General features: G+C 67.3%; 56 protein-coding genes and 1 tRNA gene (2 of these 57 only partly in view). 26 read left to right on the plus strand and 31 right to left on the minus strand.

The window, feature by feature from the left end; all coding sequences use genetic code 11:
* Positions 1–739: the 3' portion of a DUF7827 domain-containing protein gene (locus tag ACSC1W_RS09905; protein ID WP_435347113.1), read on the plus strand. It extends 1,586 nt beyond the left edge of the window; the window shows 739 of its 2,325 coding nt (coding positions 1,587–2,325); the start codon falls outside the window, past its left edge; its stop codon occupies positions 737–739.
* 114 nt (positions 740–853) lie between these two features.
* Here the strand turns inward: ACSC1W_RS09905 and dph5 are convergent, their stop codons facing one another.
* Positions 854–1,651 carry a diphthine synthase gene (gene dph5 / locus ACSC1W_RS09910; RefSeq protein ID WP_435347115.1) on the minus strand — a complete coding sequence of 266 codons (798 nt, stop codon included), beginning with the start codon at positions 1,649–1,651 and terminating at the stop codon, positions 854–856.
* Between the two features lie 124 nt (positions 1,652–1,775).
* Here dph5 and ACSC1W_RS09915 point away from each other — a divergent pair, with 124 nt between their 5' ends.
* Both ACSC1W_RS09915 and ACSC1W_RS09920 read left to right on the plus strand, forming a co-directional pair.
* Positions 1,776–2,759, plus strand: a complete 984-nt coding sequence (locus ACSC1W_RS09915; protein WP_435347117.1) for a class I SAM-dependent methyltransferase — start codon at positions 1,776–1,778, stop codon at positions 2,757–2,759.
* 61 nt (positions 2,760–2,820) lie between these two features.
* Positions 2,821–2,895, plus strand: a tRNA-Thr gene (locus ACSC1W_RS09920).
* A gap of 417 nt (positions 2,896–3,312) precedes the next feature.
* Here ACSC1W_RS09920 and ACSC1W_RS09925 read toward each other — a convergent pair.
* From ACSC1W_RS09925 to ACSC1W_RS09935, 3 genes are all read right to left on the minus strand, one after another.
* Positions 3,313–4,542 (minus strand): pyridoxamine 5'-phosphate oxidase family protein, encoded by a 1,230-nt coding sequence (locus tag ACSC1W_RS09925; protein WP_435347118.1) that lies wholly within the window; start codon positions 4,540–4,542, stop codon positions 3,313–3,315.
* The gene (locus ACSC1W_RS09930) at positions 4,532–5,146 is read right to left on the minus strand and encodes a heme NO-binding domain-containing protein (RefSeq protein ID WP_435347120.1); all 615 of its coding nucleotides are present in this window, start codon (positions 5,144–5,146) and stop codon (positions 4,532–4,534) included. The genes ACSC1W_RS09925 and ACSC1W_RS09930 overlap by 11 nt, the downstream gene beginning before the upstream one ends.
* A gap of 370 nt (positions 5,147–5,516) precedes the next feature.
* A complete protein-coding gene (locus ACSC1W_RS09935; protein ID WP_435347122.1) occupies positions 5,517–8,255 on the minus strand; it encodes a PAS domain S-box protein in 2,739 nt (912 codons plus the stop codon).
* Positions 8,256–9,036: 781 nt separating this feature from the next.
* On the opposite strand from ACSC1W_RS09935, the gene ACSC1W_RS09940 reads away from it, so the two are divergent.
* A complete protein-coding gene (locus ACSC1W_RS09940) occupies positions 9,037–10,224 on the plus strand; it encodes a PGF-CTERM sorting domain-containing protein (RefSeq protein ID WP_435347123.1) in 1,188 nt (395 codons plus the stop codon).
* 315 nt (positions 10,225–10,539) lie between these two features.
* On the opposite strand, the gene ACSC1W_RS09945 is transcribed toward ACSC1W_RS09940, so the two are convergent.
* Positions 10,540–11,154, minus strand: coding sequence for a hypothetical protein (locus tag ACSC1W_RS09945; RefSeq protein ID WP_435347125.1), 615 nt, complete (start codon positions 11,152–11,154; stop codon positions 10,540–10,542).
* Between the two features lie 635 nt (positions 11,155–11,789).
* Between ACSC1W_RS09945 and ACSC1W_RS09950 the strand changes: the two genes are divergently transcribed.
* Positions 11,790–12,074 carry a DUF1330 domain-containing protein gene (locus tag ACSC1W_RS09950; protein ID WP_435347127.1) on the plus strand — a complete coding sequence of 95 codons (285 nt, stop codon included), beginning with the start codon at positions 11,790–11,792 and terminating at the stop codon, positions 12,072–12,074.
* 251 nt (positions 12,075–12,325) lie between these two features.
* On the opposite strand, the gene ACSC1W_RS09955 is transcribed toward ACSC1W_RS09950, so the two are convergent.
* Positions 12,326–12,772: a hypothetical protein gene (locus ACSC1W_RS09955; protein WP_435347129.1), complete on the minus strand. Its 447-nt coding sequence runs from the start codon at positions 12,770–12,772 to the stop codon at positions 12,326–12,328.
* Between the two features lie 249 nt (positions 12,773–13,021).
* Complete coding sequence (locus ACSC1W_RS09960) at positions 13,022–13,195, minus strand: hypothetical protein (RefSeq protein WP_435347130.1); 174 nt, start codon at positions 13,193–13,195, stop codon at positions 13,022–13,024.
* Between the two features lie 1,028 nt (positions 13,196–14,223).
* Here ACSC1W_RS09960 and ACSC1W_RS09965 point away from each other — a divergent pair.
* The gene (locus tag ACSC1W_RS09965; protein WP_435347132.1) at positions 14,224–14,574 is read left to right on the plus strand and encodes a hypothetical protein; all 351 of its coding nucleotides are present in this window, start codon (positions 14,224–14,226) and stop codon (positions 14,572–14,574) included.
* 148 nt (positions 14,575–14,722) lie between these two features.
* Here ACSC1W_RS09965 and ACSC1W_RS09970 read toward each other — a convergent pair whose 3' ends face one another.
* Both ACSC1W_RS09970 and udk read right to left on the minus strand, forming a co-directional pair.
* Positions 14,723–14,998, minus strand: coding sequence for a hypothetical protein (locus ACSC1W_RS09970; protein WP_435347133.1), 276 nt, complete (start codon positions 14,996–14,998; stop codon positions 14,723–14,725).
* Positions 14,999–15,049: 51 nt separating this feature from the next.
* The gene (udk, locus tag ACSC1W_RS09975) at positions 15,050–15,775 is read right to left on the minus strand and encodes a uridine kinase (protein WP_435347135.1); all 726 of its coding nucleotides are present in this window, start codon (positions 15,773–15,775) and stop codon (positions 15,050–15,052) included.
* 85 nt (positions 15,776–15,860) lie between these two features.
* On the opposite strand from udk, the gene ACSC1W_RS09980 reads away from it, so the two are divergent.
* On the plus strand, positions 15,861–16,460 hold the full coding sequence (locus ACSC1W_RS09980; protein WP_435347136.1) for a DUF6663 family protein: 600 nt from the start codon (positions 15,861–15,863) through the stop codon (positions 16,458–16,460).
* Between the two features lie 9 nt (positions 16,461–16,469).
* Here ACSC1W_RS09980 and ACSC1W_RS09985 read toward each other — a convergent pair whose 3' ends face one another.
* Positions 16,470–17,702 (minus strand): outer membrane protein assembly factor BamB family protein, encoded by a 1,233-nt coding sequence (locus ACSC1W_RS09985; protein WP_435347138.1) that lies wholly within the window; start codon positions 17,700–17,702, stop codon positions 16,470–16,472.
* A gap of 141 nt (positions 17,703–17,843) precedes the next feature.
* Here ACSC1W_RS09985 and ACSC1W_RS09990 point away from each other — a divergent pair, with 141 nt between their 5' ends.
* The 5 genes from ACSC1W_RS09990 (at position 17,844) to ACSC1W_RS10010 (ending at position 23,425) form a co-directional block, all read left to right on the plus strand.
* Positions 17,844–19,211 (plus strand): hypothetical protein, encoded by a 1,368-nt coding sequence (locus ACSC1W_RS09990; protein ID WP_435347139.1) that lies wholly within the window; start codon positions 17,844–17,846, stop codon positions 19,209–19,211.
* A 52-nt stretch (positions 19,212–19,263) separates the two neighbouring features.
* On the plus strand, positions 19,264–20,334 hold the full coding sequence (locus tag ACSC1W_RS09995; RefSeq protein ID WP_435347141.1) for a DUF7350 domain-containing protein: 1,071 nt from the start codon (positions 19,264–19,266) through the stop codon (positions 20,332–20,334).
* 37 nt (positions 20,335–20,371) lie between these two features.
* Positions 20,372–21,355, plus strand: a complete 984-nt coding sequence (locus ACSC1W_RS10000; RefSeq protein WP_435347143.1) for a DUF7282 domain-containing protein — start codon at positions 20,372–20,374, stop codon at positions 21,353–21,355.
* A gap of 42 nt (positions 21,356–21,397) precedes the next feature.
* On the plus strand, positions 21,398–21,607 hold the full coding sequence (locus ACSC1W_RS10005; protein ID WP_435347145.1) for a hypothetical protein: 210 nt from the start codon (positions 21,398–21,400) through the stop codon (positions 21,605–21,607).
* Positions 21,608–21,718: 111 nt separating this feature from the next.
* Positions 21,719–23,425, plus strand: coding sequence for a glycoside hydrolase family 13 protein (locus tag ACSC1W_RS10010; RefSeq protein ID WP_435347147.1), 1,707 nt, complete (start codon positions 21,719–21,721; stop codon positions 23,423–23,425).
* A gap of 32 nt (positions 23,426–23,457) precedes the next feature.
* Here the strand turns inward: ACSC1W_RS10010 and ACSC1W_RS10015 are convergent, their stop codons facing one another.
* Positions 23,458–24,063 carry a flavodoxin domain-containing protein gene (locus ACSC1W_RS10015; protein WP_435347149.1) on the minus strand — a complete coding sequence of 202 codons (606 nt, stop codon included), beginning with the start codon at positions 24,061–24,063 and terminating at the stop codon, positions 23,458–23,460.
* Between the two features lie 119 nt (positions 24,064–24,182).
* Between ACSC1W_RS10015 and ACSC1W_RS10020 the strand changes: the two genes are divergently transcribed.
* The 3 genes from ACSC1W_RS10020 to ACSC1W_RS10030 all read left to right on the plus strand — a co-directional run bounded on the left by ACSC1W_RS10020 (position 24,183) and on the right by ACSC1W_RS10030 (position 25,582).
* Complete coding sequence (locus tag ACSC1W_RS10020) at positions 24,183–24,872, plus strand: carbonic anhydrase (protein ID WP_435347150.1); 690 nt, start codon at positions 24,183–24,185, stop codon at positions 24,870–24,872.
* A gap of 80 nt (positions 24,873–24,952) precedes the next feature.
* A complete protein-coding gene (locus ACSC1W_RS10025; RefSeq protein ID WP_435347152.1) occupies positions 24,953–25,237 on the plus strand; it encodes a YgaP family membrane protein in 285 nt (94 codons plus the stop codon).
* Positions 25,238–25,375: 138 nt separating this feature from the next.
* Positions 25,376–25,582 (plus strand): hypothetical protein, encoded by a 207-nt coding sequence (locus tag ACSC1W_RS10030; protein WP_435347154.1) that lies wholly within the window; start codon positions 25,376–25,378, stop codon positions 25,580–25,582.
* A 51-nt stretch (positions 25,583–25,633) separates the two neighbouring features.
* Here the strand turns inward: ACSC1W_RS10030 and ACSC1W_RS10035 are convergent, their stop codons facing one another.
* Entirely contained in the window at positions 25,634–26,434 is an 801-nt protein-coding gene (locus tag ACSC1W_RS10035; RefSeq protein WP_435347156.1) for an alpha/beta fold hydrolase, read from the minus strand.
* A 117-nt stretch (positions 26,435–26,551) separates the two neighbouring features.
* On the opposite strand from ACSC1W_RS10035, the gene ACSC1W_RS10040 reads away from it, so the two are divergent.
* Positions 26,552–27,103: a VIT1/CCC1 transporter family protein gene (locus tag ACSC1W_RS10040; protein ID WP_435347158.1), complete on the plus strand. Its 552-nt coding sequence runs from the start codon at positions 26,552–26,554 to the stop codon at positions 27,101–27,103.
* A gap of 30 nt (positions 27,104–27,133) precedes the next feature.
* On the opposite strand, the gene ACSC1W_RS10045 is transcribed toward ACSC1W_RS10040, so the two are convergent.
* The 3 genes from ACSC1W_RS10045 to ACSC1W_RS10055 all read right to left on the minus strand — a co-directional run bounded on the left by ACSC1W_RS10045 (position 27,134) and on the right by ACSC1W_RS10055 (position 30,032).
* Positions 27,134–27,856, minus strand: a complete 723-nt coding sequence (locus tag ACSC1W_RS10045; RefSeq protein WP_435347159.1) for an MBL fold metallo-hydrolase — start codon at positions 27,854–27,856, stop codon at positions 27,134–27,136.
* 180 nt (positions 27,857–28,036) lie between these two features.
* Complete coding sequence (locus tag ACSC1W_RS10050; protein WP_435347160.1) at positions 28,037–29,089, minus strand: helix-turn-helix transcriptional regulator; 1,053 nt, start codon at positions 29,087–29,089, stop codon at positions 28,037–28,039.
* Between the two features lie 184 nt (positions 29,090–29,273).
* On the minus strand, positions 29,274–30,032 hold the full coding sequence (locus ACSC1W_RS10055; RefSeq protein ID WP_435347162.1) for a hypothetical protein: 759 nt from the start codon (positions 30,030–30,032) through the stop codon (positions 29,274–29,276).
* 437 nt (positions 30,033–30,469) lie between these two features.
* Here ACSC1W_RS10055 and ACSC1W_RS10060 point away from each other — a divergent pair, with 437 nt between their 5' ends.
* Together ACSC1W_RS10060 and ACSC1W_RS10065 are read left to right on the plus strand one after the other, a co-directional pair.
* Complete coding sequence (locus ACSC1W_RS10060; RefSeq protein WP_435347164.1) at positions 30,470–32,167, plus strand: DUF7096 domain-containing protein; 1,698 nt, start codon at positions 30,470–30,472, stop codon at positions 32,165–32,167.
* 85 nt (positions 32,168–32,252) lie between these two features.
* A complete protein-coding gene (locus ACSC1W_RS10065) occupies positions 32,253–33,383 on the plus strand; it encodes a VIT1/CCC1 transporter family protein (RefSeq protein ID WP_435347165.1) in 1,131 nt (376 codons plus the stop codon).
* 341 nt (positions 33,384–33,724) lie between these two features.
* Here the strand turns inward: ACSC1W_RS10065 and ACSC1W_RS10070 are convergent, their stop codons facing one another.
* Positions 33,725–34,597 (minus strand): CPBP family intramembrane glutamic endopeptidase, encoded by an 873-nt coding sequence (locus ACSC1W_RS10070; RefSeq protein WP_435347166.1) that lies wholly within the window; start codon positions 34,595–34,597, stop codon positions 33,725–33,727.
* A 246-nt stretch (positions 34,598–34,843) separates the two neighbouring features.
* Here ACSC1W_RS10070 and ACSC1W_RS10075 point away from each other — a divergent pair, with 246 nt between their 5' ends.
* Positions 34,844–35,083 (plus strand): hypothetical protein, encoded by a 240-nt coding sequence (locus ACSC1W_RS10075; RefSeq protein ID WP_435347168.1) that lies wholly within the window; start codon positions 34,844–34,846, stop codon positions 35,081–35,083.
* A complete protein-coding gene (locus ACSC1W_RS10080; RefSeq protein WP_435347169.1) occupies positions 35,080–35,433 on the plus strand; it encodes a type II toxin-antitoxin system PemK/MazF family toxin in 354 nt (117 codons plus the stop codon). The genes ACSC1W_RS10075 and ACSC1W_RS10080 overlap by 4 nt, the downstream gene beginning before the upstream one ends.
* A gap of 313 nt (positions 35,434–35,746) precedes the next feature.
* Here the strand turns inward: ACSC1W_RS10080 and ACSC1W_RS10085 are convergent, their stop codons facing one another.
* The 4 genes from ACSC1W_RS10085 to ACSC1W_RS10100 all read right to left on the minus strand — a co-directional run bounded on the left by ACSC1W_RS10085 (position 35,747) and on the right by ACSC1W_RS10100 (position 37,625).
* The gene (locus ACSC1W_RS10085; protein ID WP_435347171.1) at positions 35,747–36,163 is read right to left on the minus strand and encodes a PIN domain-containing protein; all 417 of its coding nucleotides are present in this window, start codon (positions 36,161–36,163) and stop codon (positions 35,747–35,749) included.
* 9 nt (positions 36,164–36,172) lie between these two features.
* On the minus strand, positions 36,173–36,403 hold the full coding sequence (locus ACSC1W_RS10090) for a hypothetical protein (RefSeq protein WP_435347172.1): 231 nt from the start codon (positions 36,401–36,403) through the stop codon (positions 36,173–36,175).
* 107 nt (positions 36,404–36,510) lie between these two features.
* Complete coding sequence (locus ACSC1W_RS10095; protein ID WP_435347173.1) at positions 36,511–36,816, minus strand: chorismate mutase; 306 nt, start codon at positions 36,814–36,816, stop codon at positions 36,511–36,513.
* Complete coding sequence (locus ACSC1W_RS10100) at positions 36,774–37,625, minus strand: shikimate kinase (RefSeq protein WP_435347175.1); 852 nt, start codon at positions 37,623–37,625, stop codon at positions 36,774–36,776. Before ACSC1W_RS10100 ends, ACSC1W_RS10095 begins: the two co-directional genes overlap by 43 nt.
* A gap of 123 nt (positions 37,626–37,748) precedes the next feature.
* Here ACSC1W_RS10100 and ACSC1W_RS10105 point away from each other — a divergent pair, with 123 nt between their 5' ends.
* On the plus strand, positions 37,749–38,168 hold the full coding sequence (locus tag ACSC1W_RS10105) for a DUF5796 family protein (RefSeq protein WP_435347177.1): 420 nt from the start codon (positions 37,749–37,751) through the stop codon (positions 38,166–38,168).
* 2 nt (positions 38,169–38,170) lie between these two features.
* Complete coding sequence (locus ACSC1W_RS10110) at positions 38,171–38,413, plus strand: DUF7508 domain-containing protein (protein WP_435347178.1); 243 nt, start codon at positions 38,171–38,173, stop codon at positions 38,411–38,413.
* Positions 38,414–38,419: 6 nt separating this feature from the next.
* Here ACSC1W_RS10110 and ACSC1W_RS10115 read toward each other — a convergent pair whose 3' ends face one another.
* Positions 38,420–38,554, minus strand: a complete 135-nt coding sequence (locus ACSC1W_RS10115; RefSeq protein WP_435347180.1) for a DUF7128 family protein — start codon at positions 38,552–38,554, stop codon at positions 38,420–38,422.
* Positions 38,555–38,660: 106 nt separating this feature from the next.
* Between ACSC1W_RS10115 and ACSC1W_RS10120 the strand changes: the two genes are divergently transcribed.
* A complete protein-coding gene (locus ACSC1W_RS10120) occupies positions 38,661–40,826 on the plus strand; it encodes an AAA family ATPase (protein ID WP_435347181.1) in 2,166 nt (721 codons plus the stop codon).
* A gap of 9 nt (positions 40,827–40,835) precedes the next feature.
* Here ACSC1W_RS10120 and ACSC1W_RS10125 read toward each other — a convergent pair whose 3' ends face one another.
* The 4 genes from ACSC1W_RS10125 to ACSC1W_RS10140 form a co-directional block, all read right to left on the minus strand.
* Positions 40,836–41,102 (minus strand): lipoyl domain-containing protein, encoded by a 267-nt coding sequence (locus ACSC1W_RS10125; RefSeq protein ID WP_435347183.1) that lies wholly within the window; start codon positions 41,100–41,102, stop codon positions 40,836–40,838.
* Positions 41,099–42,124, minus strand: a complete 1,026-nt coding sequence (locus tag ACSC1W_RS10130; protein WP_435347185.1) for an alpha-ketoacid dehydrogenase subunit beta — start codon at positions 42,122–42,124, stop codon at positions 41,099–41,101. The genes ACSC1W_RS10125 and ACSC1W_RS10130 overlap by 4 nt, the downstream gene beginning before the upstream one ends.
* On the minus strand, positions 42,124–43,125 hold the full coding sequence (locus tag ACSC1W_RS10135; RefSeq protein WP_435347677.1) for a thiamine pyrophosphate-dependent dehydrogenase E1 component subunit alpha: 1,002 nt from the start codon (positions 43,123–43,125) through the stop codon (positions 42,124–42,126). Before ACSC1W_RS10135 ends, ACSC1W_RS10130 begins: the two co-directional genes overlap by 1 nt.
* 90 nt (positions 43,126–43,215) lie before the next feature.
* Complete coding sequence (locus ACSC1W_RS10140) at positions 43,216–44,268, minus strand: hypothetical protein (protein WP_435347187.1); 1,053 nt, start codon at positions 44,266–44,268, stop codon at positions 43,216–43,218.
* 97 nt (positions 44,269–44,365) lie between these two features.
* Between ACSC1W_RS10140 and ACSC1W_RS10145 the strand changes: the two genes are divergently transcribed.
* The gene (locus tag ACSC1W_RS10145; protein WP_435347189.1) at positions 44,366–44,650 is read left to right on the plus strand and encodes a hypothetical protein; all 285 of its coding nucleotides are present in this window, start codon (positions 44,366–44,368) and stop codon (positions 44,648–44,650) included.
* A gap of 169 nt (positions 44,651–44,819) precedes the next feature.
* The gene (locus tag ACSC1W_RS10150) at positions 44,820–46,070 is read left to right on the plus strand and encodes an RNA-guided endonuclease InsQ/TnpB family protein (protein WP_435347191.1); all 1,251 of its coding nucleotides are present in this window, start codon (positions 44,820–44,822) and stop codon (positions 46,068–46,070) included.
* A 75-nt stretch (positions 46,071–46,145) separates the two neighbouring features.
* Here the strand turns inward: ACSC1W_RS10150 and ACSC1W_RS10155 are convergent, their stop codons facing one another.
* The 3 genes from ACSC1W_RS10155 to ACSC1W_RS10165 form a co-directional block, all read right to left on the minus strand.
* Positions 46,146–46,751: a protein sorting system archaetidylserine decarboxylase gene (locus ACSC1W_RS10155; protein WP_435347193.1), complete on the minus strand. Its 606-nt coding sequence runs from the start codon at positions 46,749–46,751 to the stop codon at positions 46,146–46,148.
* Positions 46,752–46,850: 99 nt separating this feature from the next.
* Positions 46,851–47,144, minus strand: a complete 294-nt coding sequence (locus tag ACSC1W_RS10160) for a hypothetical protein (protein WP_435347195.1) — start codon at positions 47,142–47,144, stop codon at positions 46,851–46,853.
* Between the two features lie 52 nt (positions 47,145–47,196).
* Positions 47,197–50,019: a DEAD/DEAH box helicase gene (locus ACSC1W_RS10165; protein WP_435347197.1), complete on the minus strand. Its 2,823-nt coding sequence runs from the start codon at positions 50,017–50,019 to the stop codon at positions 47,197–47,199.
* Between the two features lie 112 nt (positions 50,020–50,131).
* Here ACSC1W_RS10165 and ACSC1W_RS10170 point away from each other — a divergent pair, with 112 nt between their 5' ends.
* Positions 50,132–51,499: a hypothetical protein gene (locus ACSC1W_RS10170; RefSeq protein ID WP_435347199.1), complete on the plus strand. Its 1,368-nt coding sequence runs from the start codon at positions 50,132–50,134 to the stop codon at positions 51,497–51,499.
* A gap of 24 nt (positions 51,500–51,523) precedes the next feature.
* Here ACSC1W_RS10170 and ACSC1W_RS10175 read toward each other — a convergent pair whose 3' ends face one another.
* The 3 genes in view from ACSC1W_RS10175 to ACSC1W_RS10185 are tightly spaced (at most 55 nt apart) and all read right to left on the minus strand, a layout consistent with a single transcriptional unit that may run on beyond the window.
* Positions 51,524–52,261 carry a metallophosphoesterase gene (locus ACSC1W_RS10175; RefSeq protein ID WP_435347201.1) on the minus strand — a complete coding sequence of 246 codons (738 nt, stop codon included), beginning with the start codon at positions 52,259–52,261 and terminating at the stop codon, positions 51,524–51,526.
* 4 nt (positions 52,262–52,265) lie between these two features.
* Complete coding sequence (locus ACSC1W_RS10180) at positions 52,266–53,831, minus strand: RPA family protein (protein ID WP_435347203.1); 1,566 nt, start codon at positions 53,829–53,831, stop codon at positions 52,266–52,268.
* A gap of 55 nt (positions 53,832–53,886) precedes the next feature.
* Positions 53,887–54,400, minus strand: partial view of a Single-stranded DNA binding protein gene (locus tag ACSC1W_RS10185; protein ID WP_435347205.1) — the 3' portion only. 767 nt of this gene lie beyond the right edge of the window; only the last 514 of its 1,281 coding nucleotides appear in the window; the start codon falls outside the window, past its right edge — the gene reads right to left on this strand; its stop codon occupies positions 53,887–53,889.

Consider the following 54,400-nt stretch of genomic DNA (forward strand, 5'->3'; position numbering starts at 1 on the left):
CGGTACGATCGACCCGATCTCGGTCTCGTCCGCAGAGGGCCAGACCATCAGCGGTACCGCGACGATGGCCGCTGGCACGGAAGTGAGCCTGCGCATCAACGGCGAGGACGAGGGTGTCGCCTTCCTCAAGCCCGCCACCGCGACGGTTCAGGAAGACGGCACGTGGGCCGCTGAGGTCGACTTCAGCGACATCTCCACGGAGAGCACGTTCACCGTCACGGCGCGTGAGACTGGCGGCGAGCAGTTCGACACTGCAGAGGGCAGTGTCGGTGGCGCAGCCCTGCTCGAGGTCTCGCAGCTCGACGCACCCGGTACCGTCACGCAGGGCGAGTCCGTGACCGTCACCGCGACGGTCTCGAACAACGGCGGTGCAGAGGGCACCGCGACCGCTACGTTCACCTTCGACGGTGACGAGGTCGACTCCCAGGAAGTGACGGTCGCTCCCGGCGAGTCCACCACCGTCGAATTCAGCGTCACTGCTGACGTCGCTCCGGGCACCTACACGCACGGTGTCTCGGTCGGCGACTCCGAGGAGACCGCTCAGCTGACGGTCGAAGGCGAGGGCACGACGACGGAAGCTCCGACGGACGCACCGACGGACGCACCGACGGACGCACCGACGGACGCGCCGACGGACACGCCGACGGACGAGCCTGAGGGTCAGCCCGGGTTCGGCATCGGTGTCGCACTCGTCGCACTCCTCGGCGCTGCGCTCCTCGCAGTCCGCCGTCAGAACTGAACGCTAACTAACCGAACTTCGGTTCGGTCTTTCCGCACTTCACTTTCTTTCGGACGCCACACCACGTAGCGACAGCTCCGTGGGGCGACGCCGAACGGAGAACTGAATGCTGGACTACGCGTCGAGCGCGTCGGCCGGTGCTCCGGCGAGGTCGCGCAGCGCGTCGGCCTCGAGGACGTGCAGGTCGCCGGGGACGACGAGCAGGTGGAGCGGGTCGCCGAACTCCTGCTCGGCGAGGGCGGCGAGCCGGTCTGCAACGACGAGGGGGTCCGGACTGCCGGCGCGGGCGACCACGACGCCCAGCGCGTCGGGGTAGTAGTCCGCGAGCAGGCCGGCCGCGTAGTCGGCGGTCATGTACTCCTCGTGCTCGGGGTCCTCGCCCTCGGGTCCACGGCCGACCTTGATGTCGAGGTAGACGACGGTGTGCAGTCCCAGGTCGCGGTTCGTGTCGATGGTCTCGCGGACGCTCTCGGGGACGTCGTCGCCGCCGTGGGCGTACTCGAACGGCAGGGTCGTCGCCTTGCCGAAGCGGTAGTTCTGCAGGCCGGTCAGCGAACTCGTCGCGGTCTGTGCCGTCGTCCCGTGGACGACCTGCGTCTCGATGCCGCGGTCGTGTGCCCGCAGGCGCAGGTCGACGTGCGTCGTCGAGATCATCGTGTCGCCGGCGGTGAGGAAGGCGACGTCGTCGGTCTCGGCGGCGTCGAGGATGTCGTCCGGGTGCTGTTCGACGCCCGCCCGGTCGCGGACCTCGATGTCCACGCCGTGGTACGCCTCGACGTCCTCGATGGACGCGCCGACGAGTCTGCTCGTGTACAGTTCCGCGTAGGCGGCGTCGGCCGCCTGGAGCGCCTCGGCCCCCTCGATGGTTATCGAGCGCTCGTCGTAGAGGCCGAGTCCGATGAAGGTGAGCATACCCTGACTCACGTGCCCGGAGATAAGAAGGGCGTGTTCACGGGCGGGAACGGTGCATCGCCGTCGCCGGTGCCGGCGGCGGAGAAACGTCAGGGTTAGAACGCCCGCGTGGCTTGCACGTAGCATGGACGTCCCCTGCGTGCGCGTCGACCAGTCGGCGGGCGAGGCGACGCGACGGGAACTCGCCGAGGCCGGCCTGCTCGACGACGAGTACGCCATCACCGGCGACGACGGCTGGCTCTACCTCCCCGTCACCGACGCCGACGCGGTCCCCGCTGGGTACGACGTGGTCACCCACGACGCCCCACCGCGGCGGACCCCGACCACCCCTGCCGACCTGCTCGGCTACGAACCGAGCTACGAGCGACTGGGCGACGTGGCCATCCTCGACGAGGCGGACCCCGACCGCGCCCGGGAGATCGCCGAGGCCATCGTCGCCTCCGACCTGCCCGTCGAGACGGTGGTCGACCGCGCCTCGAAGATCCGGGGCGACCTCCGGGTGCGCGACTGGAACGTCCTCGTCGGCGAGGAGACCGAGACCGTCCACCGCGAGTACGGCTCCGAGTTCGCACTCGACCTCGCGACGGTCTACTTCTCGCCACGGCTGGCGACCGAGCGCCACCGCGTCGTCGAGCAGGTCCAGTCCGGCGAGCACGTCTTCGACATGTTCGCCGGCGTCGGCCCGTTCGCCATCCCCGCCGCGAAGCGCGGTGCGACCGTCGTCGCCGTCGACCTCAACGAGGACGCCGTCGCGTACCTGCGCGAGAACGCGCGTCGCAACGGCGTCGAGGACCGCGTGACCGCCATCCAGGGCGACGTCCGCGACGTCGGGCACGACTACGGGGACTGGGCGGACCGCATCGTGATGAACCTCCCCCACAGCGCCGACGAGTTCCTCGACACCGCCGTCGCCATCGCCGGCGACGACTGCGTTCTCCACTACTACGACATCCAGCACGAGGACGACCGCTTCGGCCCCGGCGAGCGCGCCATCCGGGCCGCCGCCGAACCCGAGTACGAGGTGACCGTCGAGACCCGCCGGACCGTCCGCTCGTACGCCCCGCACGAGTACAACGTCTGCCTCGACGTTCGCCTGACGAGACGGTGACGACCGGGCCGATTCGCAACCCTTATTGTACTCATGCGTCAACGAGAGAATGCGCGAGAGCGCCGGTGTAGCTCAGACTGGCTAGAGCGATTCCTTCGTAAGGAATAGGCCGAGGGTTCAAATCCCCCCACCGGCTCTTACCAATTCCCTTCCAATCCCACGCCCGTTCTGGCGTGGGACTCCCACACTCCCAGCGAGCCGGCTCGCAGATGTACCATATTGACACGATAGACACTTCTACGACCACCGTGGGCTGCCAGCGGAGTGTTCCGGCGTGACCGCCGACGCAACCCTCCTTGACGAGCGATAAACGTTCGTTGTCGGTGCTCTTCGAGCACGTTCCTCAATGACTTGGCGGTCGACGGGGACTGGAATCCGACGTCCACCTACCACGGCGCATTCCGTCAATGACCGTTCTGTGGACGGCGCTACCGAGTCCAGGGTGGGTTCCGGAGATCGTGTGAGAGGACGTTCGCGAGGCGTTCGAGTCGCTGATTCTTCTCTTCGAGGGCAACGGTAGCCAGGGATGGGTCCGGTTCCCCTCCTTCTGCCGTCAGTCGGTGAAATAGCCGCTCCGCTTCGCCTCGACGTCGTCGGTCCCCCACGGTGGGTCGAACTCTTCGACGACGAGTTCCGGTAGCGGCGGGTTCTCGACGAGGTCGACCGACAGGACGTCGAGGACGACCCACGTCTTCGTCCGGTCGACGTCCGTCAGGTCTTCAGCGCCGTCGACGTCGTCCATTAGCGACACGGTCCCGCTGACCTCCAGGACCACCTCCGTCGACCACCAGTCGACGAACAGGAGCGTTGCCTGTGGGCGCTCCAGCATGTTCCCCAGCGAGGCGTGGACGCCGTTACCCCGGTACTCCGGCCACGCCAGCGTCGTCTCGTCGAGGACCTGCACGAACCCGGCGGGGCCGATGCGGGGCGAAAGGTCGGTCTCGCCCGCGTCGTCGGCCGTGGCGAGGAACGCCTGCAGCCTCGACCCGATGAACCGTTGGGCGGCCTCCGGAAAGTGGGTATACGATTTCTGGACAGGGTCCCTCACCCCCCGGGCCGGCGTCTGCTGCGTCACCGAGAGCAGCGGGACGTGCTTCGCGCAGTGAACGTACGCTTCCTCAGCTGTTGTGATGAACGCCTGGAGCCTCGACCCGACGAACCGTTGGGCGGCCTCCGGTAAGAGGGTGTACGGTTCCTGGACAGGGTCCCTCACCGCCCGGACCGGCGTCTGCTGCGTCACCGAGAGCCGCGGGATGTGCTTCGCGCAGTGAATGTACGCCTCCTCGACCGACAGGACGATCCAATCGACCCCCGGGAGTTGATTGCCATCACCGTCTTCGACGGAATCGACACGGTCGGCAACGCCGTTGACGTGGAGACCGACCGTCGAGTCCCACCAGTCGACGGTCACCAGCGACAGCCACCGCTGGTCCTCCGGGCCGTCGAACGACGGACCCGAACCGATAATCGTGTCTGCGGGCCAGGCGACGGTTTCGGAATCGAGCACGTGTACCATGCCTGGAGCGTCGATGATAGGTGTGGCCCGCGGCTGGTCCTCGTCGAGCCAGCCGACCACCCCAATCCACCGGTCGGTGAGGAAATCCGTCATTCGGTCGGTGAGCGCTGCCTGCATCGCCTCCTCGTAGAAGTTCTCAGCGCGGGCGGTCGTCTCGAAACGCTCCTGGAGTTCGTGTTCGCCGTCGCTGCCTGGCAGGTCGCTCCGGTCGCGGTCCCGGGCATCTTCCAGTTCCCCGTCGGTCGAGGGGACGTCCTCACTGCTCATGGGTGGGTGTATCCCCGCCGTCGACGCGGGCGCGCTGGCTGGTGATGGCGTCGACCTCCTCGGTCGCCCCAGTGACGACAAACTTACATGATGGGGCTCCATCGTGCATGCACTGGCGTTCCTCCACGTCGAGGGATTCGTCGTAGTGCTCGCCGATGCCCTGGACGAGCCCCATCGCAACGTCACACAGCTGACGGTCCGAATCGTAGTCGACGACGACGGTTCCAGCGTCGATCCGGCGGGCGTCGATGCCCGGCGGATCGAACGTGGAGATGTTCTTCGAGCGCAACGCCTGGTGGATGTACCGTTCGACGTTCTCGATGAGGTCCAGCCCCGTCCAGTCCTCGTCGACGTGGACGCCGTAGGTCTGGACGAGCTGGGGCACGACGAATCGTCCGAACGCTCGCAGGAGGTCTGCGGGCTCCTCACCGGAGAGATCGACGGCAGCCTCGACGAGCGCGAAGACGTGTTCGTCGGGGTACTCCGTGACCGGGACGTACAACCGCCGCTCGATGTCGGCCGCCTCGCAGATCTGGTTCCACGTCTGCTGGTCGTAGGTGTCGACGACGAAGTCCTTCAGTCCCTTGAGTATGATTCCGTGCATGGTTTGTGTGTCTCGGTGGAGGACGTGAGTGCGACAGTTCGGGTCCCGGTTCGGGTGGCCGGGGAGGTAGAGGCCGAGACCGAAGTCGTATGGAAAGGGGGCAGGGCTCCTGCCCCTGGCTCCTCCCACCCCTGGGTGCCAGACGGTTGAACCGTGCGGGCTTCGGTAACGCTTCAGTGCAGACGCTCCTGTCGAGCGTCCTCCCATCGCTTCCCGGGGCGCCGGTCCGGGTTGCCGACCGCCTCGCTCCAACCGCATCGCTACGTTGACCTATCAGTAGCCTGTATCTGCTCGCTAACTGTTTAGATAGCGAGCAGGAAGCCAGTTGGTCTCGAACGGGCGACCACTCCCGCGACGCCGGGCTGTTTCACTACGTAGACGGGTCCGTCGGCCGACCCAGCACCGACGTCAGGAGCGACCGCTGGGCGGTCCGGAGGTGCCGGTGGAAGGTCGGCGCCGAGACGCCCAGCGACTCGGCGACGGCCTCGCCGGTGGTGTCTCGCGGCCACTCGAAGAACCCGGCGTACAGCGCCGCCTCGAGCGCGGTATGCTGTCGGTCGGTCAGATCCTCATCCAGCAGCTGGTCGAGGGGTTTGTGCGGGGGCTCCGTCCGCGTCTCCTGCCGCCGGGCAACCAGGTCGACGTCCGGGTACGCCTCCTGTATCGCGTCGACGACACGCCGGGCATCCACGGTCGGCGGCAGGTGGACGGTCATGTCGTAGTCACCCTCCTCCACACGTGCCCGCTTCACGTCACCCCCGTTGTCGGCGAGTATCGAGAGCACGGGTGGTTCCGACAGCGGGAGTTCGAATCTGCCGCTCCCGTCGTCGAGCATCGACGGCTCCCTCCAGTGTGGCAATGCCTCCGCGAGGCTAGTCAGCGTGTCCCACCCGCCGTCGGTGACCGTCCCGTAGACGAGGTACGTTCCGTCGCTCACCGGTACCACCTGGCCCAACGTTATCGTCCCCGACGGGTCGATGTCGACGTCGAGTGCCCCGAAGAGGTCTGCCACGTGGAACTGGAGTTCGACGACCTCGTCGCTCATCAGCGCCTGCTTGCGCTCGATGCTCGCGATGGCGTGGCCGACGACCTCGCCGAGCTGGCCGATCACCGCCTGCTCCTCGGCGGCGAAGGCGTGCGATCGGGGCGCGTAGACGTTCAGCACCCCGTACGTCGTGTCCTCGTGGACGATGGGGATCGCCGCCGAGGACCGAAACCCGTGCTCGCGGGCCTGGTCGCGCCACTCCGCGTAGTCGGGGTCCTCGCGGACGTCCCGGCTGACCCGCATCTCCCCCGTCCGGACGGCCCGACCGGTCGGCCCCCGGCCACGGGTGTCGTCCGCCGAGGTAGTAATCGTCACGTCGTCGAGGTACGAGCCGGTTGCGGCCTCTGCGCGGACCTCGATCGACTCGCCGTCCGCCTCGAGACCGCCGATCCACGCGAACTCGTAGGAGGCCGCCTCGGCGAGCCGCTCGCAGACCAGCCGCTCGACCTCCTCGCGGGTGGACTGCTCGATCACCGCCTCGGTGATGCCCCTGACGACGCCGTTCAGGTCGTCGAGCGCCTCCAGCTCTTGGCGGCGGCGCTGCAGTCGGCGCTCGCGCTCGCGGCGGCCGATGGCGGTCGCCAGAACGTTCGCGACGGCCTGCACGAAGCTGGCGTCCTGCGGGGTGAACTGCCGGCCGGCGTCGTCGTGGACGCCCAGGATGCCCCACGGGTCGTCGGGCGAGCCGATGACGACGCTGACGCCGCTCTCGACGCCGTGGTCGGTCAGCAACGGGGACCCCGAGAACCGCGTTTCCGTGGCGAGGTCGTCCACGATGACCGGCGACTCGGTCTGGAGCGTGTACCCCGCCTGGGAGTTCTCGGCGGCGGTCACCGTCGCCGTCCCGACGACGCCGTCGTCGAATCCGACGCCCTCTCGGAGCAGCAGTTCGTCCGCGTAGGGCCGGAGCTCCAGGACCTTGCACAGAGCGCCGTCGAAGGTCTCGGCGACGAGGTGGGTGGCTTCGCTCATCAGGTCGTCGAGGTCGGGGGTTGCCAGCGCCTGCTGGCCGAGTTCGGCGACGACCTCCTGCTGGCTGACTCGCGCGGCGAGTTCCTCTTCGCGGCGCTTGCGCTCGGTGACGTCACGGGTATAGACGACGATGCCGCCGATGTCGGGGTCGTCCAGGAGGTTCCTGCCGAGCGCCTCGAGGACGACCCACGAGCCGTTGCTGTGGCGGAACCGGAACTCGATCTTCGGCTCGTAGGTCGGGTCCTCCACCATCGCGACGAACTCGTCCATCGCGTCCTCGCGGTCGTCCGGGTGAATGTACTCGAAGCCGTTCTCGCCGAGCAGTTCCGTCTTGTCGTACCCGAGCACGTTCGACACCGACGGCGAGACGTACTGGTAGGTACCGTCCTCGTCGACGACGACGTTGACGTCCGTCGACTCCTCGAAAAGCGTCTCGTAGCGCTCGAGTTCCCGCTCGCGTTCCCTGCGCTCGCTGACGTCCCGGACGACGCCGACCTTCCACGGTCGCTCGTCCCCCTCCGTGGGGAGGGCTGTGAACTTGCTCTCGGCGCGGAGGGTGCTGCCGTCCGCCCGCTGGATGTCGGCCTCGATGGTGGCACTGCTCCCCTCGCCTGCAGCAATCTCCTCGACGCGCTCGAGAGACGCCCGGGAGACGTCCTCGTCGACGACGAGGGTCGCCGGCGACCCCAGGAGTTCCGCCCGGTCGTACCCGGTCATCTCGACGTAGGCGTCGTTCACCAGGACGAACCGGAACTCGTCGTCGAGGACGTACACACCGTCCTGAACGGTCTCGACGATGCGCTCGTAGTGCGCGAGGGCACGCTCGCGACGGTCGGAGACGTCGTCCGGAGTCCGGTCTCTGGAGGCCGGGGTCGTCGCGCCGGGCGGTTGCCACCACACTCGGCCACGGGCGCCGACCTCCTTCGTTTCGAGGTGGTCGCAGTCTACCAGTCGTTCGAGTCGGTCGTAGGTGCCGCGCCGCCCCACGTCGAGTTGATCGGTCACCTCGCTCGTGGTCAGCGGCGCGCCGTCCGGGGCGTCCTCGAACACCGCGAGGGTCTCCCCGAGCAGGCCCGAAAGTGAGTCGGTCATGTCCGCCCGGTGACCTTCCAGGGTAATAAGTTGCTCCGTCAACGGAACCGTCGTCGAGTAGAGTCGCTGGGGTTCGTCCAAGAACGACGGGTCCGCGACGACTGGTTCTGGGACGGCCAGTACCGTATCTACATCCAGTACGGCTTCCCCCGGGGAACTGGCACGTTCAGGACTGCTCGATGCCGAGCTACCCCTGCTGAACCCAGCCCTGTATTCAGCACGCTCCGTCTGACAGCTGTCGGGTTGATGGTCTCGGCCCTGCAGACGACGGGGCGAGTATCCCGTACGCATAAGCGCGAGAGCGTCGCCGTTGGAATCGTTGGGGACAGAGAAACGTGCCTGGCTACAGTGACTCGGTTCGAGTGAATTCTCGGTGAGCGGGACGGGTGAAGACCATCTCGAACCCCCACACGGGGGGACACTGCCGTCCAGCTGTTCACCCTACTGGCGATTTCAGGACGTCGGTTCTAAACGATTAGCAACAGGAGTTAGGACCGGAACGGGTGAAACCCCCCAACGGTTGAAACGTCGGGCTTGGCGACGACGGACGAACCGGGGGCAGGGCGAGCGACACTCCGTCCGGACCCCTCCCTTGAACCATCGGCGCCCGTCAAGCGGCGTGACGACCGTTGAATCACCCTATACCCATGAATGGAATTTCGACGAGAATCCCCGCACGGAAGCACCGAGTCGTCTCCGCGTCGACCCACGCGCGAACGGAACGAGTCGCCCACACTGTTCTCCCCGGCCGCGACACGGACAGACAACCGGAGGTCCCGCGATGACGCTGGGACGAAGCGCGACGGCGGCGGCCCTGACGGTCCTGCTGGTCGCCGCCGTGTCCGTCGGTCCCGCTGCGGCCGCAGTCGACGGTGACACGAGGTCGTACGCGGGGACCCACGTGTCGTTCGACGCGTCCGGGTCGGCGGTGACCGACTACGCCGTCGACGGGACCACGGTCCTGGCGAGCATCGAGACGGAATCGCAGTCCAGCTACGAGCAGCGGACCGGGATCGGTCTCGGCCTGGACCTCTCGACCGTGACGGACTTCCAGGCCGCCAGCATCTCGCTGTCGGCGTCGACGTCGACGACCGCCACCGTGCAGGCCGACAGCGGTGCGACGCTCAGGGCCCACGACAACAGCCACGGCAGCCTCGTCGTCGCGTCGGGCGGGGAAGCCCAGCTCGTGAAGGCCGAAGTCGGTAGCGGCGCGTCTACGGAGGCGGAGAGCGACTCCCGCGTCGTCGTCACTGCCGCCGACGGCACCACGGGGACGTTCCTGGTCGTCGGCGAGGGGTCTGTCGACGTCAACGGCGAGGGCGACGTCGTCGCGAACGTCGAGAGCGACGGCCGCCTGGTGTTCCGCACCTACGGCGAGGGCGAACGGGACGAGGACACGCAGACGACCGAGCGTATGATCGCCAACGGCACGGCCACGGGCGCCGTCTACGTGATGAGCGAGAGCGGGGCCGTCGTCTCTGACACCGTGAACTACACGAGCGACTCGACCATCACTGCCCAACAGTCCGCCGAGAGCCAGGTGTCCATCACCGTCGACCGCGCCAGCAGCGAGGGGAAGGTCGTCGTGACCCAGGTCGGCGAGGCAGCCGTCGGCTCCACGGAGAACCTGCAGGTCGCCGTGGACGGGGAGGCCGCAGCGGAAGCATCGACCTACGGCGAACTCGTCGCAGCGACGGAGGGCGGTTCGAACTCGAAGTACATGGTCAGACAGAGCGCCAGCGGGCAGGCGCGGGTCCTCGTCGGCGTGAATCACTTTTCGGAGCGGACCATCACCATGTCGGGCGACGATGGATCGAGTGGAAACGACGAGTCGGACGGCGATGACGGGTCGAATGGAGACGACGGGTCGAACGCCGACGACGGGGGCACGAGTACCAGCATGCCCGGATTCGGGATCCCCGCAGCCGTCGTCAGCCTCGCCGGTGCTGCGTGGCTCCGGCGCCGGTGACCCCGACCCGCAACTGACACGGTAGTCTCGCTGACGATTGCGGGCGAGGGGCGGGCGTCGGTCCCTTGCCCAGCGAGTCGCCGTGACACTGCCGGGTCCGTCCCGGTGGCACCCCGACCATCCGCTTGCTCGATCTGGCCGCCAGGACGGCGGCGACAACGTCTAGGGCATCGACAACACGAGTGTGACGAGCCGCCGCCTAGCAGAAGTTCGAGACGTGAGGACGTGACGACGGCGAGTACCAGGACGATCGCGCCGAGCAACACCGTGAGAGGTACGCCGTGCCCGACGACAACCCGCTCGTCGGTCGGTCACTTAGTAGTTCCTGACGGCATAGATTATCGTACCGGGTACGGACAGGATCGAGAACACGGCAAGCAGCGAGAGCTGCTGGCCGAACACGGTGTACATCTCGTTCAACTGGCCCATCTCGGCCCCGTAGCCGAGGAGTACGACACCGACGCTCCCCGCGCTGACTCCCCTGACGCCGCCGAGTGCCCTCTTGAGGCGCTGCGTGCGAGTCGCACCGAGTCCGAGCACGCTCGCAACTCGGACAGAGAGTCGGGTGGTGAGCTTGCTCGCCATCGGAACGGCGACCAGCGACGGCAGGAGTCCGCCGACGGCGGCGACAACCGGGGCCGCGAACGGTATCGCCGGCAGGGCCACGCTCAGGCCTGCGATCCCGACCCCCTTCAGCACGGTCCGCTTTAGCCTCCGACCGACGACGGTGAGGAGCAACCGACCCAGTGCGGCACCGAGGACCAGACAACCGATCTCCAGGACGGAGAGATTTACCCATCCACCCCCCACCCTGACATCGAGCGTCTCTGTGAACATCCCGGCGACGAGCACGCTCATTCCCGCGGTAACGAGGTACTTGCCACTCTTTCCCTTGCGTCGTCTTCGTCGTTCGATCGCCGACCCTATCACGACACGGATAAGTAGACAATTCTTGAAAAGTCTACCGAGGTTCGCCGTTTACTGCACACCTCGGCGTCCGCGTCTGGGTCCGGCGCCGCGTGAGGTGCCACCACCGACGATACAGCAAGACTACGATAATCACAGGGCCGTAGTCGAAGGGGCCTGATGATTGGTCGAGTTGTGGCAACCACTCGGGGATTCAGGACATCGAGTTTTCACGGCGGGACCAACAGCCTTGAATCGTTGTAACGGACGAAAGCATCTATGAAGAACCGGACGAGTGTACCCTGGATTTGGTGGGCGAAGCGTACCGGGCGACGATTTTCCTCGAGGTCGCACCCTCGTTCGAACTCGTCGCGAAGGAAGTTGGTACTCGGTGAACACGGCTGAAGCGCGGGCGTCCATCTCCTGACAGACGCTTCTCACACGTATCGACGAGGGGTACGCCCATTAGAAGGTAGAGGGTGACCTCGATGGCTCCCAATGCCGAGCGACGAACTGACAGAAGACTGGTCCTGTTGAATCCCATAGAACCTGGTAGGAATCGTGTGATGCAAATAGAGGCTGTAATTCGCAAATCTGGCTCGGGGTCCCCTTGTGATTTATCATACTCCGAAACCTCTATCCTAGTGGTGTGATAAATAATGCCATACCTGCTCATCGACCATACGGTCGAGGATTACGAGGAGTGGAAACCGTTGTTCGACGACCACACGAGCACGCGTGCGGAGAGCGGGAGTGAGGGAGGCCAGGTGTTCCACAAGGAGGGTGAACCCAACGAGGTCGTCGTATTGTTCGAGTGGGATTCACTCGAGAACGCCCACGAGTTCGTCGCCTCCGACGACCTCCGCGACGTGATGGAAGAGGCAGGGGTAGTCGGTGAACCGGACCTGCACTTCCTTGAGAAGATCGGGGACGTCCCCAGCTAGGAACCTGCCCCCTCTCTACCCGTCGCCTGTTGCGTCGGGGCAACACGAACGTCGCCACTTCTCTCGTCCGATTGTGGATGTTCGGTGGAGTGTCCGGAGGAGCGCCTGTTCGAGGTCGCCGACCGCCTCCTCGAACGCTACGCCAGCACCTTCACCCGGATAGACCGACTCACCGTCTGCTACCCCGACAACGGCGTCCAGTACAGTCTGGAGGATATGCTGGTGACGCTACCAGTTCGGTGCCGGTGTATTCATGGAGTCTTGCACCCCCCCGGTACGACGAGCGTTTCGGCCTCGGGCCAGTCGCCCGCAACGACGAATACGCTGTGACAGTCGTCGCGACCACCTCTCGAAGCCCACAATTCGCCATCCTGCCACTCACCCGTGGCTGTTCTGGCCCTGACAACCCATTTCTTGGCGGTCGGGTTCTGTTGCCACTCGTAGAGGGTGATCTGGGGACGCTCCTCGGGTGACCCAGGGTCGAGTCGATAGGACGACTCGTGGACTGTCGTCCCGTTCCGAACGACCTCTACGTCGACCTCGGCTGGCTCGTCGATGCTATTCGCGAGGACCACCCGTCCGAGTTCCTGGGTTCGCCATCCGAGTTCCGCGCTGACGCTCGCACAGCCGGCTAGCGACGAGACGGCTGCTGTGCCACCGAGCTGGAGGAGGGTACGCCGATCGAGGGGACCAGCCATACGACCGGTGTGGACAGGCCTCGAAGGAAAGTGTACCGATGGGACTGGCGGCGGCAATCGAAACCCAGTACGTCTCCGAGCGATGTCTGGTCGACGGGTTCGCTTCCGCTTCTCACCGTCTCGCCACACCCGCAATCGAGTCAGCCCGAACAGACGACCAGTGTGACCGGGATATCCATCTGTACACCAGACCGTCCAGGCCGATATGTGGCCTCGTTCTTGCGCGAAACACACGCTCGCTACCTGTGCTTACTGACTGACGGTGTATACTTCGGCCCAGAGGTACGCGACTCCGATGCCCGAGTAGAGAAGGCCCAGCCCTGCGGGTATCCAGTCGCTCTGGAGGGCGAACAGCCCTGCCTGGACGACTCCCAACCCGATCATCGCCACCCCGACGAGCGTCTTCAGTCGTTCCTGTTCCATACGTGCCACTTGTACATCCTCGCGGTAAGTGTTTCCCTCCATACGTATCGAAGCGCGTCCAAACTCACCAGCCCGGGATACCGTCGACAGGACCACCATGACAGATGCACTGACGATTACGACGGAGACGGCAGCGGAACAACTCGACGACCACCTTCGCGAGCTGGCTGAAGCGGTGAGCACTAGAGCATCACCATCGACCGCGGTAGCAGCGAGTTCGCCATCGCCCTCGGCGGAGAGCCGACCGCGGGTGAGACGACACTTCGAGATTGGAGCACCCCAGCGGGATGCCAGCGATGACCCGGGCGTGTTCGACGCGACGACTGCGTTGGGCGCGAGTGCCGAGCAGAAGATACACCGAGTTGCGGGACCGGCTGAAAGCCCTCCACCGTCTTCCGCTATTTACCTGATTTAAGGAGAAAGCCCCGCCCTTTAGGGCGGGGATGAATCCGACAAGCCTTCCACAAACCACGTTCGACGTGTTGAACGGATGTTTTACGTAGTTCGTCATCGTATCAATAAGCATCCGAGGCGGCCTGACCGCCCGACTAATCGGACAATATCGGGAGTCCCCGATTCCACGCAGAAGGTACCCCCTTCTGTACCGGAACGCGGGGTGCGGAACGCAAGTATCTCCGAATCCCACGTCGGGATAGGAGTAACGGCTGGTTGGCACAGCCAGTAGTCGGCCCTCGGGGCGGCTACAAACCGTAACCATCCCAACTCAGCGGTGCCGTGCCGTGGGAATCCTCGCCCTTCAGGGCGGGGAGGATGTCAACCTTCGAGCCGATACGGTACGACCGCATAGCGACCTCCCCGAACCCGCTCCGGTCGCTTCCACTTATTTCGACAGGGTCAGCCCTCGGGGCGGCCTCACAGACCGGGAATGGCGAGGGTGCGTATGCCACAGAGGGTTTTTACTGGTAGACCACCATTCGTTACAACGGTAATATCGCCCCGTGCCAAACCATAATTCAATACCACTGCTGGAGAACAGAACAAAGATAGTCTGGGGAGTTCTGGTCCTGATGGCTGCAGGGGTGATACTGTACCCGGGCGTACGACGATTCCTGGCGGGGGCTCCGACCGAAGACTGGATCGTGGACGTCGTGCTGGGAGTGTTGCTCCTGACGCTCTATCTCGGAACGAGACTCGCGTACTGGGTGGAGGGCGACCAGTCCGCAGACGGGTTCCAGCTGTCTGACTGGACGATCCTGGTGACGTCTGGGCTCTGGGTACTCGCTGGTGCGGTGTTCCTCTCCCTCGGGTTCTCCTCCATCGGAGTCCTGGGATTCACGTTCTTCGGTGCTATCGGTGTCGTCGCAATGCTCTACAGGCTGTACGTGGCCCGCAGTCGGTCGTCGACGAACGGGATGTAGCCCCTGCCATCCATCGGGAGCGTCCAGAACAGACCACTGACGTATCGCAACGACGGGAACGCCGTGCGACCGACTGCTGACGTCGGGAGAACGAGCCACCGACTAGCTGCTACGGAGTCCTCCGGGAAACCGGGTCGGCGCGTCGGGACTACTCGAGGTGCCGGAACGTGTTCACGGCCAGCACGACGGCGGCCGTGATGGCGCCCAGTATCGCGACGGCCAGTATCATGCCGAAGATGGCGGAACTGAACCGGCCGTTGAGGGTCGGCGAGATGTCGTTCGCGAGGTCGACCAGGACGAGCATCGCCAGGAGGGCGCCCTCGACGAGCGCGAACGGCTTGAGCCACGAGTTTCGCGTGAGGAACCCCTGGTCGACTCGGCCGGCCTGGCGCAACTGGTCGTCCGCGCCGTCTTCAGTGCTCATATGGCAACCATTCGAGCGGGCATGCGTATAAAAATTGCCTGTTCTCCGCGACTACTCGGTCGACGGGTCGGCCGTCGAGTCCGAGGGTTCGACGGTCGTGCGGTCGCGGTCGTCGGCGTCGTCGACGCGTTCCCACGTGGGCCCGGCCCGGTCGACGGGGTACGCGGCCGTCTCGGCCTCGACCTTGTCGGTGAGGAGGTCGACGGCCGTCTGGTTCGCGCCCTCGGGGATGATGACGTCGGCGTTCTTCTTCGTCGGTTCGACGAACTGCTCGTGCATTGGCTTGACCGTCGAGAGGTACTGGTCGATGACGCCGGCGAGTTCGCGCCCGCGGTCGATGACGTCGCGCCGGATGCGCCGGAGGATGCGCACGTCGGCGTCGGTCTCGACGTAGACGCAGAGGTCGCACATGTCGAGGACGGCCTCGTCGTACAGCGCGAAGATGCCCTCGACGACGATGACGTCGGTGGGTTCGACGGTGACCGTCTCGTCGGTCCGGTTGTGGATTCCGAAGTCGTACTGGGGCATCTCGATGGGTTGCCCGGTCAGGAGCGCGTCGAGTTGCCCGACCAGCAACTCCCACTCGAAGGCGTCCGGGTGGTCGTAGTTGACCTCCTCGCGCTCCTCGTAGTCCATGTGCGAGAGGTCCTCGTAGTAGTTGTCGAGTGGAATCCGCGTCACCGACTCGCCGACCGTGTCGGCCACCTCGCGCGCGACGGTCGTCTTCCCGGCCCCGGTTCCCCCCGCGATGCCGATGACGAACGTCGGGATGCTCATCGTAGCTACCACGCGTCGGAAGCGGTATGAATCTGCGGATTTCCGTTCCGCGCCCGTTAACTGCCGTCGTCCCGACTGCCCGACCATGCGAACGACGAGCGGGCGATTCCGCGTGCTGGCGAGTCCCCGGACCGAGGACGAGTGGCTGTTCGTCTCGCTCCCGGACCCGGACGCGGACCCCGACGCCCACGAGTACGAACCGACGTACGTCGCCGCGACCGACTCGCTCGACGGCCTCGAACCCGGTGCGCTCGTCGCGGCGACGCTCGACTGGGAGGCGTCGCCGCCGACGGCGACCGACGTGGCCGTCGAACGCGAGAGTCGCTACCACTTCGTCTCGGGCGTGACCAACATGTTCGAGGCGGCCACCGACGCCTGGGCCGAGGCGGTGACCGGCGGTGCGGGAATGAACTCGACGGTCCTGCGGAACACCGACGGCGAGGAGACGGGCGTGCTCTACGTCTTCGGCGACCGGGGCGGCGACCTGTTCGGCGAGTTCCGGCGCGGGACGCGCCCCGTCGAACCGCTGGTCGTCCGGGTGAACCGGGGCCGCGAGGACGACGACGCCGACCGGGCCGTCTTCGTGCTCGACCCCGTCGGCGACCCGTTCGTCGCCGTCGCCATCGCGTTCCGGCGGGACGGCCTCCTCGCGGACACGATGCGGGACACGTACCTCGACGACTGAGCCGCGCTCCTATCCCTCGTAGGTCAGCCGCTGGACGCGGCCGTCGGCGTAGACGACGTACAGTTCCGCCCGGCCGTCGCCGTCCACGTCGGCGAGCACCGGGTGTGCGAGGAGGTCGACGTCGCGACTGCGACTGGCGAGCAGGTCGCCGGTCGCGGGGTCGTACACCGCGACGGTCCCGTCGTTGGACCCGACGACGAGTTCGGCAGCGCCGTCGCCGTCCACGTCGCCCGCGACGGGTGGGGGCATCATCTTGACTGCCTCCGTCGTCACAGACGACTCCCAGGTGACGGTGCCGGTCGCGCCGTCGATGGCGACGACGGACCCGTCGGCGGCCGTGGCGAAGACGGTCGGGCGGCCATCGACGTCGACGACGGCGTGCACGGCCGAGAGCGCCGTCGCGTCGAATCGCCACTCCCGGTCGCCGGTCGCGCCGTCGGACGCGACGACCGCACCGGCGGTCGTCCCCACGACGTACTCGACGGCCGGGTCGTCGTCGAGGTCGGCGGCGGTCATCCACGTCACGGTCAGGTCGTCGCCGACGGAGCGGTTCCACAGGACGGACCCGTTCGCGTCGTAGGTGACGGCCCGGCCCCTGCGGTCCGCGACGACGACCTCCGTCGCGCCGTCGGCGTCGACGTCCGCGACGACCGGGTTCGCCCAGACGTAGGCGTCGTGGTCGACGCCCCACTCCAGCGACCCGTCGGGGGCGAAGACCCGGACGGCCCCACTGACGTCGACCACGAGGGTCTCGTCGGCACCGTCGTCGTCCAGGTCGGTGACCGTCGGTCGGTTGTAGCCGTAGTCGGTGAGGGGAGCGCGCCGCGTCACCGTCCCGTCGCCGGGGTCGAGCGCGAGGAGTTCGGCCTCGGTCGTCGCGGCCAGCACCTCCAGGTCGCCGTCGGCGTCGGCGTCGGCGACGGTCGGGTCGGCGACGGAGTGGATGGTGCAGTGGCGCGACGGCACCTCGTAGCGCCACCGTTCGCTCCCGTCGGTGGCGTCGAGCGCGACCAGCGCGCAGGCGTCGGCCGTCCGGGGCGAACTCAGCGGCGCGAACACCGTCGGTCGGTCGTCGACCGTGGCGACGGCCGGTTCGTGGTGGTTGCCGGCGGTCCCGGCCGCTGGCTGGCTGGTCCAGGCGACGGCGAGGGTCCCCGCGTCGTCGCTGGAGAGGCCGACGAAGACGGCACCGGCCAGGGCGGCGACGAGGACGACCACGGCGACGGCGGTCCGGGTTCGCATCGCCCGGAGTTCGCCACGCCCGGTCAAAACGCTGGCTGTCCGTGGTGGGCTTTCGACGCGCGAACCACGGCGAGACCGGCGGATTCGACGGTCGAACCGACGACCCTTTGCCTTCGGGACCGCGACGGGAGACCGATAGCGATGCCCCGGTCGGTCCGACGCGGGCGGGTCGCCGCGGCGGCGGCCCTCGCGCTCACGCTGTTCGTCGGCAGGGCGAGTGCACACGGCGTCCGGACAGTCTCGTCACCGATTCCGACGTGGCTGTTGCTGGCCGGTGCGGCGGGTGCGGTCGGCGGGACGGCGGTCGTGCTGGCCCGGACCGACGTCTCGCCGGGGGGCGACCCGTCCGACCTGACGAGCGTCTCGGCGACGACGGGCGACGCCGTCCGGTGGCTCCTCCGCGCCGTCGTCGCCGTCGCGGTGGGTGCAGCAGTCGTCGAGGGACTCACCGGGCCACAGGCGCGGGTGACGGTCACCACGATGCTGGTCTGGCCGGTGTGGTTCAAGGGTGCGCTCCTCGTCGCCGCCGTCGTCGGCAACCCCTGGTTCGCCGTGGCCCCGTGGGTGACCGCCTACGACCTGCTCGCGCGACTGGAGGGGGACGACCCCGGACTCGCGACCTATCCCGACCGACTCGGGCGCTGGCCGGCGACGCTCGGCTTCCTCTTCCTCGTCGGACTGGTGGAGAACCTGACCGTCGTGCCCGCCCGCCCCAGCCTGACGGCCGCGCTGGTCGCCGGGTACGCACTCGCGATGGTGCTCGGGGCGGTCGCCTTCGGCCGGGAGTGGTTCCGGCGGGCGGACCCCCTCGGCGCGCTCTACGACCTCGTCGGGCGCGTGGCACCCCTCGCGGTCCGTCGTCGGGACGACCGGTACGTCGTCGTCCGGCGACCGGTCTGGCGGGCCCCTGCAGAGCCGTTGCCCGACGCCGCGAGCGTCGTCCTCGCCGTCGCGGCCGTCTACACGGTCAGCTTCGACGGACTGGTCGAGACGCCGGCGTACCAGCGGTTGCTGTTCGACCTCGCCGACGCCGGGTTCGGAGCCTTCGCCGGCGTGGCGACGTACGTCGCCGGCCTGGTCGCGTTCGTCGCGCTGTTCCGGGTCGTCGCGGCCGTGGCGACCTGGGCTGGCCGCCAGCGCGATGCGGAGGCCGACGCCGACGCCGACGCCGGGGCGGTCGCCCGGTCCTTCGGCGCGACGCTGCTCCCCATCGCCGTCGCCTACGACGTCGCGCACAACTACCCGTACGTCGTGGAGAACGCCACCGTGCTGGCCCGGACCATGGGGCCGTCGCTCCCGTCGACGACGCCGGGTGCCGGCGCGTACTGGGCCTCGGCCGTCGGCCTGGTCGTCCTGGGCCACCTCGTCGCCGTCGTGGCGGCCCACCTCGCCTCGACCGACCTCTTCGGCCCGGACGCGACGCTCCGGGGGCACGCGCCCCTCGTCGCACTCATGGTCGGCTACACGGTCCTCTCGCTCTGGATCCTCTCGCGCCCGGTCGGGGGGTGAATTCGACGTGCGAACCAGAACGAATTACAACGGATTCTCGTTAGACGACGGCATGCAACGCCGCCAGCTCCTCCGTACCCTCCCTGGCGTCGCCGTCGCCGGCCTCGCCGGTTGCATCGGAGACGGCGACACGGCCGCGCCCACCGACACGCTGACGGACACCGCGACCAGCACCGCGGCCCCCGACGGGCCGAGTGGCGTCTACGTCCAGTCCTTCCGCGAGGGCATGGTGTCGTCCGGGACGGCGACGGCGGGCGACTACGAGGTCGGCCTGCTGCTCGCCGTCCCGCACACCTTCTGGACGGTCACGGGGACCGAGCGAACCGTGAACCGGAAGGAATCGCGCCACTCCGTCCACCTGATGGCCCAGGTCTGGGACGGCGAGACGAACGTCGTCCTCCCCGAGACGGGCGTGACCGTCGAGGTGCTCCGGGACGGCGACCTCGTCAGCGAGGAGGTCATCTACCCGATGCTCTCCCAGCGCATGGGCTTTCACTACGGCGGGAACTTCTCGCTCGGTGGCGACGGCACCTTCACCGCCCGGGTCTCCACCAGCCCGCTGTCCATCGAGCGACTCGGCTCGTTCGCCGGTCGCTTCGACGAGGCCGCGACCGCCGAGATCGAGTTCGACTTCGACCAGGACGTCCGCGACCAATTGACCGTCGCGGAACTCGACGCGGCCGGAAACCCCGGCGCGATTCGACCCATGGAGATGAACGCGATGCCCACGGGCGTCGCACCTACGACGGAGTCCCTCCCCGGGACCACAGTCGGGAGCGAGCGCCTCGACGACGCCGAACTGGTCCTCGGCTACACCGGGGGCGAACTCGCCGGCGACGCGGGGTCGTACCTCTACGTCTCCGCCCGGACCCGGTACAACGACCTCGTGTTACCGATGATGTCGCTCGACGCGACGGTCACCCGCGACGGCGAGACCGTGTACGAGGGCGCGCTGAACCGGGCCGTCCACCCGACGCTGCAGTACCACTACGGCGTCCCGGTCGATGGCGTCCGGGCCGGCGACGAGGTGTCGTTGACCGTCGTCACCCCGCCACAGGTCGGCCGTCACGAGGGGTACGAACGCGCCTTCCTGCAGATGGACGGCGCGTCGTTCACGGTCTAGCGACACTTCTTTGCCCGGCCGTCCCGCACGACGAGACATGCGTCGAGCACTCGCCCTCCTGCTCGCGTTCGTGCTGGCCTCGACGGCCGCTCTCGGCGCGTTCGTGACCCCGGTCGCCGCCCACGGCAACCACGTCAGCGTCGACCCGCAGGTCAGCGACGACGGCACCGTCGTCGTCGAGTCCCTGTACAGCCTCTCCGGTGGCTTCCTGGTCGTCCACCAGGACCAGGCCGGCCAGCCCGGTCGCCCGGTCGGCAACGTGACCCTTCCCCAGGGCTTGCACACCGGTTTCCCGGTCCAGATAGACGCCCAGCACTGGCAGGACCACCAGGGGAACCGGACGTACTGGGTCGTCCTGCACCGCGACACCGACGGGGACGGCGAGTTCGACCCGCGCGTCGACCGGCCCGTCGAGGGGTTCCACGGCGGCCCGGTCCGTGCCCGCGTCCCGGTCCGCAAGAGCGACGCCGGGTCGGCCCGGGTCCTCGCCGCCGACGTGGACGGCCAGCGAATCGACTCGCCGTCGCTGACCGTCTCGCGCGTCGAACTCGACCGCCCCGGCACCCTCGTCGTCCGCCCCATCGAGGGCGGCACGCCGGGCGACGTCGTCGGTACCCGCGCCCTCGACCCGGGCGTCCACGAGCGCCCGACCGTCGAACTCGACGCATCGTACTTCGAGTCGCTCGCCGTCGGCGACACGCCGCGGGTACATGTCGCAATCTACGAGCGCGACGGGACCGACGGTCCCCGGTCCGACGCCCCGCTCTCGGTCGGCGGGGACCCGGTCGCCACGCGGTTCGCCGTCGAGAAGGTGGCCGACGCGCAGGCGACGACGCAACCACTCATCAACACGCCCGAACCGACGAGCGAACCGGCGGACACGTCGACGGGGACGCCGAACGCGTCGGCGACGACGGCCGACGGCGGGTCCGCGTCGGGGGCGGTGCCCGGGTTCGGCGTGGCAGGTGCACTGGTCGCGGCGCTCGTCGTCGTCGCACTCGGTCGCCGGCGCGGTCGCTGACCCGACCACAGCTATTTGGTCGCCGTCGGCGAACTCGGTGTCGTGACTGACGCACAGGACGCGCTGGTCGCCGCGCTGACCGACTGGCGACGCAACCTCGTCGCGCTCGGACTGGTCGTCGCCCTCGTCGCCGTCGCGGCCGCGGTCCGGTCACCGATGGCGTACTACGGTGCGGGACTGGCCTCGTTCGTCGTCTGGATGGCGTGGTTCGTCCTCGCCAGCGTCGACTGGTTGCACCGGGCGGACTTCTGATGGCACGGCCGCGTCGAGGTGGTTCACCGCCCGTCGCGGTCCCTGCGTATGCACGGGCACCCTGGCGAGCCCAGAGTAAGATACACCACCGACAGTACCGACAACAGCAGTATGCGCACGTCCGTCTCGTCCGACGAGCGACCGCTCGACCGTCGCTGGTGGAAGGAGGCCGTCGTCTACCAGATCTACCCGCGGAGCTTCAGGGACAGCGACGGGGACGGCGTCGGTGACATCCCGGGCATCGTCGAGAAGGTGGACTACCTCGACTCGCTCGGGGTCGACGTCGTCTGGCTCTGTCCGGTGTACGACTCGCCCAACGTCGACAACGGCTACGACATCCGCGACTACCGGTCCATCCTGGCCGCGTTCGGTGACATGACCGACTGGGAGACGCTGTGCTCCGCGCTCCACGAGCGGGACATCCGACTCATCATGGACCTCGTCGTCAACCACACGTCGGACGAACACGAGTGGTTCCAGCGGTCTCGCCGGCGCGACCCCGGGTACGAGGACTACTACCACTGGCGCGACGGGCCACCGGACCAGCCACCGAACAACTGGGAGTCCAACTTCGGCGGCCCGGCGTGGACCTACGACGAGGTGCGCGAACAGTGGTACCTCCACCTGTTCGACGCGAAGCAACCGGACCTGAACTGGCGGAACCCCGACGTGCGCGAGGACGTCAGGGAGATGGTCACGTGGTGGCTGGAGAAGGGCATCGACGGCTTCCGGATGGACGTCATCAACTTCATCTCGAAGGCCGACGGCCTCCCGGACGGCGACCCGGACAACTCGCCGGTCGGCGCGGAGCACTACGTCGACGGCCCGCGCGTCCACGAGTACCTCCGGGAACTGTACGACACCACGTTCTCGAACTACGACATCGTGACCGTCGGGGAGATGCCTCGGACGCCCGTCGAGGAGGCCGGCGAGTACCTCGGGGAGGACGGCGACGGCCTGAGCATGATATTCCACTTCGAGCACATGAGCCTCGACGAGGGTCCACGGGGCCGCTGGGACGTCGAGGAGTGGGGCGACTGGGACCTCCGTGAGTTCAAGGCGGTCGTGACGCGCTGGCAGGACGGACTCCGGGACGAGGGCTGGAACTCCCTGTACCTGGGGAACCACGACCAGCCACGCATCGTCTCGCGCTTCGGCGACGACGGTGCGTACCGCGAGCGGTCGGCGAAACTCATCGCGACGTTCCTCCTGACGATGCGGGGGACGCCGTTCGTCTACCAGGGCGACGAACTCGGGATGACGAACGCGGACTTCCGGAGCCTCGACGAGGTCGACGACACCTGGACCGTCGGCATGGTCGAACGACTGCTCGCGTCCGGTGCCATCGACTCCTACGCGGAGATTCACGACCTCGTGAACTACCGGACGCGCGACCACTCGCGGACCCCCATGCAGTGGTCCGACGACTCGAACGCCGGTTTCACCGACGGCGACCCCTGGCTGAAGGTCAACGCGAACTACGCCGAGGTGAACTGCGAGGCGGCGATGGCCAACGAGGACTCGGTCTGGCACTTCTACCGTCGGCTCGTCGACCTCAGGCACGACGAGGACGTGCTCGTCTACGGCGACTACGACCTCCTGCTCCCCGACCACGAGCAGTTCTACGCCTACACCCGGACGCTCGGCGACGACCGACTGCTGGTCGTGCTCAACTGGTCCGGGGACCCCGCGACGTTCGAGGGGGCGGCCGTCGACGCGGCCGACGCCGACGTGGTGGTCGCCAACTACGACGACGCATCCACGCCCCCGGCAGGGCGCGAGTTCCGCCCGTACGAGGCCGTCCTCTACCGGCTCTGAGCCGTGCCGCGACCGGCGGGGCCGCGACGCCGTCAGTCGGGTGCGTTCGTGTTGGGCGCGTCGGCGCTTCCGTCGCCGGGTGGCGTCACGCCGAGTCGCGCCTCCACGAACGCGGCGAAGTCGGCGGCGAAGGCGTCGACCTCGTGCCAGTCGGTGTACTCGTAGTCGTGCGACGTGTCCGTGTCGCCGGTGGCACCCTTCGCGATCTGTTTCATCACCAGGCGCTCGACGAAGCCGTACTTCGAGTACCGGAGCGCGCCGCCGAACAGTCCGATCCGGTCGGGGTGCCAGCCGGTCGACTCGAGGAACCCGTCGACGTACGTCGCCGCCTCGGCCCGTCGGTCCTCGTCGGTCACGGCGGAGGACAGGGACAACTGGAAGAACGCCGTCGGGCGCTGGGCGAGGGCCTCCCGGTGTGCGGTCACGAAGTCGCGAACCGCCCGCTGGTGTCTGCCCACGTGGACCGACGCCCCGACGCAGACGGCATCGAACGACTCGACGTCGAGGTCTGCCGGGCGCTCGGCGGCGTCGACGGCGGTGGCCTCGTGGCCGCGTGCCTCGAACACGTCGACGATGCGGTCGGCGACCTTCGCGGTCTGCCCTTCGCCGGTTCCGTAGATGACGAGCGTCGAGAGCATGCGTCGCTACCGGGTGATACGGCGCTCGGGCGGAAAAAGGCTGGTCGGCGAGTCACCGGTTCGGTCGTCGCGCTCGCAGAAGTCGAAGGACTATCACGGGGGGACCCGTCTGGCCGACCATGCGAGAGGCATTCGTCGAACTGTTGCACCGGAACGCGGACCACGCGAGCGCCTCCCAGTCTCGTTTCGACGACGTACAGGACTCCCAGCACCCGGACGTCGTCACCGTCTGCTGTTCCGACTCCAGGGTCCTGCAGGACCACATGTGGGGGAACGACGAACCCGGGCGCATCTTCACCTGCGCCAACATCGGGAACCGCGTCGTCCAGCGGACCGACGCCGGCGACGTCGTCTCGGGGGACGTCCTCTACCCGGTCGTCCACACCGGGACGGAGACCGTCGTCGTCGTCGGCCACACCGGCTGTGGGGCCGTGACGGCGACGTACGACGCGCTGACCACCGACGGCGACGACGAGCCCCAGCCCCCCGGCATCGCTCACTGTCTCGACCTGCTGAAGCCGCGACTCGAAGCCGGCGTCGAGGCACTCCCCGACGACCTGGACCGGGAGGCGGCGATAAATCGGCTCGTCGAGTACAACGTCGACAGACAGGTCGAGTTCCTCCTGGCGAGCGACGACGTCCCCCCGGACGTGGACGTCGTCGGCGTCGTCTACGACTTCCAGGACGTCTACTCGGGGCGCCGAGGGGAGGTCCACGTCGTCAACGTCGACGGAGAGACCGACGTCGAGACGCTCCGAGAGGCACATCCCGAGGTCGACTCGCGCGTCGAACGTCTCTGGGAGTACTGACGCCCTTCGGAACGACCGAGCCTTCCGCGGGGCCTAGCTTAATATCACAGCCGTCGTATCTCTAGCTTGGTGTATTCCACATGGAGAAGAACGTTGGCGGCTACGACCGTCTCGCACGATTCGTGCTCGGACCGGTACTGATCCTCGTCGGGCTCGCGGCGCTCGGCGACGTACTGACAATCGCGGCGGGCACAGTCGGGGTGGTCGTCGCGGTGGTCGCGCTCCTCGTGGGCGTCGTACTCACCGCGACCGCCGTCACACAGAAGTGCCCCCTCAACTCGGTCATCGGACTCGACACGTTCAAGGCCTCGGGCGAGAGCGCGGGCACGACCGAGACCGAACAGGCTCGCTCGAAGTCGAGCTGACGCGACCCGGAATTTTTCGGACACCGTACGAACTCGGGACGGGCGTCGTCGCCCGGTCGGAGAGCGACGCCACCGGGTCCGTTCGACCCGGCCACGCGTAGCAACAGACCTTTGCCGACCGACTAGCGTATGGCCACTATGTCCTCCGAGAGGACCTGTCCCGACTGCGACGAACCGCTGACGGAGATGGAGCTGGAGCTAGGCGGCACCTTCGACGACGTCCACGTCGTGTCTGACAAGTCGTCCGACGGCCTCCTCGGCGTTCCGCGGGTCGACGAGATGCTCAGGCCCATCCCCTACGTCTGTCCCGAGTGCCGACGCATCCTGTTCTACGGCGAGGGGTGACGGCGTCGCCGAGACTCGCCCCGTCCGCGAGGGCCGGCGTGGACGGCGTCGCTACAGCGAGTTCACGAAGTCGCGCATGACGTCGTCGAACCGGTCGGGTTCCTCGACGGTCGGGCAGTGTCCGCTCTCCTCGAACAGTTCGAACCTTGCGTCCTCGACGAGTTCGGCGACGGGTTCGACGGCGGCGACGGTTCGCCACTTCTCGTCCGTACCGGCACAGACCAGGGTCGGGACGTCGACCCGGGTGAGGACGTCCCGGTAGTCGCACGTGGTCGCGTCGAGGATTATCGCACTCATGACCGACGGCGGGCACCGGGTCGTCTCGTCGAACATCATGGTCCTGACCTCGTCGGACGGTGGTTCCTTGAGCAGGGCCTCCACGCTCCGCTCCGAGACGCCCCAGTGGTCGTCCTGGATGGCGACGTGGATGTCCCGCAGGGCTTCTGCGTCGTATCGACCCTCGCTGTCGTCGCTCCAGTCCCCCGGCGCTGGCTCCATGTCAACGTCGACGAGCGCCCGTACCCCGTCCGTCCCGTACTGGTCGACGTACTCCCAGGTCACGAGCGCGCCCAGCGACCACCCGACCAGGACCGCATCGTCGACGTCCAGGCTGTCGAGGAACGCCCGGAGGTCGCGGGCGTACTGCGAGAGGGTGTGTCCCGCCTCCGTCTTCTCCGACCGCCCGTGACCCCGGAAGTCGAACGCCAGCGTGCGGTAGTCGTCCGAGAGGCCCCGCAACTGCGACTGGAAGAACCTGAGCCCCGCCCACGCCCCGTGGAGGAAGACGATCGGTCGTCCCTCGCCGTACTCCTCGTAGTAGGTGTCTGCCCCGTTGCACGCGACGACTGGCATCGTACCCGAACTACGTGCCTCACTAGCATAGCTCTGCAGGTGGCGATAGCCGGGTCCCGCAGGGGAACCCCCGCGTCGGACCGACGATACTTTGCGGTCAGTCGCCGTTTACCCACTATGCTCGAACGGTTTCTCGGGGACGAGGTCGACTCGTCCGGACGCTACCTCGCCGAGGTCATCTACGGAGCGAACGACGGAATCGTGACCACGTTCGCGGTCGTGTCCGGGGTCGCCGGGGCCGCGCTCAACCCGTCGATCGTTCTCATCCTCGGTGCTGCGAACCTCTTCGCCGACGGGTTCTCGATGGGGATGAGCAACTACCTCAGCCGTCGCTCTGAGATGGATTACCAGCGCTCCCAGACCGGCCAGGAGAGCGAAGAGATGGACTCGCTCCGGGATGGAAAGTCGCCGGGACGGACGGCGTTCGTCACGTTCCTCGCGTTCGTCGTCGCCGGGTGGGCGCCGCTGATCCCCTACATCCTCGAACTCGCCCCCGCTTTCCCCCTCTCGGTCGCGTTCACTGGGCTCACGTTCTTTCTCGTCGGGGCCAGCCGGAGTTTCGTGACCGCCCGGCGATGGTACGTCAACGGCGGCGAGATGTTCGTCGTCGGGATGGCTGCCGCCCTCGTCGCCTACACGGTTGGGACCCTCCTGAAGGGACTCGCGTGACGGCGGGCAGATAGCGACTGGGTATCGGGGTCACGCGAGTTCGGCGACGTTCCCGCTCCATGGCTCGCCGTGGCCCGGTAGCAACACCACGTCGCCACACGATTCGAGGTTCCGAAGCGACGACCGGGCCTTCTGCGCATCGTAGTGGACGGGCGGCGACACGGCTGGTTCGGTTGGCTGGCCGGTTCGGACGTCGTACGTCATCAGGGCGTCGCCGCAGAAGAGGACGTCCCGGTCCGGCAGGTAGAACGCGACCGAACCGGCAGTGTGGCCGGGGACGTGGATCACCGTCGGATGCCCCGGTACGTCGAGTTCGTCGCCGTCTTCGAACGTCTCGAACGCCGTGAGTTTCGGTACCGACCCGACCCCCGAACGAAGGACCTCGACGAAGTACGCGAACACCGCGGGCCGCCAGAGCACCTTCAGGAACTCGACGGGCGGGAGCGACCGGGAGACGGAGTTGGCACGCTGGACGTCTGCCGGGTGAATCCACACCGGTGCGTCGGCGGCCTGTCGGAGCCACTCGGCGAAGCCGACGTGGTCGAGGTCGCCGTGCGTGAGGAGGATGGCCTCGATATCGGACAACGTGTACCCGAGTGCGTCGACTCCCTCGACCAGCAGTCGCCAGTGGCCGGGGAGTCCCGCGTCGACGACGGTGAGCGCGCCGGTCTCTTCGACGACGTACCAGTTGATACGCCGCGTGCCGAATCGATACACACCGTCGGCGACCTCCTGGCCACGGATCTGCTCCATACGGATGCTACGGGCGCATCCCATATCGAACCTCCCCACAGCTGAAGCTCCATCGTGGATTCGCCAGCGGTGCTGTCCGGGCCAGCACGCCACAACCCGCTTGACGCGCCGTTGCTCGCGGCGAGAAGCACGTCACCGGGACTCGGCACGTGAACGCGGTGTAGAAACGACCAGTCGCTGTCACTCGTCGTCGACGAGGTCCACCAGGTTCTCACGACCCAGTTGCAGTTTTTCGACCGCGTCGCCGTCCGCCAGTTTCCCGACGATGCGGGACGTCTTCGAGGCGGACCAGTCGAATCGCTCGGCGATGGCCGCCTGGCGCATTCGCCCCCCGTTGGCTTCGAGCAGGTCGAGGACCCGCTCCTCGTCAGTCATGACGGCTTCCGCCGATTCCGTCTCTTCGGGGGCTCCCTCCCGTTCATCGGTCGGAGGTGGTGCCGCACCCGATTCGACCGTCGGTTCCCCGGGGGTGCCGCCAGTCGTCCCGTCCCGTTGGCGGGAGACGACGACTGCGACGAGTCCGAGCAGGCCGACGACAGCGACGCCGAGCACGACCGGGCCGCCGAGGTCCTCGAGTGGTGAGCCCACGTCGTCGTCCGTCTCGTCAGACGGGCCATGCTGGCCCGAGGCCGGGGCGAACACGACGCGTGGATGTGCGTCGGAGAAATCTTCCCTGCCGTTCCACGTCACCACGTCCCCCTCCAGACTGTCCGGTTCCGGTTCGGTGTCGCCGATCTCGTACTCTGTGGGGGCGACTAGCTGAAGCGTGTCGTTCGCCGCGATGAAGAACCCGCCCTGGAAAACGTCGCCCACCACGAGTCGTCCGTTCTGCTGGGCTGCGAGGTTCGTCCAGGTGAATTCGTAGGTGACGCTCCCCCACCGTCGCGGGACCTCCTGGATGCTGGTGGACGCGGTGAAGTCGGTCGCTCGCATCTCGCGCCCGGTCACGTTCGCCGCGTTTGCGACCACCCCCTGCATCCGGTCTCGAAACGGACCGAGATACTGCGACGTGTCGTTCCTGAACCGGGCCTGGAAGGCGGCGTACTCGTCGACGCGCTGGTCGGTGTCGAGTCGAGTCCGTATCTGAATCGTCCAGCGGGCCGACCCGTTCTCGTCTATCTCGATCCGCGTCACGGTGTTGTCGGTCTCGGGCTGGGTCTGCTGGGCAACGTCGGCGGTCGCTACGGGAGCGACCATCCCGCCCAGCAGGAGTCCGACGACGGCGATCGACACGACCGTCGTCGAACCGGGGCCCTTCGACACAGCCATCCAGATAGCGATTCGTTTCGACAGAGCTCGCATAAGTCGTTTGGCTTTCTCGTTCACGGTTTTGCATCCAGAGAGTCCGCCGGCCGTAGCTAGCAGTGACGTCGGCCTACTGCACCGGGTGGTCGTAAAAAATCGCACCTGGGGCGCTTCAGAACGACGAGGACGAGTCCTCGTCAGCGTCTTCTTCGGCGTCGGTGCTGTCGTCGGAGTCGTCTTCGTCGTCGTCAGAAGAGCCGTCGATGTCCTCGGAGTCAGCACTATCGTCGGAAGCGTCGTCGTCGACCTCGTCGGTGATAGTGTCGTCGTCGGACGCATCGTCGGACTCGTCGTCAGCGTCGGATTCGTCGTCGGCGTCAGATTCGTCGTCAGCGTCGGATTCGTCGTCAGCGTCGGAGTCGTCGTCAGCGTCGGAGTCGTCGTCGTCGGAGTCGTCGTCAGCGTCGGAGTCGTCGTCGTCGGAGTCGTCGTCTGCATCCTCAGAGTCTTCTTCAGCGTCGGAGTCGTCGTCGTCGGACTCGTCCTCGCGTTCGTACTCGTAGTCCTCGTCCTCGAGGGTCAGCTCCCCGTCCTGGATGGTGTAGACGAGTTCGCCCTCGAAGCCGTCCCCGACGAGTTCGATCTCGACGTCGTCGTTCGAGCTGGCCTCGAACGTGACAGTCCCGTCCTCGTCGGTCGTGCCGACCGTCTCGCCGTCGGCGTAGACGCTTACGTCCTGGATGGGGTCACCAGCGTCGGTCACGGTGACGATGATCAGCCCGTCGTCGTACGTCGCGTGTGCGTCGACGTTCGTCGTCTCCGTCGCGTCGTCGAACGCGACTGGGTTGCCAACACCTGCGCCGGTCGCGGCGACACCGCCGGCGGCCATCAGCAGCACCAGGCCGGCAGTGAGGATCTTTGTGAAATCCATTGCACTCACAGCTCGAATCGGTATGACAATAAACGGAAACGATACTCCCACCGAATTTCGTCTACAACTCGACGGAAGCCATGCGAAACGACTGCAAGTGGCTGCAAATCGGTCCGAACGTCGGTCGAATCGTGGACGGAGACGTTCCGACGGACCGCCCGGAAGCCACGGCGAGTCCCCCGAACCAGCCCCAGGAGCGACGAGGGCTGCAAGCGGGACACCCCACGTCGAGAGGACCGAAGCCACCGAACCCGGTAGGCCCGGTCGTGACTCGCACCGCGTCCCTGGCGTCGGAACTCCCTCCCACCCACCGTCTCGAACGTGCCGTCTCCCGGCTCCATCCCACGCTCTACGCGTGCAAGTGGGTGCAAACGTCCGCAATCCACACTCACTATCTCGACGGTTTATGACCTGCTGGGACGTGGCTCCCTCCAACGATGAACCGAACGGCATTCGGCTCCGTACTGCTCGCGGTGCTCGTCGTGGTCGGGACCGCCGTCCCGACGATGGCGCTCTCGACGAGTTCCACCCAGGCCTCGGCGAGCGACGGCCAGGGCACGCCAGCCGCGATGGCAGTACAGGACGCACAGTCGAGCGTGAACGTCACGGTCGGCCAGCAACTCTCGACGGTCATCGGCGTATCGAGCGACGAGGTGCAGACCGACTTCGAGAACACCGCCTTCGATATCTCCCTCGAGCGGGCGAGTGGGAACGAACAGACCGAAGCCATCGCGGAGCGGGCGGACGAACTTCGTGACCGCGACGAAGCCATCAGCCGGGAGTACCAGGCGGCGACGGAGGCCTACCGGGACGGGGAGCTATCCGGGTCCGAGTACGCACAGCGACTCGCCGCCCTGAACGCCCGCGCGTCCAACCTGCTCGACAGCTACGAACAGCTACAGCGGCGGGCGGCGAACCGCTCGGCACTCGAACTCAGGGCTGCCGGCGTCGACCAGTCCGCAATCGACGCAGCCGTCGAGAACCTGCGCAGCGTCAGCGGGACCGGGACGCACGCGCTGCTCGAACAGTTCACCGGCGAGTCCGAGGGCGAGATTCGACTCGAGACCGAGAACGGCCTCTCCATCGAGGTCGAGAGCGAAGACGGCGAACGGTCCCGCGAGTTCGAACGCCCGCGCGACACCGACGACGACCTCACCGTGAGCCAGTCCGACGCCCTCGAGACCGCACGGGCGGCGCTCTCCGACCTCGAGACGGGGACCTGGACCCTCACCGGGTCGACGGTGAAGCAGGACGACGGTGCCTTCGAGTTCGCGTTCTCGCTCCGGAACGCGTCCGAACTGACGGGCGAGGCCCAGGTGGCCGTCGATGGCTCCTCTGGTACCGTCTTCGCCCTCGACGAGGAGATCGATGCTCGCGGCGACGAGGACGATGCCGAAGACGACGAAGACCACGAGGTCGACGGGGACGGCGAACTCGTGATGGTCGTCGTCGAGGGAACGCCCGCACCGAACGAGACGATTCGCGTGCAGGTTCTCGCCGACGGCGACCCTGCCGATGACGTCACCGTCTCCCTGAACGACCGGGCCGTTGGGACGACCGACGCCGACGGAACGGTCGAGGTGGCGCTACCTGCGTCCGGCGAGGCAGACCTCACTGCCCGGACCGCCGACTCCGATGGTGGGCTCGAGTTCGAGTTCGGAGCGGACGACGGCGACGATGTCTTCCGGATGTTGGACGTGGACGCGACCCTCGACGGCGACGCCGTGACCGCGACCGTCGACTACGACGGCGACAGCGTCGAGAACGCGTCCGTCTACGTGAACGACCGGGCCGTCGGAACCACGGATTCGGACGGGACCGTGGCGTTCACCGTCGACACGACCGCGACCGAGCGACTGGAACTCGACGTCGTCAAGGGAGCGTTCGAGATCGAACTGACGTACGCCATCCAGGACGGTAAACTCGTCCTGACCGAGGAAGCTCACGAGGGCGACGGCGACAAAGCCGAGGTGGAAGAGACCGACGATGAGGAGGACGACGAACGGGAGACGACGACCGAGACGGAGTCCGAGACCGAATCCACCGACGACTGGCAGGAGACCGACTCCGACGACGAGACGACGGAAACGACGGCGACGACGGAAGACGACGAGGAGACCGAGTCCGACGGATGACCGGCCTCCAGCAGGCCGTCACTCGCTCTGCGTGAGAGACGAGTTCTCAGTACCAATATAACACTCCGACGAATAGGAACCAACGATGGCGAACGAGGACGCTACCGCGCGGTACCGCCGAAACCGGCAGGACGAGATCGATAGTGCGGCGGTCTACCGCGCGATGGCGGAGGCGGAGTCGCACCCGCAACTCGCCGAGGTGTACCGACGACTGGCCGAGACGGAGGCCCGACACGCAGAATTCTGGGCCGAGAGACTCGACGAGGCCGGGGTGAACGAACCGAACCCCGGACCGACCGTTCGAGCGAGGGCACTTGCGTGGCTGGCAAGACGTTTCGGTCCCGGCGTCGTCCTCTCGACGATGCGAACGGGTGAGGTCGCGGGCGGCCGGGGGTACGCGATGCAACCAGAAACGGACGGGACCGGATTGCCAGCGGACGAGCGCTCGCACGACAGACTGTTGGCGACCATCGAGGGGGTGCCGGGACGAGGGGCCGAAGGCGGCGTGCTGGCCCGGTTAGAGGGACGCCATCGCGCCACGAGCGGGAACGCCCTCCGTGCGGCGGTGCTCGGTGCGAACGACGGCCTCGTCTCGAACCTCAGTCTCGTGATGGGTGTCGCGGGGGCGGCTCTCGAATCCGGAACGATACTGGTCACGGGTCTCGCTGGACTCGTCGCGGGCGCGGGGTCCATGGCGATGGGCGAGTGGCTCTCGGTCCAGAGTTCTCGAGAGCTCTACCAGCGCCAGATCGACATCGAGGCGGAAGAGCTGGGCGAGATACCCGAAGAGGAGGAGCGGGAACTGGCGCTCATCTACGAGGCGAAGGGCCTCCCGAAGGGGCAGGCGGAATCGCTCGCTGCACGGCTCGTCCGTGACGAGGAGGCGGCCCTCGACACACTCGCCCGAGAGGAACTCGGCATCGACCCCGAGGAACTCGGCGGCTCGGCGTGGGAAGCCGCGGCCGCCTCGTTCGTTCTCTTCGCCCTGGGTGCGATCGTCCCGGTTCTCCCGTTCTTCCTCCTCACCGGCCTCACGGCGATCGGATCGAGCTTGGTACTGAGTGCGCTCGCGCTCTTCGCGATCGGTGCCGGCATCACGCTACTGACTGGGCGGAGCATCCTCTACTCGGGGTTCAGACAGGTCGGTATCGGGCTCGCCGCTGCGGTGCTCACGTACGGCGTCGGCACGCTCATCGGGGTGACATTGGTCGGGTGAATCGTATCGGACCGTCGTGACGAGAGACGTCCGTTCGGAACGGGTATCCCGTCACCCGGACGACCGCAACCGATGAAGAAAGTCGAAATTTCGAACGTGGATTCGCACACGAGCTCCGGTGCCGTGTTCCGTCCGCTATCGGCAGCGCTCGGGACGACCGACCTCGCTATCAACTACTACGAGCTGGCACCGGGTGATAACTTCGGACACTACTACCACTGTCTTGACACAGGTACGCGAAACGATGCGCGTCCTCCGTCGGACCCGCCGCCCTCGCCTACTCGGGCGACTCAGCGACTCGTTCGACTCCCGTGACGTCGGAGACGGTTCACACACGAGTGTCACGAATCACATTGCGGTGGCGGTCGTGGCACTTCTCCGGCGTTTGTCAGCGTTTTCGGCCCCCAGATGGCTGTAAGTAACACTGCGAGCAGTACCCAGTGAGAGTAGTAGAAGAAGTCCCCGACCTCGATGGATTCGGAGACGAAGTTCACCCATCCGTGGAACAGGATGATAGCGAGGATGCTGCGAGAGGTATTGTTGTAGACCCACGTGAACGTCACCGAGAGTGCTACAATCCCGATCATGAACAACCAGAACCCTATCGTCCCGAACCCGACACTCTCGGCCTGAAACGACCCGCCGATGAAGAACAGGGGGAGGTGCCAGACAGCCCAGACAACGCCCAAAATCAAGCTGGCACTCAACGCTGACCAGTCCAGTTGTAGCCGGTCTAGTGCGTAGCCTCGCCATCCCAGTTCTTCGAGGATGGGTGGGAGCGTCGCGAAGAACAGCGCTGGCAGGATCGCCAGTGGATTGACGCCGAACTCCTGCACTCCTTCACCCAACACGGCGCCCGGACCACCCAGTAGCGTATCTGCTACCGCAGCGACGAGGGTCACGGCCACTGGAACCGAGAGTATGACGAGGAACCACTTGACGCCGATTCGGCGAACCTGCGTGAGCCGATTCCAGAAATCAGCCCTTCCTCGCTCATCGTAGACGAGGTATACGAAGCCGATACCGGCAACCCCTGGGCCAGTAAGCCCCAGCAGTAGCAACGCGAGTCCTGCGGCACTATCGAAACGCAGCCCAAGAGCGATTGCCGCCAGCCAGAACCCCCAGGTGATGGCGTATGTCACGCCAAAGAACACCCAGGGATTTCCGGTCGAGATAGACGTATCCCCGAGCGTTGAACGTGAGGTCTCTCCCATGTCTCCACGTACTGGCCCCATCTGCTTAACACGAGGTGAAATCCACAGTATCCCAACCGCGGTCGGGAATCCTCGCCCTTCAGGCCGGGGAAGATGTCAATTGAAGCGCAACGGGATGCCGGTCTCTGACTCTCTCATTGCGCCACTTCGTTCAGATATCTAAAATCCATGGTGCGTTCACGGAGAAACAATCTCTGTGGGTAATAGTGGGTAAGGCTTATCCAGAAGTGAGTCGTAGCGGGTAACATGACGAAAGTGGATGCTCACGACCTGCGAACCAACGAGACCGACGACCGAGGTCGAATCTACCTCGGGACGGAGTACGCGAACAAACGCGTGACTGTCGCCGTCGTCGAAGTTGAATCTGACCGACCCGACGAGGACGAACTAGCCGCCGCGTACCGCGAGGCTTCCGAGAGTACCGACAATCTTGCCGAGGAGTGGGAGGGAACATCTGACGAGGCGTGGAACGGACTCGATGAATGAGCGACGATACCGAGGTTCGGCGTGGCGATGTCGTAGTCGTTCGTCTCGACCCTGCCGAAGGTCACGAGATGACAAAGACTCGACCTGCGGTGATCGTGCAGAACGATATTGGAAATCGCAACTCCAGTACGACAATCGTTGCTCCGGCGACAGGTACGCATCGAGGCTATCCGTTCGAGGTGCTGGTCGAAGAGGATGGGTCACCGTTCGAGAAGGACTCCTCAGTTCGCCTCGACCAGATTAGCGTCGTCTCTATCGAAAAGCGGATTCACTCGGTTGTCGGGAGTCTGAGCGAGTCGACCATGGCCGAGGTGGACGAAGCATTGAAACTGAGTCTCGAACTGGACTGAGACACCGATTTCCGGGACGAATGTCGATCTTGAGAGGGTCACTCTCACTAGAGGGCACTCATTCGACTTCACGCACGCGACCGAACAAAAATCGGGAGACGCCCGGCTTGTGCCCTAAAACGGTAAAATACCCTTTTCAGCTGGACTCTCGCTGCTCGACTTTGTTCAGGTAGCTGAAATCCATGATGGAATCTCGTGGAAATTGGCTCTTGATTCACTCCCAGAACAGCGAATACGGGCGTAACAGACTTCCTATTGCTGCCGTATATAAAAGAAAGTACTCCCGCATTCTACAGGCCACTGTTTGGATCGGCTAGAGCGTGTCGAACGAGTTGATCACGTCGCTCGTCGTGTAGGCCTCAACGACATCCTGTTCCTCGAAATCGGAGTCATCGCTCCAAATATCGGCGTCGCTGGCGAGAGCACACGCGACGTACAATACGTCATCCGGATCGGTGTCGCCGATTGCCGCGTCGGCCTCCTCGATATACAGATAGAACTCGCTGGCGGGAACGACTTCGATATACTGGAAGAGGAGGTCGATAAACTGTGCGACTCGATCTGGAGTCATCCCTGACTTCTCGACGATCAGCTCCTCGTAGTTCCCGATTTCGTCGTGGACGAACTCGGGTGTAAAGAGATCGGGCTCGAGTGTAACGATGAGTTCGCGTGTTTTTGAGTCAGCGACGAGTGCGGAGATGACGACGTTGGCATCGACAACCAGCTTCATCCGTCGAGATTACTCCGAGTCTTCTTCGACGCGTTGGCGTGCGCTCTCGTTGATTTTGTCAGCGATCTCCGCAACGTCGCTCTCGGTGAGGTCGCTCTTGGACGTCAGCTCGTTCATCACGTCGAGCGTCTCGATCTTCTCTTGGATAGCCTGGCGGGTGACCTCGCTCCAGTTAATCTCTGGGTGCTCCTCCATTCGCTCTTTGAGGTCGTCGTCGACGTTGACCGTGATCGTGGGCATACAGGGAACTTTGTGTACACAGAATACTGTGTCTTTCGGTGAACCCGTTTCGTGTATCGTTCCTGGGATGCTTCTGGAGGACGTCGAACCCGTGAAATCAGATTACCTCAGCGGGACTCTCGCTGCTCAACTTTGTTCAACTCGATGAGCAACCGGAAGATGGCCTTCACGAGGTTCGAGTCCACGTCGAAGCGTTCGGCATTCTCGCCTGCACGGTCCATGACCGCCCGTTCCTGTCCCTCGTCGACCGTCGGCAGGTCCTGTTCGGCCTTCACCTGCGCGATGGTGTCGGCGACGTACGTCCGTCGCGCGATGAGTTCGACCATCTCGCGGTCGATGTCGGCTATCTCGTCGCGGAGTTCCGCGAGGGTCATGTCGTCCGGGTCCCGTCCGTTCGTGTCGTCGTGTGCCATGTGGTTCCGTCTCGGTCGTTCCAGTGTTCGGCGAGCGATTCCAGTGCGTCCGTCGTCCCGACGGCCACGTAACTCGGGCCGGTCCCCGAGAGCGAGATACCGTCGACGTCGGGCATCCCCTCCAGCAACGGGTCGGTCGGGTAGCCGAGTGCGCTACAGAACGCGAAGCCGTTGACCGTCATCGCCTCGCCGTAGCGCCCGTCGAGCGCGAGGTCGGTGACGAGGTCCGCGAGTGGGGCGACCCGTCGACAGCGCTCGACGTCGGCGTCTGCGCTGAACGACCGTGCGTCGGGCCACCAGACCAGCACGTTCCAGTCGACCGGTTCGTGAGCGAGCAACTCGTCCCGGTCGTTGTCCGTCACGGTGACGCCGCCGAGCATGCTCGCACTCGCGTCGTCGAACGCGCCGGTCACGGTGACGCCGGCGTCGCGGGCCGCCTTCACGCCGATACGGCAGGCCGAGAGCGGGTCGGGGTCGACGCCCAGGGCGTCCGCCGTCGCGAGCACCGTCGCGTTGGCCGCCGCGCTCGAACTCTTGAGGCCGGCCGCCATCGGCACCTCGCTCTCGGTGCGGACCGTCGCACCCTCGCCGTCGCCCCACTCGACGACCGCGAGTTCGGCACAGCGCTCGACGAGGGCGGTGTCAGCGTCCGGTGCGTCGGCGACTTCGCCACGGTACTCGCCGCTCCCGTCGAGGTCGACCGTGGCCGTCGTCTCCAGGTCGATGGCGAAGGCGGCGCCGCGACCGGTTGCGAGCGCGTTCAGCACCGTTCCGGCGGCGGGTGCGACCGCGCGACCGTGACCGTCCATGCTCGCCCGGAGGTCGGACGGAGACTTGGGGGTTGTGGTGCGTTCAGTACCTGCCGTCAGTTCCGACTCGTGTGACGACCGGGTATCGCGTCGCTTTTCCACGCCGGCGACCAACCGCCACGCATGAGCCACCGGAGCGACGTCGCCCCGAGTACGCTGGGCGTCGAGTTGCAGGAGGGCGGTGTGGTCGTCGAGTACGTCGACGGCCGGGAGGTGTTCTACAACGGCGTGCCCGAGAAGCGAGACGGGACCGTGCGGTGTCCACCGGGCAAGCACGCACAGGTGCTGGTCACGGACCCGACGGAGACGGAGGGCGTGATGATGTACGTCAACGACCGCAACACGCACGACGACATCCTCGAATCGACGGGCGTCGGTCGGGTCTTCCTCGACCCCGGCCAGTCGGAGGAGCTGTTCCCGGGCGTGACGGCACGCGCCGAGGGCCACTCGGTCGTCGTCGAGGCGGACCCCGAGACCGCCCGGGGTCGCGTGTTCGTCTTCGCCGAGGACGAGATGAGCGAGCACTCCTACGAGGTCGTCTGAGAGTGCCCCTGCGAACGCGGTGGAAGCCGTTCGAACGCGCGACGCTCGGCGAGGTGCCGGACCGCCTCGGCGTGTACGAACTCGGCGACGAGGACGGAACCGTCGTCGAGGTGGGCCACGGCGTCCTCCGCGACGAGCTGAAGTCCGCCCTCTCGTACCGCGACGCCAGCAAGGTCCGCTGGACGACCGTACAGACCCGCGAGCAGGCCGCCGAACTCGCCGAGGAGCACCGCGGCCGACTCTAGGTCCCGCTACTGGATGTACGACGGCTCTTCGCCGTCGCAGTCCGATTCGTGCATCCGGGCGTCGGTCCGGTCGTCGAACAACAGCCCGCACGCCTCGCACTGGTACCACGTGGCGTCGTCGCGTTCTGTCGTTGCTACCATACCACACACAACGTCGGCGAGCACCATTGCGTTTTCCCGGGATGACGGCGCGTTGTCACGGTCCCGGAGGACAATTCTCAAGAGCGTCCGATGAAAACTAGCGACCATGAGTTCCGAGGGACGGAACGAGTTGCTGTTGACGGTGCGCGCCGCCGAGAAGCGCGACGCCGGCCGCGGCGTCGCCCGGGTCCCCGAATCCGCCCGCAAGGCGCTCGGGGTGTTGAGCGGCGACACCGTCTTCGTCGAGGGGTCGGGGCGGACCGTCGTGAAGGTCTGGCCCGCCGACGGCGACGTCCCCGACGGCGTCATCCAGATCGACGCCGACGCGCGGGCCAACGCTGGCACCAGCGTCGGCGACACGGTCAGGGTCTACGCGGAGGACGTCGAGGACGCGGCCACGATCCGGCTCCAGCCGCCGAGTTCGCTCGAGAGCGTCCCCGCCGGCATCATACAGCGCGCCATCACCCGCGACCTGGAGGGCCACCCCGTCAGCGTGGGCGAGCGCATCCGACTCGAACGCATCTCCGGCGAACCGTTCCGAATCGTCGAGACGACGCCCGACTCGCCGGTTCGCATCACCTCCAGCACCGAGATATCGGTCGACAGCGGGCGGGCCCGCGGCCCGACGCCGCGGCCATCCGGGACCGACACCGGTGCGGCGTCGGGTGAGGCGTCGGGCGAACCCGGCGGCGTCACCTACGAGGACATCGGCGGCCTGGACGACGAACTGGAACTGGTCCGGGAGATGGTCGAACTCCCGCTGTCCGAACCTGACCTGTTCCGGAAACTCAACATCGACCCGCCCCGTGGCGTCCTGCTGTACGGCCCGCCAGGGACGGGGAAGACGCTCATCGCCAAGGCCGTCGCCAACGAGGTCGACGCCTCGTTCCACCACGTCTCCGGGCCGGAGATAATGTCGAAGTACAAGGGCGAGTCCGAGGAGAAGATACGCGAGACCTTCCAGGCGGCCCGCGACGAGGCGCCCTCCATCGTCTTCTTCGACGAGATAGACTCCATCGCCGGCAAGCGCGACGAGGACGCCGACGTCGAGAACCGCGTCGTCGCCCAGTTGCTCTCGCTGATGGATGGCCTCGAATCCCGCGGCGACGTGGTCGTCATCGGGGCGACCAACCGGGTCGACGCCATCGACCCGGCCCTGCGCCGCGGCGGGCGCTTCGACCGCGAGATCGAGATCGGCGTCCCCGGCGAGGCCGGCCGACGCGAGATACTCGACGTCCACACCAGGGGGATGCCACTGGCCGACGACGTGGACCTGGACCTCATCGCCCGTCGGACCCACGGATTCGTCGGCGCCGACCTCGACAGCGTCGTCAGCGAGGCGGCCATGATTGCCATCCGGAACCGCCCGACCGAAGAGACCGACCGTGCCGAGTGGAACCGGAACCCGGTCGTCTCCCGGTCGGACTTCGAGGGGGCGCTCGCGTCGGTCGAACCGTCGGCGATGCGCGAGTACGTCGCCGAGAAACCCAACGTCGACTTCTCGGACGTGGGCGGCCTGGAGGAGGCGAAACAGACGCTCCGCGAGGCAATCGAGTGGCCGCTGGCGTACGGACCGCTGTTCGAGGCGGCCAGGACCACGCCGCCCTCCGGCGTGTTGCTCCACGGCCCGCCCGGGACCGGGAAGACGTTGCTGGCGCGTGCGCTGGCCGGCGAGTCGGGCGTGAACTTCATCCGCGTCGACGGCCCCGAGTTGCTCGACCGGTACGTCGGCGAGTCCGAGAAGGCGGTCCGGAAGGTGTTCGAGCGTGCGAGACAGTCGGCACCCTCCATCCTCTTCCTCGACGAGGTCGACGCCGTCGCCGGCCAGCGCGGGACCGACACCCACGAGGTGACCGAGCGCGTCGTCTCGCAGTTGCTCACCGAACTCGACAGTCTCGCGGAGAACCCCAACCTCGTCGTCCTCGCGGCGACCAACCGCCGGAACTACGTCGACGACGCGCTCTTGCGACCGGGGCGACTCGACACGCACATCCTCGTGCCCGAACCGGACGAGGCCGGACGTCGCAAGATACTCGAGGTGAAGGTCGACGGCAAACCGCTGGGCGACGGCGTCGACCTCGACGAACTCGCGGCCGCGACGGAGGGACTGACCGGGGCGGACATCGACGCCCTCGTCCGCGACGCCTCGATGCGGGCCATCCGCGAACTCGCCGAAGGTATCCCACCGGAGGAGGCCAACGAACGCACCGCCGACCTCGTCATCCGGAAGGAGCACTTCGAGGCGGCGCTGGACCGACTCGAACGGGAGTGAGGCCCGCGCCTAGGACGGCTGGATCCACGCCAGCGTGTCCTCGCGGTGTATCTCGTCGTCCTCCTGCGCGACGATCTCGACGAGTTCGCCCGACGCCGGCGCGTCGACGTCGAAGCTCACCTTCTCTATCTGGCACTCGCAGAGGCTCTCGCCCGCCTCGACCCGCTTGCCGACCCGGGCGAACCAGTTGACCACCACGCCCTCGGCGTCCGCCTCGGCGTCGTCCGGCCAGGTCGCCTCGGGCGTCACCGCCACGCGGCCGTTCGCCCCACTCATCGTTCGAGGGTGCGTCGAACCGCCGCTTCGACGTCGTCCGTCCCGGGGATGACCGCCCGTTCGAGGGGCCGCGAGTACGGAATCGGCACGTCCGGGACCGCGACGCGCTCGACGGCCTCGAGGTCGGCCAGCGCCTCGTCGGCGACCCTGGCGACCACCTCACCCGTGACGCCGAACGAGCGGTAGTCCTCGTCGACGACGACGAGGCGCCCCGTCTTCCCCACCGACTCCACGATGGTCTCGGTGTCGAGGGGGACGAGCGTCCGCAGGTCCACGACCTCGGCGTCGATTCCGTCGTCGGCCAGCGACTCGGCGGCCTCCAGCGCACGGTGGACGTGGAGTCCGAGCGTGACGACGGTCACGTCCGAGCCCTCCCGTTTCACGTCGGCGCTCCCGAACGGGATGGTGTAGTCCTCCTCCGGGACCGGCGTCTTCGGCCCGTCGGGCGCGGGCATCCAGCCGATGCCCATCAGGCGCTTGTGGAACATGTAGACCACCGGGTCGTCGTCGCGGATGGCGTTGTGCATCAGCCCCTTCGCGTCGTATGCCGTCGACGGGACGACCACCTTCATCCCGGGTACGTGTGCGAAGGTACCGTACAGGGTCTGTGAGTGCTGGGCGGCGTCGTTGTAGGTGCCGCCGACGGCGGTGGTCAGCACCATCGGGACCGAGACGTTCCCGCCGCTCATGTACGTGTTCTTCGCCATCTGGTTGTAGATCTGGTCCATCGCGACGCCGAAGAAGTCGACGAACATCAGTTCGGCGATGGGCCGCATCCCCTGCTGGGCCGCGCCGACGGCGGCACCGAGGTACGCCGTCTCGCTGATGGGCACGTCCATGATGCGGTCGTAGCCGAACTCCTCGCGCAGGCCCGTCGTGCTGTCGAAGATGCCGCCGTAGTCGGCGACGTCCTCGCCCATGTAGAACACCTCGTCGTCCTCGCGCATCTCGTGGGCGATGGCCTCGACCATGGCCCTGCTCATCGTCAGGTCGCGCTCGACCTGTTCGCCTTCGGCGGCCATCAGTCGTCACCTCCTGCGGCCTCGGCGTCGGTAACGCCGGACGGCGGGTTCACGAACACGTCCTCCTGTGCGGCGGCCGGGTCCGGTTCCGGTTGCTCCTTCGCCCACTCGATGGCGTCTTCGACGCGGTCCCGGGCGTCCTCGCGCACGTCGTCCAGGTCGCCGTCCTCGACGCCGTGGGCGTGCAGGTCCGCTGCGAGTCGCTCGATTGAATCGCGCTCGGTCGCCGCCTCCTGGTCGGCCTCCGGCCGATAGCTCTGTGGGTCGCCCATGAAGTGACCCATCCGCCGGTGGACCTGCACCTCGAGGAGCGTCGGGCCGTTCTGGTCGCGGGCACGGCCGATGGCCTCCTTCGCGGCGTCGTACACCGCCACGGCGTCGTCGGTGTCCACCCTGACACCCGGCATGTCGAACCCGTCGGCGCGCTGGGAGCCGTCCTCCACGTCGGTCACGCGCTCCTTGGGCATGCTGATGGCCCAGTCGTTGTCCTCGACCACGAACACGACCGGCAGGTCGTGGACGCTGGCGAAGTTGAGCGATTCGAGGAACGCCCCCTGTTCGATGGCACCCTCGCCGAGGTACGAGACGGCGACGCTGTCCGAGTTCCGCTTCTTCGCCGCGAGTGCGGCCCCGACCGCCGGCGGGCAGCCCTCGGCGATGATGCCGCTGCAGGCGAAGTTCACGTCCGGGTCGAACAGGTGCATGTGGCCGCCCTTCCCCTTCCCGAGGCCGGTCTCGCGCCCGAAGATCTCCGCCGTCATCCGCTTCAGGTCGACCCCCTTGGCGATGGCGACGTGGTGCGGTCGGTGCGTCGCCGTCACCGCGTCGTCGTCCCGGAGGTGCTGACAGACCCCGGCGGCGGCCGCCTCGTGCCCGGCGGCGAGGTGCAACTCGCCCGGTATCGGCCCGGCCGAGATGTCGAACGCCGGCTGTTTCCCCTCCAGATACTCCTCCTGCAGTCGCTCCTCGTAGTATCTGGCGGTTACCATGTCCGCGAACATTTCCTGTAGCTCGGTAACAGACACCATGGCGGTGCTCCCCGTCCCGGAGCCCTTGTTATGTACTTGCTACCACGCGTCGAGGGACCGTACTCACCAGTACACGTCGGTCGCGTAGTGCCGGTCGTTGTACGCCTCCAGTCCGCGACCCATGACGCCCCGGAGTCGCAGGTCGTCGTACAGCGTCGAGTGGGTGTAGTCGACGAACGTCATCGGGACGACGAGGTCGCCGTCCTCGCGGAGGACGCTCCCGATGGCGGTGTAGGCGTGCTTGTGCCGGCGGTCGTGGACGTACCCGGCGAACACCGGCGTCGTCTGGGCGAACGCGGGTGCAGCGTGCAACGCCTCGATGGACCGGTAGACGAACTCGTAGCAGAACAGGCCGCTGTTCTCGCCGGCCTCCAGCGCCTCGAAGGAGGTGGGCGACTCGAAGTACTGGCGCAGGTCCACGCTGCCGAGCAACACGTTGTCCTCGACCGACCCGGCCGCGTACCGGGGGATGTCGTAGTTGGAGTAGTCCCGGAAGGCACCGACGAGGCCGTCGACGACGGCCTCCGGGTCGGTGGGGTCGGCCGTCGAGAACCGCTGGACCGTGACCGGTTCGATCCGGTCGTAGTGGTTCTCCCGCAGGCGGGCGACCGCCGACGGGCGGGCGTTCCCCGACCGCACGCGCTCGAAGAACGGTTCGTACGTCGAGAACTCGAACCGGACGCCCTCGACGTCGGCGGCGTTGGCCGTGACCATCGGTGCGAGGGCTTCGTCGTCGACGACGAGGGGTTCGAACAGGTCGACGCCGAGTCGGTCGTCGATGGCTGCGGCGTCGGCCCGCGTCGTCCCGGGGAGGACCACCCGTTCGTCGACGCCGTCGCCCGTCAGGTGGGCGACGCCGCTCTCGATCCGGAGGTCGTACTCGCCGACGCTGGTGCCGGTCGGTCGGGGTCGCAGGCGCTCGCCGACGACCGGTGCGAGGTCCATGTCGACGAGGTTCGTCCCCTCGACGATGCCGTAGCCGAGCAGGACGTTGTCGACGGCCTTCGCCGCGCCGATGCCCCCGAGTCCGCCGATGGCACCGAGCGCTCGCCGGCGGGTTATCGCCTCGCCGGCGTCGGGCAGGTCGACGCCGTCTCCCACGTCCTTCCAGTTCACGGGCGAACGCACGCGACCTCGGGGCCTAAAAGTTGCGTCACGCCCCGGCGGTTCGGTCGGCGTCAACGCTTTCCCCTTGGTCCCTGCAGTTGGGGCCGTGTCGGATACCGAACCGAAATCGGTCGTCCTCGAGGTCGTCGGACTGGCGGCGTTGCTCGTCTCGTTCGCGGTCGCCGTCGCCATCGGCTACGCGAGTTTCACGAACGTCCTCCTCGGCCTGCCGGCGGTCGCAGTCCGGAGCGTCGCCACCGTCGACGAGCCGTCGTTCCCCCTGGTCCTCGGGAGCGGCCTGCTCGGCGCCCTCGTCGCGGTCGCCGCGATGCTCTGCTGGCTGTACGTCGCGTCGGCGGCCTACGCCCGGCTCGAAGGGCTCTTCCGGTGACCCCGGCTTCAGCGTAATTCAAGGTGGAGCCTCCGGCCTCAAGGAGCGACCGAAGCGTAGCGAAGGGCGCGAGTAGGCCGGAGAGGAAACCGACACGGTGCGACACAACCGGCATACTACGACCGGTCGACTCCCGAATAAATAAGTACCGTTGGGATTCCTCTGAAGTATGGGCGTGAGTCGAACCGCCGTCGTGAAACTCGCCGTTTCCGACGAGCAACGCGACGCACTCCGCCGAACCGCCGAGCAATACCTGTACTGCGCGAACCGCACCGCTGACTACTGTTGGTCCGACACCTCCTACACCGAGTGCAAGACCAACAAGCGGCAGGTTCGTGACGCACTCTACGCCGAACTTCGAGAGGAGACAGACCTCCAGGCACAACTCGTCCAAGCCGCCATCCGGCGAGCTGTCGAAGCCGTCAAAGGCGTTGTCGAACGATGGAAGAAGGGACGGCGCGTCTCTTGCCCGACGTTCACCGCCGAGACGATGGACTACGACACGCGGAGCGCGACCTTCTACCGCAACGAGGTGTCGCTGGCAACTGTCGAGGGCCGGGTCGAACCGTCGTTCGTTCTCCCGGCAGACAGCCCGACACCCTACGAGCGGTACGTACTCTCCGAAGATTACGAGTTCCGTGAGAGTACGCTTCGGTACGACGCGGTAACCGACGAGTTCTACCTCCACATCTCGACTCGGCGGGTTGACGGCGACGACCCCGAGGTTTCGGTAGATACCGGGCACCCCGACCAAACGGTCCTCGGTATCGACCTCGGCGTCACCAGTCTCGCCGTCGCCTCAACAGGGCGCTTCTGGCAGGGAGACGACTACGACCACTGGTGCCGCGAGTTCGAAAAGCGACGTAGTGAGATGCAACAGCGCGGCACCCAGGCCGCCCACAACGCCCTGCTTCGCCTCGGCAAACGCGAAGACGCGTGGCGCAAACAGTACATCCACACGATTGCGAACGAACTCGTCGCGGAAGCCGTCGAGCACGATTGTGACGTGATTGCGTTCGAGGACTTGACCGACATCCGCGAGCGGCTTCCACACGCAACGTGGCACCACGTCTGGGCGTTCCGACGCCTCATCGAGTACGTCGAGTACAAAGCGCCCGAGCAGGGCGTCTCCGTGGAGCAGGTCGAGCCGAACCACACGTCCCAGCGCTGTTCTCGGACGGACTGTGGGTTCACGCACGAGGACAACCGTCACGGGGAACACTTCGAGTGCCAGAAGTGCGGGTACGAGGTGAACGCGGATTACAACGGCGCGAAGAACATCGGGCTCCGGTACGCCCGGAAGCGAACACACAGACTCCGGTCCTCGCCCACGTCGGGGAGCGGAGACGCAGAAGTAGACCTGCGTATAACTGGTGGGACGGTGAACGGTGAGAGTCACCGGCCGATTGCCGGAGACTGATCGCCGGGAGTCCACATCAAAGCCCCACCCTCGAGGACCGAGGCGCGTAGCGCCGAGGGAGTAGGGTGGGGTAGTTTACGACTGGTCGACCAGCACGCTCTCGCCGGCTCTGACGGTGTCGCCCTTCGAGACGAGCAGGTCGTCCATCTCGACGCCGGGCGGGAACAGCACGTCGGCCCGACTCCCGAACGCGATGTGCCCGAGTCGCTCCCCCCGGGCGAGTTCGTCGCCGGCCTCGACCCACGGGTGGATGCGCCGTGCGAACGCGCCGGCGATGAGCGTCACCTCCGTCTCGCCGTCGGCCGCGTCGAGTCTGACGTGGACGCGCTCGTTCCGGTCGGAGTCCTTCGTGAACGCCGGCCTGTGCGCGCCGGGCGTGTGCTCCACCTCGCGGACGGTCCCGTCGACCGGTGCGCGGTTGACGTGGACGTCGGTGACGTTCATGAACACGCCGACGCGGAGTCGGTCGCCCTCCTCGCGGACGACCGAGACGCGCCCGTCGGCGGGCGAGACGACGCCCGAGGCGGGTGGCGACCGTGGCGGGTCGCGGAAGAAGTGAAGGATGCCGGCGGCGAGGACGACGAAGGCCAGTCCGGCGAGCGGCGTTCCCACCACGGCGGCGACCGGACTCGCCGCGAGCGCGACTCCTGCGTAGCGAAGACCGTCGGAGACGAATCGCATCGTACGACACGGCGCGGCGAGGGGATTTGTGCGTTTCGGGAGCGGGTCGCAGTCATCGCCGTCACCGTCGGGCGATCGGCCGGTCGTGCGGTCGAGTGGTCAGACGCCGTGTTTCGAGACGACGACGGTGACCGTCTCGTCGTCCCGGCCCATCGGCTGGACCGTCCAACCCTGCTCCTCGACGACCGTCCTGACCTCGTCGGGGACGAGGTTCAGGTCGCCGCCGTCGTAGGTCCGTGGGAGCAGTTTTCGCCACCCGACCCGTGGCTCGCGGCGGTACTCCTCGGGGACGGCGACCGACCCGCTTGCGCTGTCGAAGCCGTCGTCGCGGGTGATGGAGTCGAATCCTCGCTCGTGGAGGGCGTCGAGCACGCGGTCCAGTTCGCTGCTCATGCGACGAGATGGACCGGGTGGGCCCTTACCGCTATCGGTGGCGGCGCCGGCGTCACCAGAAGCTCTGGGTCCGGGCGTACTCGCGTTCCTGTGCGAGCAGGTCGCGGTAGAAGGCCGCCTCGTCCTCCCTGAGTTTGTTGATGACGCGGGCGGCGTTCGTCGGGCCGACGCCCCGGGCCGCAAGCGCGACGACCGCCTGCTTGCCGTGGCTCTGGACGAGTCCGGCGGCCTGGTGTGCCCGACGGGTCCGTCGGTCCTGTTCCTCGTCCTTCTCGGTCGCCCGGACCGCCGCGACGGTCTCCTCGTCCCAGGGGTTCAGCGCCGCGATCCGCGTCGACCCGCACTTCGGACACTCTGGCTGGTCGCGCACCCGCCTGACCTTCGTCTTCTGCTTCCAGTCGGTGCAGTGGACGCAGAACTGGATGACCCGGTCGTTCCGGATGCGCTCTTTCACCGTCTCGATGACGCTCGCGTCGGCGTTCTCGGGCGAGAGCAGTTCCTTTCCGGCCGAGCGACCGTCGAGTCCGATGGGCGTCCGGTCGCCGTGGACGACCACCTCGCAGTCGCCCGACTGGATGGCCTCGAGGACGGCCGCGGCGGCGTCGACGGCCAGGTCCTCGTGGAACACCTCGCGGACCGCCTCCTCGTAGATGGGCGTGTCACGCAACGCGGCGAGCAACCTGTCGCCGGAGATGCCGCCGCCCTCCCAGCGCTTGAGCGCGCCGAACTTCGCGGCGACCTGGGTGAGGCGGAACTTCAGCGCGTCGGAGTTCTTCAGCGAGAGTTCGATGATGGCCTCGACGTGGTCGGGGTCGGTCGTCCGCAGCACCTCGCGGACCTCCCCGAGCGAGACGCCGGAGGGGACCTCGAGTTCGATCCGGTACGGGTCCGTGTCCAGGCCGACGGTCGACCCGGCGCGCTGGCCGAGGAGCGAGGAGAGCAGTCGACCGAGCGTCGCGTTCACCGTGTGGCCGTAGGGTGCGTTGACGACGAACGTGGTCCCTCGCCCCTCGACGACGATGCGGTCCCCGGTCGGCATCGGTGCGCCCGCGTCGACCTGGTCCTCGAACTGCGAGAGCGCCGAGACGACGGTGTCCTCGTCGGCCGGGTAGCGCGTGGCGAACTCGCGGGCGACGGCGGTCCGGGGCGCACCGCGCTCGAACTGCGGTTCGGCGACGCCGCGCAGGTCGCCCACCTCGCGGGCGACCGCCTCCGGGACCGGAATCTCCTGGCCGACCCACGAGGGTACCTCGCCGGCCGGGTCCGAGACCGGCGAGACCTTCACGGTCGAGTCCTCGTCGTCCACGTCGACGATGCGCCACATCTCGCCGCGCTGGACGAACACCTCGCCCGGCTGGGCGAAGTTGACGACGAAGCGCTCGTCCAGCGTGCCGACCTGCTGGCCGCTGGCCATGTCCGCGACCTCGTACGTCTCCTCGTCCGGTATCATCGAGAGGTTCGCGTAGACGTACTGCCAGGTGCCGCCGGTCGTCTCGATGGCGTCTGCGTCATCGTCGTACCAGAGGACGCGGTTCCCCCGGAGTTCGTCGACAACCGACCGGAGTTGTGCCTCGGTGAGGTCGCGGAACGGGTACGCCCGGGTCAGCAGGTCGTGGACGGCGGCGACCGAGATGGAGTCGGCGTCCATCGCGATGCCCGGCAACTGGTTGGCGACCACGTCGAGGCTCCCCTCGTGGATGGCCGTCGGTTCGACCGCCCCTTCCCTGGCACGACGCGCGATGGCCATGGCCTCGAAGGTGTCGTCGGCCCGGGTGGTGACGATGGTGCCCGAGGACACCTCGTCGCGGCGGTGCCCCGCCCGCCCGACGCGCTGGAGCAGTCGGGCGACCTCCCGGGGACTCTGGTACTGGACGACGTGGTCGATGCGCCCCACGTCGATGCCGAGTTCCATCGACGAGGTACACAGCAGGGCGTCGAGGTCGCCGGCCTTGAACTGGTCCTCGACCTCGATTCGGGCCGCCTTCGAGAGCGACCCGTGGTGGACGCCGATGTCGTCGCCGAGTTCCTTGAACCGCGACCCGAGCGCCTCGGCCGTCTGGCGCGTGTTGACGAAGACGAGCGTCGACTCGTGCTCGTCGACGATGTCGCGGATGGCCCGGACGTGACTGGCGACCGTCGCGTCGGTCACGAGTTCGCTCGCCAGGCGTTCGTCGTCGTCGCGGACCTCGGGTTCGACGACCGAGACGTCGAGGTCGCTCCCAACGTCGACCTGTCGAATCGCACACCCGCGACCACCGGTGAGGAACGCGCCGACCTCCTCCGGGTCGCCGACGGTCGCCGAGAGGCCGACGCGCTGGAACGGCCCGGCGAGTTCACGCAGGCGCTCCATCGCGACGGTCAACTGCGCGCCCCGCTTCGAGGCGGCGAGTTCGTGGACCTCGTCGACGACGACGTGCTCGACATCCTCCAGGCCCGTCCGGAGTTTCGACCCGGTGAGCATCGCCTGGAGCGTCTCGGGCGTCGTCACCAGCACGTCGGGCGGGTCGTTGGCCTGCTTCGAGCGCTGGTAGTCGGTCGTGTCGCCGTGGCGGACGTCGACCGAGAGGTCGAGTTCCTCGCCCCACCACTCCAGTCGCTCGCGCATGTCCCGGTTCAGCGCCCGCAACGGGGTGACGTAGAGCGCGCCGAAGCCGAACCGCTCCTCGCGGTTCTCGACGAGCGCGTCGAACACCGGGAGCATCGCCGTCTCCGTCTTCCCCGTTCCAGTCGGGGCGACGACGAGCGTGTGCTGGCCGGCCGCGATCGGCGGCACGGCTCGTCCCTGTGTCCGCGTCGGCGTCTGGAACCCCCGGTCCGACAGCGCCGCCCGGACCTCGTCGCCGAGGACGGTGAAGGCGGCCGCTCCCTCTGTCATCGACCGGAGTAACGGCGCGAGCAGAATAAGTCGCTCGGGACTTCGTTTCAACGCATGATGTTGTAATATTGATAAAAGCGACTATCTCCCCGTGCCGTGGTGGTAGAGTCGAATGCGTGTACCCGGCGGGTGGTACGGGGGGTACACCCTCGACGCCGAGCTGGACGGTGTCGTCGTCAGGAAGGGGCTCGACCTGGAGACGCTCCCGTTACCTGCGGTCAAGTTCGCCATCGAGTCGACCCGCGACGCGCCGGTCGGCGTCCGGCTGACCGAACGACTCCCCGACCCCGTGCGACTCGACCACGTCGCCGTCCACGCCGACCACGGCGGGCAGCACTGGACCGCGTTCACCGACGGTCGCCTCGTCTACACCGGTTCCGTCCCGCCCGGCGAGACAGTGGTGACGCTGTTCATGATATGGCTGGAGGAACCCGACCACGTCTATCGATTCTTCGGGCGTCCCCACCTGCGGGTCACCTCGAACCCGAACGCACCATCGCTCCGGCCCGTCGGCGTCGAGACGGACGTCCGCTCCGTCGACGGCCGGTTCAGTTCCGACGAGTCCTTCGCCCGGATTCGCGCCGCGGTCGAGCGGTCGCTGTCGACGCCAGCGGACCCGAGAGCGACGGCCGGAGACGCGACCGGACCCGACGCGCCGGGGCAGGGTGCCGCGCCGCCCGGTGACGACGCGACCACGGCAGGGTCCCGGACCGGAGACGCCACGGTGACGACGACGACAGCAGTCGAGGACTGGTCCCACCCGGTCGTCCGGGGCGGGGCCTGTGAACTCGGCCCGCCAGACGACGCGGTGCTGGAGGAACTGGTCGACGGACCGACCGCCCCCGGTTCCTACCTCGTCCGCGTCGAGACGCGGGATGCGTACAGGGGCGGCGGCGCGGTCGTCGTCGCACAGGAACTCGCCAACGCCTTCGACCTCGGCGGCCGACGGGTCACGGACACCGGCGACTCCGAACTCGTCGAGGCCGTCGTCGTGACGGACCACCCACCCGAACGCGTCGTGCTGGCGCTGACCGACCGGCGACAGGTCGTCGACGTGTTCGTCTCCCCACTCACCGCGGAACCCGCCGAACCGGACTCCCAGGACGAGGTGGTCGCCACGTTCGAGGAACTCGCCGCCGAGTTCGACCCCGTCGACGCCGACGAACTGGAGGCGGAACTGGAGGAGACCGACTTCCCCGGCCCGGACGGCGACGACGTCACCATCGCGGAACTCGTCGACGACGACATGGACGTGGCCGAGATAGCCGAGAACGCGGACGACGACGAACTCCGCACGCTCCAGGACGAGATCGGCCGACTCGCCGACCACATCGTCGAACTGGAGGCCGAACTCGCGATGCTCGAGGGTCCGTCCGACAACGCCTTCGACGAGGCCACCGACGCGGCAGACGTCGTGGCCCCGGGCGCGGCGTCGGGAGGCAAGGGAACCGCCGACGCCGAGGCGTCTGACGAGACCTGAGACTCCGCCTCGACCCCGACGCGGTCACACCTCGGTGTACTCGCCGAGTCGCGTCCCGTCCAGCAGGTACGCCTGCGCCGTCGGCAACGCGGCCGGTAGAAAGGGCGCGAGGAAGTTCTGGTCGGTGTTGACCCAGGTCCCACCGCAGAGTTCGTTGAACGCCGGGAACACGACCAGTTCGGGTGCTCGCCAGTCGAGGTCCGGCGTCCGTTCCGCGAACGGTCCCCGTTCGAGGGGTCCCCGCAACCAGACGCGCTCGACCCGGCTCCCACCCACCTCGTCGACGAGTCTGACGCACGGGTGTTCGTGGCCGACACAGACGACGCTCGCCTCCAGCACCGAGCGTCCGGGCCACGTGTGACCGTGAACGAACCCGACCTCGCCGAGGCGGACGCCGTCGCCCGGCGTCACCGTCGCGTCGACCCACGATTCGATGTCGCCGTCGTGGTTCCCCTTGACCACGGTCGTCGGTCGGTCGACCGCCTCAAGCAGGACCTCTATCTCGCCGCGTTCGGCCCCGCCTGGGCCACCGATGGAGTGCATGAAGTCGCCGAGGACGACGAACCGGTCGGGGTCGGTCGCCTCGACGAGGTCGACGACGCGCTCGCGACGCTCCGTGGCACGGCTCTCGACGTGGACGCCGCGTTCGTACCGGAACGCGTCCTCGATGCCGGCGTGGACGTCGGCGACGACCAGCGCGCGTTCCTCGCCGGTGTCGACGACGGCGGCCGGCCGGTCTGGCACCGGTTCGACGCCGACCATCGACTCAGATTGCCTTCAGTTTGCCGTCGTCGGGCTCGTAGCACTGCCCGCCGATGAGCGCGTCCTGGATGGCGTCCTCGACGTCGGCCTCGGACGCGCCGGTCTCGTCGGCCACTCGGTCGACCAGTTCGTCGCGGTCCGCGCCGTCGCCGCCGTCCAGTTCCGCCATCACGGTCAGGAGGTGCTCGTCGAGGTCGACGGCCGCGTCGGCTGCTGCCTCCTCGGCCGCCTCGGCCGCTGCTGCCTCTTCGGTTTCGGTTTCGGGTTCGTCTGCTGTTGCTTCGTCGGATTCGGGTTCGGGTTCGTCTGCTGTTGCCTCGTCGGATTCGGGTTCCGGCGACTCGATGTCGGCCTCGCCCGGGTCGTCGACCTCGGTCCCGCTGGTGAACTCGGCGCCGAACTCCGCCTCCAGTTCCTCCCGCTCCTCGTCGTCCATCTCGTACATCCCGCCGCCGACCTCCTTGGGCGTTGCCTCTGCATCGGCCGCCTCGGTTTCGGCCGTCTCGGTTTCGGCCGTCTCGGTTTCGGCCGCCTCGGTTTCGGCCGTCTTGGTCTCGGACGTCTCGGTCTCGGACGCCTCGCCGCCGAGGTCGCCGGGTTCGAAGTCGCCGACGCCGACGGTCTCGCTGCCCGTCTCGTCCTCGTCGCCGGCAGTTTCCGACTCGGCAGTTTCGTCGTCCGACGACGCCGCTGCCTCGTCTGTCGTCGCGTCCGCCTCTGGGGCGGCCGGTTCCTCGGCCCCGGCACCGGTTTCTGCTTCGACGCCGGCCTCGGCCTCGGCCGCTTCCTCGGGTCCGGAACCTGCCGTCTCCCCGCCGGGGACCGCCGAGGCGCCGAACGCGGCGCGCTCCCGGTCGGCGAGGTCGGCCCACGTCGCGCTGCCGTCGCCCTCGTCGGCCGGGCCGACCGAGAGCGCCGGGACCTCGTCGCGGTCGCCCGCGACCACGCGGACCGCATCGAGGGCGGTCTCGCGGAGCGCCGAGAGGTAGCCGGGCGTCGTGGCGTAGTGGTCCATCGCCCGGGGGACGCCGTCGGCGAGTCCCGGGGCGACGCCCTTCGATTCGAGCGCGACCCTGAGGTCGTCGCCCCGTTCGTCCAGGCCGGCGGCGACGGCGTAGGTCGCGACCCGTTCGAGCGTCTGCTCGGCGGCGTCGACCACCCAGCGGTCGCGGGTGTCGGCGTCCACCTCGCTGATGCTCTCGGGGCGGACCGAGGTGTAGACGCGGTCGGAGTCGTCCGGCGTGAACGTCCGGGCCTTCCCGGTCACCGCGACGAACGTCGGCGGGTCCAGCCGTTCGAGCGCCGCCAGTTCGTCGGGCTGGTACTGCCCGGCGTAGACGACGAACCCGCCGGTCGGGTCGACGACACGTGCCCGGAGCACGTCGTCGTTGACCTGCTCCACCTCGGTGAGGACGCCGACGACGAACAGTCGGTTCACGCGTGCGCCCGTCGGCGTAATCACGTAGTTCGGGGCTCGCTCCTCGTCTGCCTCCTGGTGGGAGAGCGTCGCGTCGTCGAACTCGGTGGCGAACAACCGGTAGGCGACCTCGCGTCGCTGGACGTCGCTCATGCGTCCACCTCCGGACCGGCGGTCCGCCGTCCACGCATTCGCACGCGACGCTGGCTCATGCGTCCACCTCCGAGAGGAACGCAACGGCACGGTCGGTCGGGTCGTCGTCTGTGCGCTCGAAGCTGGTGGCGTCGCAGTTCGCCCCGTAGTCGTCGACCGAGAAGTGCCCGCGGACGCGGTACTCGAAGCCGACGATGCGGTCGCGTATCGTGTCGGCGACGACCTCCTTGTCCATGGCGTCGCGGGCCTGTTCCTTCGCGTCATCCAGCGTCCCGTCGTACACCTGCTCGGTCAACTCGCGGTCGAGGACGACGGTCACCGTGGCGGTGCCGTCGTCGAGGATAGCCTTCACGCGCAGGTCGTCGACGCCGTCGACGTCGCCGTGTGAGCGACACTGGCCGTTCTGGACGATGCGGTTGCACTCCGGACAGCGCTCGATGAGGCCGGAGCCGTCGCGGACCGCGAGGACGCTCCCGACGAGTTCGACGTCGTAGATGCCGCCGGAGGCGATGGCCTCGGCGACGCTCACCTCGTCGGCCGCGGACCCGACCTCCACCTCGCGGTCGAGG

The organism is Haloarchaeobius marinus (assembly GCF_051207415.1).
Lineage (GTDB): Archaea > Halobacteriota > Halobacteria > Halobacteriales > Natrialbaceae > Haloarchaeobius.

Bases quoted from the DNA above. Each gene is read 5' to 3' on its own strand.
- ACSC1W_RS10065 (WP_435347165.1), top strand. From the start codon at position 32,253: ATGGCGAACGAGGACGCTACCGCGCGGTACCGCCGAAACCGGCAGGAC.
- ACSC1W_RS10075 (WP_435347168.1), top strand. From the start codon at position 34,844: ATGACGAAAGTGGATGCTCACGACCTGCGAACCAACGAGACCGACGAC.
- ACSC1W_RS10120 (WP_435347181.1), top strand. From the start codon at position 38,661: ATGAGTTCCGAGGGACGGAACGAGTTGCTGTTGACGGTGCGCGCCGCC.
- ACSC1W_RS09995 (WP_435347141.1), top strand. From the start codon at position 19,264: ATGCAACGCCGCCAGCTCCTCCGTACCCTCCCTGGCGTCGCCGTCGCC.
- ACSC1W_RS10040 (WP_435347158.1), top strand. From the start codon at position 26,552: ATGCTCGAACGGTTTCTCGGGGACGAGGTCGACTCGTCCGGACGCTAC.
- ACSC1W_RS09925 (WP_435347118.1), bottom strand. From the start codon at position 4,542: ATGAGCAGTGAGGACGTCCCCTCGACCGACGGGGAACTGGAAGATGCC.
- ACSC1W_RS10155 (WP_435347193.1), bottom strand. From the start codon at position 46,751: ATGCGATTCGTCTCCGACGGTCTTCGCTACGCAGGAGTCGCGCTCGCG.
- ACSC1W_RS09965 (WP_435347132.1), top strand. From the start codon at position 14,224: ATGGCTGCAGGGGTGATACTGTACCCGGGCGTACGACGATTCCTGGCG.
- ACSC1W_RS10090 (WP_435347172.1), bottom strand. From the start codon at position 36,403: ATGCCCACGATCACGGTCAACGTCGACGACGACCTCAAAGAGCGAATG.
- ACSC1W_RS10170 (WP_435347199.1), top strand. From the start codon at position 50,132: ATGCGTGTACCCGGCGGGTGGTACGGGGGGTACACCCTCGACGCCGAG.
- ACSC1W_RS09990 (WP_435347139.1), top strand. From the start codon at position 17,844: ATGCCCCGGTCGGTCCGACGCGGGCGGGTCGCCGCGGCGGCGGCCCTC.
- udk (WP_435347135.1), bottom strand. From the start codon at position 15,775: ATGAGCATCCCGACGTTCGTCATCGGCATCGCGGGGGGAACCGGGGCC.
- ACSC1W_RS09955 (WP_435347129.1), bottom strand. From the start codon at position 12,772: ATGGCTGGTCCCCTCGATCGGCGTACCCTCCTCCAGCTCGGTGGCACA.
- ACSC1W_RS10175 (WP_435347201.1), bottom strand. From the start codon at position 52,261: ATGGTCGGCGTCGAACCGGTGCCAGACCGGCCGGCCGCCGTCGTCGAC.
- ACSC1W_RS10015 (WP_435347149.1), bottom strand. From the start codon at position 24,063: ATGCTCTCGACGCTCGTCATCTACGGAACCGGCGAAGGGCAGACCGCG.
- ACSC1W_RS10105 (WP_435347177.1), top strand. From the start codon at position 37,749: ATGAGCCACCGGAGCGACGTCGCCCCGAGTACGCTGGGCGTCGAGTTG.
- ACSC1W_RS10160 (WP_435347195.1), bottom strand. From the start codon at position 47,144: ATGAGCAGCGAACTGGACCGCGTGCTCGACGCCCTCCACGAGCGAGGA.
- ACSC1W_RS09930 (WP_435347120.1), bottom strand. From the start codon at position 5,146: ATGCACGGAATCATACTCAAGGGACTGAAGGACTTCGTCGTCGACACC.
- ACSC1W_RS09960 (WP_435347130.1), bottom strand. From the start codon at position 13,195: ATGGAACAGGAACGACTGAAGACGCTCGTCGGGGTGGCGATGATCGGG.
- ACSC1W_RS10125 (WP_435347183.1), bottom strand. From the start codon at position 41,102: ATGAGTGGGGCGAACGGCCGCGTGGCGGTGACGCCCGAGGCGACCTGG.
- ACSC1W_RS10080 (WP_435347169.1), top strand. From the start codon at position 35,080: ATGAGCGACGATACCGAGGTTCGGCGTGGCGATGTCGTAGTCGTTCGT.
- ACSC1W_RS10045 (WP_435347159.1), bottom strand. From the start codon at position 27,856: ATGGAGCAGATCCGTGGCCAGGAGGTCGCCGACGGTGTGTATCGATTC.
- ACSC1W_RS09950 (WP_435347127.1), top strand. From the start codon at position 11,790: ATGCCATACCTGCTCATCGACCATACGGTCGAGGATTACGAGGAGTGG.
- ACSC1W_RS10030 (WP_435347154.1), top strand. From the start codon at position 25,376: ATGTCCTCCGAGAGGACCTGTCCCGACTGCGACGAACCGCTGACGGAG.
- dph5 (WP_435347115.1), bottom strand. From the start codon at position 1,651: ATGCTCACCTTCATCGGACTCGGCCTCTACGACGAGCGCTCGATAACC.
- ACSC1W_RS10055 (WP_435347162.1), bottom strand. From the start codon at position 30,032: ATGGATTTCACAAAGATCCTCACTGCCGGCCTGGTGCTGCTGATGGCC.
- ACSC1W_RS09935 (WP_435347122.1), bottom strand. From the start codon at position 8,255: ATGACCGACTCACTTTCGGGCCTGCTCGGGGAGACCCTCGCGGTGTTC.
- ACSC1W_RS10135 (WP_435347677.1), bottom strand. From the start codon at position 43,125: ATGTTCGCGGACATGGTAACCGCCAGATACTACGAGGAGCGACTGCAG.
- ACSC1W_RS10025 (WP_435347152.1), top strand. From the start codon at position 24,953: ATGGAGAAGAACGTTGGCGGCTACGACCGTCTCGCACGATTCGTGCTC.
- ACSC1W_RS10130 (WP_435347185.1), bottom strand. From the start codon at position 42,124: ATGGCCGCCGAAGGCGAACAGGTCGAGCGCGACCTGACGATGAGCAGG.
- ACSC1W_RS09940 (WP_435347123.1), top strand. From the start codon at position 9,037: ATGACGCTGGGACGAAGCGCGACGGCGGCGGCCCTGACGGTCCTGCTG.
- ACSC1W_RS10150 (WP_435347191.1), top strand. From the start codon at position 44,820: ATGGGCGTGAGTCGAACCGCCGTCGTGAAACTCGCCGTTTCCGACGAG.
- ACSC1W_RS10180 (WP_435347203.1), bottom strand. From the start codon at position 53,831: ATGAGCGACGTCCAGCGACGCGAGGTCGCCTACCGGTTGTTCGCCACC.
- ACSC1W_RS10165 (WP_435347197.1), bottom strand. From the start codon at position 50,019: ATGACAGAGGGAGCGGCCGCCTTCACCGTCCTCGGCGACGAGGTCCGG.
- ACSC1W_RS10000 (WP_435347143.1), top strand. From the start codon at position 20,372: ATGCGTCGAGCACTCGCCCTCCTGCTCGCGTTCGTGCTGGCCTCGACG.
- ACSC1W_RS09970 (WP_435347133.1), bottom strand. From the start codon at position 14,998: ATGAGCACTGAAGACGGCGCGGACGACCAGTTGCGCCAGGCCGGCCGA.
- ACSC1W_RS09980 (WP_435347136.1), top strand. From the start codon at position 15,861: ATGCGAACGACGAGCGGGCGATTCCGCGTGCTGGCGAGTCCCCGGACC.
- ACSC1W_RS10035 (WP_435347156.1), bottom strand. From the start codon at position 26,434: ATGCCAGTCGTCGCGTGCAACGGGGCAGACACCTACTACGAGGAGTAC.
- ACSC1W_RS10085 (WP_435347171.1), bottom strand. From the start codon at position 36,163: ATGAAGCTGGTTGTCGATGCCAACGTCGTCATCTCCGCACTCGTCGCT.
- ACSC1W_RS10100 (WP_435347175.1), bottom strand. From the start codon at position 37,625: ATGGACGGTCACGGTCGCGCGGTCGCACCCGCCGCCGGAACGGTGCTG.
- ACSC1W_RS09915 (WP_435347117.1), top strand. From the start codon at position 1,776: ATGGACGTCCCCTGCGTGCGCGTCGACCAGTCGGCGGGCGAGGCGACG.
- ACSC1W_RS10060 (WP_435347164.1), top strand. From the start codon at position 30,470: ATGAACCGAACGGCATTCGGCTCCGTACTGCTCGCGGTGCTCGTCGTG.
- ACSC1W_RS09985 (WP_435347138.1), bottom strand. From the start codon at position 17,702: ATGCGAACCCGGACCGCCGTCGCCGTGGTCGTCCTCGTCGCCGCCCTG.
- ACSC1W_RS10010 (WP_435347147.1), top strand. From the start codon at position 21,719: ATGCGCACGTCCGTCTCGTCCGACGAGCGACCGCTCGACCGTCGCTGG.
- ACSC1W_RS10070 (WP_435347166.1), bottom strand. From the start codon at position 34,597: ATGGGAGAGACCTCACGTTCAACGCTCGGGGATACGTCTATCTCGACC.
- ACSC1W_RS10095 (WP_435347173.1), bottom strand. From the start codon at position 36,816: ATGGCACACGACGACACGAACGGACGGGACCCGGACGACATGACCCTC.
- ACSC1W_RS10115 (WP_435347180.1), bottom strand. From the start codon at position 38,554: ATGGTAGCAACGACAGAACGCGACGACGCCACGTGGTACCAGTGCGAG.
- ACSC1W_RS10020 (WP_435347150.1), top strand. From the start codon at position 24,183: ATGCGAGAGGCATTCGTCGAACTGTTGCACCGGAACGCGGACCACGCG.